The organism is Isoptericola jiangsuensis, from assembly GCF_002563715.1.
Lineage (GTDB): Bacteria > Actinomycetota > Actinomycetes > Actinomycetales > Cellulomonadaceae > Isoptericola > Isoptericola jiangsuensis.
Window position 1 is genome coordinate 1,876,637 of sequence record NZ_PDJJ01000001.1, and the last position, 57,671, is coordinate 1,934,307.

Annotated in this window: 44 protein-coding genes (2 of these 44 running past the window's edge); 32 read left to right on the forward strand and 12 right to left on the reverse strand. The window is 71.1% G+C overall.

Translation table 11 applies throughout. The features are described 5' to 3' along the window. Positions 1-223: the 5' end (the start) of a helix-turn-helix transcriptional regulator gene (locus ATJ88_RS08540; protein WP_170023574.1), read on the reverse strand. The gene continues 479 nt to the left of window position 1, outside the view; only the first 223 of its 702 coding nucleotides appear in the window; the start codon lies at positions 221-223; its stop codon lies beyond the left edge, outside the window. Between the two features lie 221 nt (positions 224-444). Between ATJ88_RS08540 and ATJ88_RS08545 the strand changes: the two genes are divergently transcribed. Beyond that, positions 445-3,339: an AfsR/SARP family transcriptional regulator gene (locus ATJ88_RS08545; RefSeq protein WP_170023576.1), complete on the forward strand. Its 2,895-nt coding sequence runs from the start codon at positions 445-447 to the stop codon at positions 3,337-3,339. A gap of 274 nt (positions 3,340-3,613) precedes the next feature. Beyond that, positions 3,614-6,520 (forward strand): BTAD domain-containing putative transcriptional regulator, encoded by a 2,907-nt coding sequence (locus ATJ88_RS08550; protein WP_098463462.1) that lies wholly within the window; start codon positions 3,614-3,616, stop codon positions 6,518-6,520. A gap of 57 nt (positions 6,521-6,577) precedes the next feature. Here ATJ88_RS08550 and ATJ88_RS08555 read toward each other — a convergent pair whose 3' ends face one another. Together ATJ88_RS08555 and ATJ88_RS08560 are read right to left on the reverse strand one after the other, a co-directional pair. Next, positions 6,578-7,426, reverse strand: coding sequence for an alpha/beta fold hydrolase (locus ATJ88_RS08555; protein WP_098463463.1), 849 nt, complete (start codon positions 7,424-7,426; stop codon positions 6,578-6,580). A 528-nt stretch (positions 7,427-7,954) separates the two neighbouring features. Then, entirely contained in the window at positions 7,955-8,359 is a 405-nt protein-coding gene (locus ATJ88_RS08560; protein ID WP_098463464.1) for a hypothetical protein, read from the reverse strand. Between the two features lie 324 nt (positions 8,360-8,683). Here ATJ88_RS08560 and ATJ88_RS08565 point away from each other — a divergent pair, with 324 nt between their 5' ends. From ATJ88_RS08565 to ATJ88_RS08615, 11 genes are all read left to right on the forward strand, one after another. Beyond that, a complete protein-coding gene (locus tag ATJ88_RS08565; RefSeq protein WP_098463465.1) occupies positions 8,684-9,727 on the forward strand; it encodes a LacI family DNA-binding transcriptional regulator in 1,044 nt (347 codons plus the stop codon). 107 nt (positions 9,728-9,834) lie between these two features. Next, the gene (locus ATJ88_RS08570; protein WP_245852258.1) at positions 9,835-10,677 is read left to right on the forward strand and encodes an ABC transporter permease; all 843 of its coding nucleotides are present in this window, start codon (positions 9,835-9,837) and stop codon (positions 10,675-10,677) included. A gap of 7 nt (positions 10,678-10,684) precedes the next feature. Then, complete coding sequence (locus ATJ88_RS08575) at positions 10,685-11,665, forward strand: carbohydrate ABC transporter permease (RefSeq protein WP_245852260.1); 981 nt, start codon at positions 10,685-10,687, stop codon at positions 11,663-11,665. Positions 11,666-11,748: 83 nt separating this feature from the next. Then, the gene (locus ATJ88_RS08580) at positions 11,749-13,335 is read left to right on the forward strand and encodes an ABC transporter substrate-binding protein (protein ID WP_245852262.1); all 1,587 of its coding nucleotides are present in this window, start codon (positions 11,749-11,751) and stop codon (positions 13,333-13,335) included. Between the two features lie 54 nt (positions 13,336-13,389). Beyond that, positions 13,390-14,808 (forward strand): glycoside hydrolase family 32 protein, encoded by a 1,419-nt coding sequence (locus ATJ88_RS08585; protein WP_098463469.1) that lies wholly within the window; start codon positions 13,390-13,392, stop codon positions 14,806-14,808. A gap of 177 nt (positions 14,809-14,985) precedes the next feature. Further along, positions 14,986-19,218 (forward strand): GH32 C-terminal domain-containing protein, encoded by a 4,233-nt coding sequence (locus ATJ88_RS08590; RefSeq protein WP_141538636.1) that lies wholly within the window; start codon positions 14,986-14,988, stop codon positions 19,216-19,218. A gap of 161 nt (positions 19,219-19,379) precedes the next feature. After that, a complete protein-coding gene (locus ATJ88_RS08595) occupies positions 19,380-20,363 on the forward strand; it encodes a carbohydrate kinase family protein (RefSeq protein WP_342744842.1) in 984 nt (327 codons plus the stop codon). A gap of 99 nt (positions 20,364-20,462) precedes the next feature. Further along, positions 20,463-21,074, forward strand: a complete 612-nt coding sequence (locus tag ATJ88_RS08600; protein WP_098465221.1) for a TetR/AcrR family transcriptional regulator — start codon at positions 20,463-20,465, stop codon at positions 21,072-21,074. Between the two features lie 73 nt (positions 21,075-21,147). Next, the gene (locus tag ATJ88_RS08605) at positions 21,148-21,855 is read left to right on the forward strand and encodes an NADPH-dependent F420 reductase (RefSeq protein ID WP_098463471.1); all 708 of its coding nucleotides are present in this window, start codon (positions 21,148-21,150) and stop codon (positions 21,853-21,855) included. Positions 21,856-22,518: 663 nt separating this feature from the next. Beyond that, positions 22,519-23,205 (forward strand): nuclear hormone receptor family protein, encoded by a 687-nt coding sequence (locus tag ATJ88_RS08610; RefSeq protein WP_141538637.1) that lies wholly within the window; start codon positions 22,519-22,521, stop codon positions 23,203-23,205. Between the two features lie 183 nt (positions 23,206-23,388). Further along, positions 23,389-23,856 (forward strand): GNAT family N-acetyltransferase, encoded by a 468-nt coding sequence (locus ATJ88_RS08615; protein ID WP_245852269.1) that lies wholly within the window; start codon positions 23,389-23,391, stop codon positions 23,854-23,856. A 33-nt stretch (positions 23,857-23,889) separates the two neighbouring features. Here ATJ88_RS08615 and ATJ88_RS08620 read toward each other — a convergent pair whose 3' ends face one another. The 3 genes from ATJ88_RS08620 to yidD form a co-directional block, all read right to left on the reverse strand. Next, the gene (locus ATJ88_RS08620; protein WP_141538638.1) at positions 23,890-24,642 is read right to left on the reverse strand and encodes a CYTH domain-containing protein; all 753 of its coding nucleotides are present in this window, start codon (positions 24,640-24,642) and stop codon (positions 23,890-23,892) included. 38 nt (positions 24,643-24,680) lie between these two features. Then, entirely contained in the window at positions 24,681-27,038 is a 2,358-nt protein-coding gene (locus tag ATJ88_RS08625) for a HelD family protein (protein ID WP_098463475.1), read from the reverse strand. Between the two features lie 231 nt (positions 27,039-27,269). Next, positions 27,270-27,713, reverse strand: coding sequence for a membrane protein insertion efficiency factor YidD (gene yidD, locus ATJ88_RS18765; RefSeq protein ID WP_245852271.1), 444 nt, complete (start codon positions 27,711-27,713; stop codon positions 27,270-27,272). A 65-nt stretch (positions 27,714-27,778) separates the two neighbouring features. Here yidD and ATJ88_RS08635 point away from each other — a divergent pair, with 65 nt between their 5' ends. From ATJ88_RS08635 to ATJ88_RS08670, 8 genes are all read left to right on the forward strand, one after another. Further along, the gene (locus tag ATJ88_RS08635) at positions 27,779-28,549 is read left to right on the forward strand and encodes an SDR family NAD(P)-dependent oxidoreductase (protein ID WP_098463476.1); all 771 of its coding nucleotides are present in this window, start codon (positions 27,779-27,781) and stop codon (positions 28,547-28,549) included. Between the two features lie 46 nt (positions 28,550-28,595). Next, a complete protein-coding gene (locus tag ATJ88_RS08640) occupies positions 28,596-29,801 on the forward strand; it encodes an AI-2E family transporter (RefSeq protein WP_245852273.1) in 1,206 nt (401 codons plus the stop codon). Between the two features lie 31 nt (positions 29,802-29,832). Beyond that, a complete protein-coding gene (locus tag ATJ88_RS08645; protein ID WP_098463477.1) occupies positions 29,833-30,456 on the forward strand; it encodes a GNAT family N-acetyltransferase in 624 nt (207 codons plus the stop codon). Positions 30,457-30,643: 187 nt separating this feature from the next. Beyond that, complete coding sequence (locus ATJ88_RS08650) at positions 30,644-33,424, forward strand: SIR2 family NAD-dependent protein deacylase (protein WP_170023577.1); 2,781 nt, start codon at positions 30,644-30,646, stop codon at positions 33,422-33,424. 160 nt (positions 33,425-33,584) lie between these two features. After that, the gene (locus ATJ88_RS08655) at positions 33,585-34,964 is read left to right on the forward strand and encodes a flavin-containing monooxygenase (RefSeq protein WP_245852276.1); all 1,380 of its coding nucleotides are present in this window, start codon (positions 33,585-33,587) and stop codon (positions 34,962-34,964) included. Further along, positions 34,961-35,881 (forward strand): bile acid:sodium symporter family protein, encoded by a 921-nt coding sequence (locus ATJ88_RS08660; protein ID WP_098463479.1) that lies wholly within the window; start codon positions 34,961-34,963, stop codon positions 35,879-35,881. The genes ATJ88_RS08655 and ATJ88_RS08660 overlap by 4 nt, the downstream gene beginning before the upstream one ends. Further along, the gene (locus tag ATJ88_RS08665) at positions 35,878-36,819 is read left to right on the forward strand and encodes an SDR family oxidoreductase (protein ID WP_098463480.1); all 942 of its coding nucleotides are present in this window, start codon (positions 35,878-35,880) and stop codon (positions 36,817-36,819) included. The genes ATJ88_RS08660 and ATJ88_RS08665 overlap by 4 nt, the downstream gene beginning before the upstream one ends. Positions 36,820-37,042: 223 nt before the next feature. Next, positions 37,043-38,638 (forward strand): ABC-F family ATP-binding cassette domain-containing protein, encoded by a 1,596-nt coding sequence (locus ATJ88_RS08670; protein WP_098463481.1) that lies wholly within the window; start codon positions 37,043-37,045, stop codon positions 38,636-38,638. 51 nt (positions 38,639-38,689) lie between these two features. On the opposite strand, the gene ATJ88_RS08675 is transcribed toward ATJ88_RS08670, so the two are convergent. Next, positions 38,690-40,093 (reverse strand): lytic polysaccharide monooxygenase, encoded by a 1,404-nt coding sequence (locus tag ATJ88_RS08675; protein WP_098463482.1) that lies wholly within the window; start codon positions 40,091-40,093, stop codon positions 38,690-38,692. 158 nt (positions 40,094-40,251) lie between these two features. Between ATJ88_RS08675 and ATJ88_RS08680 the strand changes: the two genes are divergently transcribed. After that, on the forward strand, positions 40,252-42,342 hold the full coding sequence (locus ATJ88_RS08680) for a M3 family metallopeptidase (protein ID WP_098463483.1): 2,091 nt from the start codon (positions 40,252-40,254) through the stop codon (positions 42,340-42,342). Beyond that, a complete protein-coding gene (locus ATJ88_RS08685) occupies positions 42,339-43,685 on the forward strand; it encodes a M20/M25/M40 family metallo-hydrolase (RefSeq protein ID WP_425432667.1) in 1,347 nt (448 codons plus the stop codon). Before ATJ88_RS08680 ends, ATJ88_RS08685 begins: the two co-directional genes overlap by 4 nt. 46 nt (positions 43,686-43,731) lie before the next feature. Here ATJ88_RS08685 and ATJ88_RS08690 read toward each other — a convergent pair whose 3' ends face one another. Next, the gene (locus tag ATJ88_RS08690; protein WP_098463484.1) at positions 43,732-44,511 is read right to left on the reverse strand and encodes a fructosamine kinase family protein; all 780 of its coding nucleotides are present in this window, start codon (positions 44,509-44,511) and stop codon (positions 43,732-43,734) included. An 8-nt stretch (positions 44,512-44,519) separates the two neighbouring features. Further along, a complete protein-coding gene (locus ATJ88_RS08695; RefSeq protein ID WP_098463485.1) occupies positions 44,520-44,726 on the reverse strand; it encodes a DUF5703 family protein in 207 nt (68 codons plus the stop codon). A gap of 73 nt (positions 44,727-44,799) precedes the next feature. On the opposite strand from ATJ88_RS08695, the gene ATJ88_RS08700 reads away from it, so the two are divergent. Next, on the forward strand, positions 44,800-45,096 hold the full coding sequence (locus ATJ88_RS08700) for a primosomal protein (RefSeq protein ID WP_098463486.1): 297 nt from the start codon (positions 44,800-44,802) through the stop codon (positions 45,094-45,096). 34 nt (positions 45,097-45,130) lie between these two features. Here ATJ88_RS08700 and ATJ88_RS08705 read toward each other — a convergent pair whose 3' ends face one another. Further along, complete coding sequence (locus tag ATJ88_RS08705) at positions 45,131-46,099, reverse strand: aldo/keto reductase (protein WP_098463487.1); 969 nt, start codon at positions 46,097-46,099, stop codon at positions 45,131-45,133. 81 nt (positions 46,100-46,180) lie between these two features. On the opposite strand from ATJ88_RS08705, the gene uppP reads away from it, so the two are divergent. Then, positions 46,181-47,053, forward strand: coding sequence for an undecaprenyl-diphosphatase UppP (gene uppP / locus ATJ88_RS08710; RefSeq protein ID WP_098465225.1), 873 nt, complete (start codon positions 46,181-46,183; stop codon positions 47,051-47,053). Positions 47,054-47,071: 18 nt separating this feature from the next. Beyond that, entirely contained in the window at positions 47,072-48,361 is a 1,290-nt protein-coding gene (gene mshC / locus ATJ88_RS08715; protein WP_098463488.1) for a cysteine--1-D-myo-inosityl 2-amino-2-deoxy-alpha-D-glucopyranoside ligase, read from the forward strand. 79 nt (positions 48,362-48,440) lie between these two features. Here the strand turns inward: mshC and ATJ88_RS08720 are convergent, their stop codons facing one another. Beyond that, positions 48,441-49,322: a PAC2 family protein gene (locus ATJ88_RS08720; protein ID WP_098463489.1), complete on the reverse strand. Its 882-nt coding sequence runs from the start codon at positions 49,320-49,322 to the stop codon at positions 48,441-48,443. Between the two features lie 80 nt (positions 49,323-49,402). Here ATJ88_RS08720 and ATJ88_RS08725 point away from each other — a divergent pair, with 80 nt between their 5' ends. From ATJ88_RS08725 to arc, 4 genes are all read left to right on the forward strand, one after another. Beyond that, positions 49,403-50,086, forward strand: a complete 684-nt coding sequence (locus tag ATJ88_RS08725; protein WP_098463490.1) for an HAD family hydrolase — start codon at positions 49,403-49,405, stop codon at positions 50,084-50,086. 20 nt (positions 50,087-50,106) lie between these two features. Beyond that, positions 50,107-51,237 (forward strand): M50 family metallopeptidase, encoded by a 1,131-nt coding sequence (locus ATJ88_RS08730; protein WP_098463491.1) that lies wholly within the window; start codon positions 50,107-50,109, stop codon positions 51,235-51,237. Positions 51,238-51,248: 11 nt separating this feature from the next. Beyond that, complete coding sequence (locus ATJ88_RS08735; RefSeq protein ID WP_098463492.1) at positions 51,249-52,235, forward strand: tRNA (adenine-N1)-methyltransferase; 987 nt, start codon at positions 51,249-51,251, stop codon at positions 52,233-52,235. Between the two features lie 167 nt (positions 52,236-52,402). Next, positions 52,403-54,058: a proteasome ATPase gene (arc, locus tag ATJ88_RS08740; protein ID WP_098463493.1), complete on the forward strand. Its 1,656-nt coding sequence runs from the start codon at positions 52,403-52,405 to the stop codon at positions 54,056-54,058. Positions 54,059-54,068: 10 nt separating this feature from the next. Here the strand turns inward: arc and ATJ88_RS08745 are convergent, their stop codons facing one another. Then, positions 54,069-55,661 carry a SpoIIE family protein phosphatase gene (locus ATJ88_RS08745; protein ID WP_098463494.1) on the reverse strand — a complete coding sequence of 531 codons (1,593 nt, stop codon included), beginning with the start codon at positions 55,659-55,661 and terminating at the stop codon, positions 54,069-54,071. Between the two features lie 147 nt (positions 55,662-55,808). Here ATJ88_RS08745 and dop point away from each other — a divergent pair, with 147 nt between their 5' ends. Both dop and ATJ88_RS08755 read left to right on the forward strand, forming a co-directional pair. Next, entirely contained in the window at positions 55,809-57,425 is a 1,617-nt protein-coding gene (gene dop / locus ATJ88_RS08750) for a depupylase/deamidase Dop (RefSeq protein WP_098463495.1), read from the forward strand. Between the two features lie 76 nt (positions 57,426-57,501). Continuing rightward, positions 57,502-57,671 carry the 5' portion of a ubiquitin-like protein Pup gene (locus ATJ88_RS08755; RefSeq protein ID WP_098463496.1) on the forward strand. Its footprint extends 31 nt past the window's final position, so only the first 170 of its 201 coding nucleotides appear in the window; the start codon lies at positions 57,502-57,504; the stop codon falls past the right edge of the window.

Sequence of the window (57,671 nt, forward strand, 5' to 3'; positions counted from 1 at the left end):
ATTCTTCGTCGGCCAGCAAAGCGGCGCACCGGGCGTGGATGCCGTGCACGAGCGGGGAGCCGACCGCCCGGGCCATCGTGGCCAGGCACACCATGGCGCGCAGGGCCTCACCGGAGCGATCCGAGCGGACCGAGGAGTCGACGACGTCCGCGAGGACCAGGCAGGACGTCTCGACCGCCGGGAGCAGGTCCGCGAGACGTTGCATGCCGGCCTCGGAACTCACCACTGGTTGATCGCCTTCGGTTCGCATCGCATCTCCTCCCGCGCAGTGCCGCCTCGGCTTCACACGAGGAGGTCTCGTCGCTCGCCCAGGAGCCTGCTGGTCGTTGAGATCAGGTGGTTGTCGCCACCGTAGGAAGACGCGATGGCCGATCACTTCCTGATCACTTCCCGAGCACGCCGGTGGGCTCGCGCGGCTTCGGGTGGATGGGCGATGATTGGCGCGTGGCCGCGGACGCCCCTGCGCTGGACGACAGACACCCTCCGGTGCGTCTTCGTGTCTTCGGTGGGCTGCGGGTGTTCCACCACGACGTGGAAGTCTCCGTGGGCCCGCCGATGCAGCAGGCCGTGTTCGCCCTGTTGCTCGCGTCCAGGGGTCGTACGGTCTCGCTGGATCGCATCGTCGAGATGCTGTGGGGTGACGACCCGCCGGTCTCGGCACGCAACCAGGTGCAGAAGTACGTCGGACGCCTACGCCAGCTGCTCGAGCCGGGCATCGGGGCCCACCAGGGCGGTTCCTGCCTGGTCGCGACCCGCGGCGGATACCGGCTCGAGACGATTGCGCTGGACTGCGAGCTCTCCCGGTTCGACGAGGCGGTCCGCGACCTGAGGCAGGCGACGGACACCGCCGTCGTCATGGACGCCGCTCGTACGGCACTGGACCTCGCCCACCTGGAGGCGTTCTGCGACCTCGACCCGGAACTGCGAGAACGAGAAGAGTTCCGCGCGCTGGACCGTCAGACGGTCGCTGTCGCCCTGGCTGCCGCGGACGCAGCCCTGGGGCTCGGCCGTGCGGGCGAGGTGGTCGACGCCGTCCGCGCCGTCGCGTACACCGCACCCCACGACGAGCCCCTCCAGGCGCGCGTGCTGCGCCTGCTCGCCGCCGACGGGCGCACGGCCGAAGCGCTTGTCGTCTACGACAACGTGCGTCGCCGGCTGCGTGAGGACCTCGGCGTCGAGCCCGGCGGCGAGCTGCGCGGCCTGTACGCCGAGCTGCTTCGACTCAGCGTGCCCGGAGGCGACCCCCTGCCCGTCAACGACGAGGCACCCGATGACGACGAGCCCGCCCAGACAGACCGGGTGGTTCCCCGCCAGCTGCCCCCAGACGTGGCGGGCTATGTCGACCGAGCTGCACTCACCGATGTCTTCGCCCGCATCGTCACCGACCGCGACGTCCGTGCCGTCGCCGTCAGCGGCATGCCCGGCATCGGCAAGACGACCCTCGCGGTGCACTGGGCCCACCGGCTCGCGGCACAGTTCCCCGACGGGCAGCTGTTCGTCAACCTGCGAGGTTTCGATCCCGTTGCCGCACCCGTCGACCCAGCGGTAGCGCTCCAGGGGTTCCTGCGAGCCCTGTCGGTGGACGGGCCTTGGCAGTCCAGGGATCTGCAGGACCTGGCCAACGACTTCCGCAGCGCCGTGGCCGGCCGCAGGATCCTGGTGGTGCTGGACAACGCCCACGATGCAGACCAGGTGCGTCCCTTGCTCCCGGGGTCATCGGAGTCACTGGTCATCATCACGAGCCGCAACCAGCTCACCAGCATGGTCGCGCGCGAAGGGGCACACGCTGTCCACCTCGGACCGTTGCGCGACGACGAGGCCACCACCCTGCTTGGCCGGCGGCTGGGCACGATGCGCCTAGAAGCACTCACGACGGCCCGTGACGACCTGCTCGCAGCGTGCTCGGGCCTTCCTCTCGCGCTGACCACCGTCTCGGCACGCGCTGCACTTAACCCACACCTGAACCTCGACGACATCGCCGCCGAGATCGTCTCGGCTCTGCAGGCCGACCCCGCCCGTGGTGTACGGATGACCTCCGACCTGGACCTGTCCTCTCTCTTCGACTGGTCCTACCGGCAGCTGACGACCGAAGCGGCCGAGCTGTTCACGTCGTTGAGCGCCAGCCCGAACCGGATGGTGTCCCTGCGACTCGCCGCCAGCCTGACCGGACGCACCGAGGACGAGTGCCGGGCCCTGGCACGTCAACTCAGCGATGCGAGCCTGATCGAGCAGTCGGCTGCCGGCGCCTACACGATGCACGACCTCCTGCACTCCTATGCGCTCGCCAAGGTCAGATCCGAAGGACGGCTCGGCATCCTGGAGGACCGGGTCGACCAGTACTACCTGCACTCCACCCACAACGCGTTCTTGAAGGCAGCCGCGCCTGCCGAAGACCTCGGACCGTGCCCGCCCGGCATCCTCCCGGAGGAGTTCGAGGATGGGCACGCGACCTACGACTGGTATCTGCGCGAACGGACAGCGATTGACGCTGTCGCCCGATCGATGGTTCGTCGTGGCCAGCAGCGTAGAGCGGTGTTGTTTGCTCTCGAACGACGGTTCATGTCCATCGATGTCGACTCTCACCACCAGTTCGCTGCGGTCTACCAGGAAGCCCTCGAGAACGCCGAGCAAGTCGGTGACGGCCTGCTGGCCGCCGAGGTGCGCCGTCATCTCGGCCGCGGGCTCGCCCTGCAGGGTCATCATGAGCGGGCCAAGGCAGAACTCGGTCTCGCTGCGGCAGCCTTCCACGCTGCCGGTGACGAGTACGGGCAGCTGGTGAGCGTCTACACGCTCGCCGGCATCGAGTTCGAGGCCGGCGACCTCGAAGGGTCAATAGCGACCTACACGAGAGTCACCCGGATGGCAGGGACAGAGCACGCCTGGCTGGCGGCGTACTGCGCCGCAGAGATTGCCAAGATTCTTCACATCCGGGAGGACTACCAGGGGGCGCTGGACTGGTGTAATCACGCGAAGAGTCTCGATGATTCGGAAGGGCTGATCGACTACCTGCGCGTGGTGCTCCTGCGGTGCTACACGGAACTGGGAAAGTTCGAAGCAGCGATCGAAGTCGCAGAGCAACCCTTTCCTATGCTTGCCTCCGTCACGACCGATGGCGAGTTGGTCGACCTGTATGCGATCGCCTACAGCTACTACCGGACCGGGGATGTCGCCAAGGCACTGGCCGTCTGCGCCCGCTACCTGCCTCGGGCCGCCCAGATACGACGACACCGCCACTCGCAGTACATCCTGGCCTCCGACCTGCACAAGATCCGCGAGATCCTGGTCGCGACCGGCAACGAACACTGGGCCGAGGGCGACCTCTTCGACCACATCGACTGAGCAGAAATGACGCCGTGCCCCGCGGGTTCTCCCGGCCGTAGGGCGCATCGGGCCCGTCCTGCGAGCAGCTGCGCGCACTTTCGCTGACGACCGCGCCTCGGGCGTGTGTCCGTGTGCGGCAACCTGCCGGGGTGAGCCGTGTTCACGCTGGCGCAATCGGTCCATCTCGAGAACTCCGGTCAGTGGCTTCATCGGCGGCGCTGGCGGAAGCCACCTTCCTCCTGCACCAGGTCAAAGCGCGCGCAACAGCACTCTGGTACGGAAGGATGTCCACGTGACCGTGGACGTTCCCGACGCCGAGGAGATGCGTACGCATGTGCGCATTCGTGTCTTCGGTGGATTGCGCGTGTTCCATGACGAGATGGAGGTCCAGGTCGGTCCACCCATGCAGCAGGTGATACTGGCCAGGCTGCTGGTCTCGAGGGGGCGCACGGTGCCGACGGGTCGCATCGTCGAGATGTTGTGGGGCGACGCCCCGCCGGTCTCGGCACGCAACCAGGTGCAGAAGTACGTCGGCCGGTTGCGGCAACTGCTTGAGCCGGGCATCGGCGCCCACCAGGGCGGTGCCTGCCTGGTCGCGACCCGCGGCGGATACCGGCTCGAGACGATTGCGCTGGACTGCGAGCTCTCCCGGTTCGACGAGGCGGTCCGCGACCTGAGGCAGGCGACGGACACCGCCGCCGCCCTGGACGCCGCTCGTACGGCACTGGACCTCGCCCACCTGGAGGCGTTCTGCGACCTCGACTCGGAACTGCGAGAACGAGAAGAGTTCCGCGCGCTGGACCGTCAGACGGTCGCTGTCGCCCTGGCTGCCGCGGACGCAGCCCTGGGGCTCGGCCGTGCGGGCGAGGTGGTCGACGCCGTCCGCGCCGTCGCACACACCGCACCCCACGACGAGCCCCTCCAGGCGCGCGTGCTGCGTCTCCTCGCCGCCGACGGGCGCACGGCCGAAGCGCTGGTCGTCTACGACAGCGTGCGCCGCCGGCTGCGTGAGGACCTCGGCGTCGAGCCCGGCGGCGAGCTGCGTGGCCGGTATGCCGAACTGTTGCGGCTCAGCGCCCCCGGAGGCGACCCCTTGCCTGTCATGGACGAGGCACCCGACGGCGGCGACGAGCCCGCCCAGCATGATCGGGTGGTTCCCCGCCAGTTGCCCCCGGACGTGGCGGGCTACGTGGAGCGCTCCGCGCTCACCGACGTGTTCGACCGGCTCGGCACGGACCGCGACATCGGCGCCATCGCCGTCAGCGGCATGCCCGGTATCGGCAAGACGACCCTCGCGGTGCACTGGGCCCACCGGCTCGCGGCACGCTTCCCCGACGGGCAGCTGTTCGTCAACCTGCGCGGCTTCGATCCCGTGGCCACACCAGTGGAACCGGCCGCAGCGCTCGAGGGCTTCCTGCGCGCGCTCGCCGTCGACAGGACCAAGCAGACCGGGGACCTGCAGGACCTGACCAACGACTACCGCAGCGCCGTAGCAGGCCGCAGGATCCTGGTCGTGCTGGACAACGCCCGAGACACCGACCAGGTGCGGCACCTGCTCCCAGGTTCGCCGGAGTCACTGGTCATCGTCACCAGCCGCAACCAGCTGACCAGCCTGGTGGCGCGCGAGGGTGCGCACGCCGTCCACCTCAGGCCGTTGCACGACGACGAAGCCGCCACCCTGCTCGGCCGGCGTCTCGGTCAGGCACGTCTCGAAGCCCTCACCAGCGCCCGCGACGACCTGCTCGCCGCCTGCTCCGGGCTGCCCCTCGCCCTGACCACCGTCTCAGCCCGAGCCGCCCTCAACCCACACCTGAACCTCGACGACATCGCCACCGAGATCGTCTCAGCCCTGCACGCCGCCCCCGCCCCCGGCGCAGGGACGACCGCCGATCTGGACCTGACCTCTCTGTTCGACTGGTCGTATGACCAGCTCACGACCGAAGCGGCCGAGCTGTTCACGTCGCTCAGCGCAAGCCCGAACCGGATGGTGTCCCTGCGACTCGCGGCCAGCCTGATCGGTCGCACCGAGGACGAGTGCCGGGCCCTGGCACGCCAGCTCACGGACGCGAGCCTGATCGAGCAACCGGCCGCCGGCACCTACACGATGCACGACCTCCTCCACGCCTACGCGCTCACCAAACTCGTAGCCGAGGGCCGCACCGAAGCGCTGGAAGAACGCATCGACCAGTACTACCTGCACTCCGCACGGAACGGGCTGCGGACGTTGCCCTCACCCGCCGGCGAAGACCTCGGACCCTGTCCTCCTGGGATCCTCCCCGAGGATTTCGATGGTCCGGAGTCCTCGCACGATTGGTATGCGCGCGAACGGAAGGCGATCGACGCTGTCACCAAGTCCATGGTGCGCCGGGGGCATCAGCGCCGAGCCGTGCTGCTCGCTGTGGATCGGCGGGTCCAGAGCTTCGCGGTCGACTCACACGACCAGTTCGTCAGCATCTTTCAGGAGGCACTTGAGAACGCCGAGGCAGTCGGTGACGAGTTGTTGATCGCCGACGTGCGACGGCACCTCGGCCGCGGATTCTCTGCGCAAGGACAATATGGGCATGCCAGGGCTGAACTCGAGCGTGCAGCGACGGCCTTCCACGCTGCGGGCGATGAGTTTGGCCAGTTGATGAGTCGATACACGCTCGCATGCGTGGAACGTGACGCTGGACTCCTCGAGGACTCCAAGAAGTCCTTCATGGAAGTGACTCGGCTTGCGCCGACGCAGGGTCAGGAGTGGCTGGGTGCAGTGGCGGCGATGGAGATCGCCAACACATTCCTCCTGGAAGAGGACTACGCCTCGGCTCTCCAATGGGCCCAGAAGGTGAGGGACTTCGACCCTGCTGAGGAATCGGATCCCAGCTTCCGCCAGGTACTGATGGCTTGCTACACCGGACTCGGTCAATACCGGCGAGCTATCAAGGTCGCAGAGCAAGATCCCCCACTCTTTGCCTCACGTACGCTGCCCGACTCCGACCTGGCGGGCCTCCCCGCGATCGCGTACAGCTACTTCAAGGTGGGAGACATCCCCAAGGCGCTTGCGTCCTGCGCTCTCTACCTGCCTCGGGCCGGCGAGATACGGCGCCATCGCCAGTCAATATTCATCCAGGCCTCCGAGCTGCGCATGATCCGCGAGATCCTCGTCGCGACAGGCAACGAGCACTGGGCCGAGGGCGACCTGTTCGACGACATCGACTGACCGCATGACGCTGTGCCCCGCGGGGTTCTCCCGGCCGCGGGGCACAGCGGGTCCTGGCTACGACCGTGCAGCCGCCTTGATCACGCTGAGCACGGAGAACGGGTGACTCATCATCACCGCGTGCGAGCTGCGGATCTCCACCGTGCGCGCGTCGGCACGCTCGGCCATCTCCCGCTGCGCCACGGGCGGGATGATGCGGTCCTTTGTCGCGACGACGAACCAGGTCGGCACCGACTCCCAGGCCGGTTCACCAGGCGAAGTCACCAGAGCGGACAGCGCGCCCGGCCGCTGCGAGCCGGCCATCGTCTCGGCGAGACGGCGTGGCAGATCCGCGGCGAACAGCTGCGGGAACCACTCCGGATCGATGTAGGCGTCGTAGTCACCCTGAGCAGCACCGGGGAACGGCCGCAGCACCAGGTGGTCGGTGACCTCGGCGTGCCCGCCGCCCAGGTGGTTGGCCTGCGCGACCGACTCGCCCTCGTCGAGGGCGTACGCCGCGACGTACACCAGTGACTTCACCTGGTTGTTGCCCGTAGCGGCGTCTGTGATCACGGCGCCCCCGTAGGAGTGGCCCACCAGGACGATCGGGCCCTCGATCGTGCCGAGGAACGCCCGCAGGTAGTCGGCGTCGTACTCGACACCGCGCAGCGGGTTCGAGAACGCCAGCACCGGGTATCCGTCGTCCTGCAGCCTCTCGGCGACGACCGTCCATCCGCTGGAGTCGGCGAACGCACCGTGGACCAGGACGACCGTCGGCTTGGGACCGCTGTGACGCCCCGCCTCGATGACGGCCGGCGAGCTCGCCGGGCCCGCAGAAGCGCTGAGGGGTGCGGTCCCGAGGACCGCGACAAGTACCGCGACCAGCACCGCGACGACGCGGCGTGAACTCTTGGCGAGCGAGGACATGGCAACTCCTTCGACTGGGACGGTGGAGTTCCAGAGTCACTGCATGGCAGCGTCGGCGGATCACGTATCCCACGTAGTCGTGTCCCGGCCCGGAAGCGCATCAACGGAGCGCCAGCAGCAGCTCACCAGGGTGTTCCCGTCGGGAACGGTGGCGTACCACTGAGGGCCTGCGGAGAACCAGTGTGTACGAGGTTTGTGCAGGTCAGCGGCTGTTTCGGCTAGTCAAGGGGGCGTCGGGGCGGGTTTCAAGTCCCCCTCCGGACACTCGTTGAGACAGCGACGACGAAGGCCTCCTGGGTCCACAACCAGGAGGTCTTCTGTCGTATTCGGCCGCATCCTGGGTTCGAGATGCTCCCGTTGTGTTCCCGCGGGAGGGAGCTCCGCTTTCCCACGGGTGTTCCCAGGCGCCCTCGGCTGGGGTGTTCTCCCAGGTGGGTCTCGTGTCTGGAGTGGGACTGGCACCCCGCGGGCAGCATCGCTCGTTTGCCGGCGCTGCAGCGGGCGGGGGGCCGGTGTAGCTTCCGAGTTTCAGACGGGCCGGTGCTCAGGTCGCCCGTGAGCGACCCATTCTTGAGCCTGGGCCGTGGCCTGGTCGTGACCGGCCTGTGCGCCCTCGAGTGTGTAGTACCGCTCGCTGAATATCCAGAGGTGGGACTCTGGTTCGTCGTCGACGGGGTCGATGTAGACCTCGGTTTCGAAGATGAGGGGTCGGCCCTTCGCTCTGAACGTGTAGTCCAGTCCCAACCATGCCGTCACGACGTCGTACGGTCCGATCTTGTCCCTGCCGATGATGGAGTACTCGGGGGTCCGCAGTTCGACCCATCGGCGCATGGTGATCTGCGTGCCGTCCTTGTCGTGGTACCGGATCTTGATGTCCATGTACCTGCGCATCCAACGCTCGGCAGCGTCGTGCTTGTCGTCTTCGTCAGTCATGTCCTCTCCCCTCCGAAGGTGTTCGGGATCCGAGTGTCCAGCGAGCGGTGGGTGCGGGCAAGAGGCGCCGACGTCGCTCGGGATCGAGGCATGGGAGCAATACGGCTTGGGTGTAGTGCGATGGGATCGCGATCCTCGGTCAAGCACTCGACACCCGCGCCTGGAGCCTGGCGTTCTCCCGCTGCAGCTGCTTGGTCTCCACGCCGGCCTCGGCCGTCACTACCAGGGGCCCGCGTGTCGACATCATGGTTGACGACGAGCGTCCGACGGGGTAACTTCCTCTCAGTCATACGATTAACGAACGCTCCAAGGAGGTGGCGACGCATGGCCCGGCGCGCGAAGAAGCAGGCGACGATGTGGGACGTCGCCACTCTGGCGGGTGTTTCCCAGGCGACCGTCTCTCTGGTGCTGAACGGCGCGCACGACGGCCGGGTATCGGCAAAGACTCGTGACCGTGTCATGGCAGCTGCCACTGAACTTGACTACCGGACGAATGCGTACGCTCGATCGCTGCGCAGCGGTAAGTCGGGCATGGTGGGTTTCATCTCGGACGAGGTTGCCAGTGCACCCTTTGCGGGTCGCCTCCTCAAGGGTGCTCAGGAACTCGCCTGGGAGACCGGTCACGTCATCCTCAGTGTTGACACGTACAACGATCCGGACCTCGAGGCAGCCGCCATCGACATGATGCGTTCCTACCGAGTCCGTGGGGTCATCTATGCGTCGATGTACCACCGGGTGGTGCAGCTCCCTGGCGCGCTTGAGGGCGTCCCGACCGTCGTCGTCAACGCTCAAGAGGCCGAGGACCGGGTCCTGAGCTTCTTCCCCGACGAAGAGGCAGGCGGCTACTCCGCGACCCGGCAGCTCCTCGACGCCGGGCACAGGCGGGTGGCGATGATCAACATCCAGTCGCCGGACTCCACCCTCCCGGCGGGGCTGGGTCGCCTCGCCGGCTACCGGCGTGCCCTTGACGAGAGCGGCGTGGGGTTCGACCCGCGCCTGGTGCGTTATGGGACGGGTGACGTGGACGACGGCCTCACCCTGGCGCGCGATCTCATGACGACCGGTGAGGCGCCGACCGCCATCTTCTGCGGGAACGACCGCACGGCGTGGGGCGCCTATCGGGCGCTCGAGTCGCTGGGTTTGCACGTTCCGGACGACTGCTCGGTCGTCGGCTTCGACAATCAGGACATGCTGGCGCCCAACCTGGATCCAGGTCTGACGACGCTCGCGCTGCCCTTCGAGCGGATGGCCCGTGACGCGCTCCGGTCGCTGCTCAATCCTCCGGTCGGCGATGTCGCCGACTACCCCATCGAATGTCCGCTGGTCACGCGTGGATCAGTGGCAAGTGCGAAGGTGCGCACCGCATGACGACACATGCTCCTCCTGTCGCTGATCGGCAGACGCGGCCGCGGCCGCTTCCTGCGTGGAAGCGGGCTGCCCGATCATGGCAGTTATACGTATTACTAACTCCGGCTGTGCTGTACGTCCTGGTCTTTAAGTACTGGCCGATGTACGGCGCGCAGATCGCATTCCGCAACTTCAACCCTGTTGACGGATTCGCCGGCAGCCCGTGGGTCGGGCTGGAGCACTTCGAGCGCTTCATCACGTCCTTCCAGTTCGAGCGGCTGCTGACGAACACCCTGTCGATCAACGCCCTCGGGCTGCTCATCGCGTTCCCCGTGCCGATCGTGCTGGCGCTGATGGTCAACCAGCTGCAGAGCGACCGATTCAAGAAGTTCACGCAGACGGTGCTCTACTCCCCGTCCTTCATCTCTGTCGTGGTGGTAGTGGGAATGATCTTCCTGCTCTTCTCGCCTCGGTCGGGGATTGTGAACAACGCCATCACCGCGTTCGGCGGCGAGCCGGTGTTCTTCATGGGCTCACCCGAATGGTTCCGGCAGCTGTACATCGGGTCGGACATCTGGCAGAACGCCGGCTTCTCGATGATCGTGTACCTCGCTGCCCTGACGGCGATCGATCCTGCGCTGCACGAGGCCGCCCGCGTCGACGGCGCGAACAAGTGGCAGCGGATCCGCCACATCGACATCCCCGGGATCATGCCGGTCATCACGATCCTGTTCATCCTCGCGATCGGCAACCTGTTCAACCTCGGTTTCGAGAAGGTCCTGCTGATGCAGACCGACCTGAACATCCCGACGTCCGAAGTGATCCAGACCTACGTCTACAAGACGGGTCTGCAGGGCGCGCAGTTCAGCTATTCGGCCGCGATCGGCCTGTTCAACTCCCTGATCAACCTCGCCCTCCTGCTGACCTTCAACTGGGTCGCCCGGCGGGCCAACCAGTCGAGCTTGTGGTGATGACGCCGTGACTTCCACCGCCCCCCACGACCCCGTGGTCGCCACCCCGCCCGCGAGTACCGGTCGCGCCCCTCAGGCCGTCACACCGGTGCGCCGCCGGCTCCCGAAGATCGGCACGGCCGACCGTGCGCACGACGTCGTCGTGGGCACCGTGCTTGTCCTGGCGATCGCAGCGATCCTCTATCCGCTGTACTTCATCGTCATCGCCTCGGTCAGCGAGCCGTCGGCGATCCTCAACGGCGACGTGTGGCTCTGGCCCCAGGGCTTCACCCTGGACGGATACGCCAGGATCCTCTCGGACCCCGGCATCCTGCGCGGGTTCGGCAACTCCCTGCTGTACACGACGCTGGCGACCCTGGTCAGCGTCACCGTGATCCTGTGCGGGGCCTACGCCCTGTCGCGCAAGGACCTCTACGGACGGAAGTTCTTCACGCTGCTGTTCATCATCACGATGTTCATCGACGGCGGCCTGATCGCCCGATACCTCGTCGTCCAGGACCTCGGCATGCTCAACACCATCTGGGCCGTGATCCTGCCCGGCGCCGTCGGAGTGTGGAACCTGATCATCGCCCGGTCTTTCTTCGAGAGCAACGTCCCGGACGAGCTCCGGGATGCCGCCCAGCTCGACGGGGCCAACGACTTCCGTTTCTTCGCTCGAATCGTCCTGCCGCTGTCGAAGCCGCTGATCGCGCTCATGGTGATGATCCACCTGGTCGCGAACTGGAACGCGTTCTTCGATGCACTCATCTTCCTGGACGACGAACGCATGTACCCGCTCCAGCTCGTGCTGCGCAACGTGCTCATCCAATCCGAGGTGACGGCGGCCGGCGGCTCCGGAGCGCTCGACTCCTACGCCGCCGCCCAGCGCCTGGGGGAGCTGATCAAGTACGGAATGATCGTCATCTCCTCAGCGCCGCTGCTCATCGCTCTGCCGTTCATGCAGAAGCACTTCACCAAGGGCGCGCTTCTCGGCGCCGTCAAGAGCTGACGCCCCTCGGTTCTTCTTTCCCACCAGACCAATCCCTTTCCGACACAGAACAAGGAAACCCGATGAGACACCGTCGTTTTGTCATGCCCGTCACCCTGACGCTCTCCGCCCTCACCCTTGCCGCGTGCTCCGGCGGCGGCGAGCCGGCCGAGGTCGCCGATGCCTCCGCGGACTTCGGCTTCCAGGCCGAAGGGCTGCCGATCGTCGAGGAGAACCTGACGCTCTCCTTCGGCGGCACGAAGTCCCCGCTCGCCCCCGACTACGCGACCATGGAACTGGTCCAGCAGTGGGAGCAGGACACCAACATCACCATCGACTGGCAGAACCTGCCCGACCAGGTCTTCCAGGAGAAGAAGAACCTGATGCTGGCCTCGGGCGAACTGCCCGACGCGCTGTACAACACCGGGCTGACCGACGCGGAGGTCGTGCAGTACGGCAGCAACGGCACGCTGATCCCGCTCGAAGACCTCATCGAGGAGCACGCTCCGACGCTGTCGGCGATCCTCGCCGAGCGACCCGACATCCGTGCCGCCATCACCGCGTCCGACGGCCACATCTACACGCTGCCGTCAGTCGAGGAACTGGGCATCCTTCCGTACCCGAACTTCCTGTTCATCAACAAGACCTGGCTGGACGAGCTCGGCCTGCCCATGCCGACCACCATCGACGAGTACCGCGACGCGCTGGCCGCGTTCGCCACCCAGGACCCGAACGGCAACGGCAAGGCCGACGAGATCCCGCTGAGCTTCCGGCCCGACTCGTTCTGCGCGAACCCGTGGGACCTGATCACGGCCCTCGGAGGCCAGCCGGACAACAACGACCACCGCATCGTCGAGGACGGCACCGTCGAGTTCACCGCGAACACCGACGAGTACAAGGCCGGCGTGAAGGCCCTGGGGGAGTGGTATGCCGACGGGTTGATCGACCCCGAGTCGTTCTCCCAGGACGACGTCGCCTACCTCGCCAAGGGCAAGGCCGACACCCCGGTGCTCGGTTCCTTCTTCTGGTGGGAGCTCAAGGAGGTCGTCGGTGAGGACCGCGTCGACGACTATGCCCTGGTCGGTGTCCTGGAGGGCACGAACGGCCAGCGCCTGGCCAGCGTGACGAACAATCAGGAGATCAGCCGCGGGAAGTTCGCGATCACCCGGGCCAACGAGTACCCGGCGGCCACGATGCGCTGGGTCGACCGCATCTTCGACCCCGTCATGTCCGCCCAGGCGTCCTGGGGGCCGATCGGTGTCACCCTCGAGGAGAACGCCGACGGCGTGCTCGTCCAGATCCCCGCCGCGGAGGGCGAGTCGGAGGGCGAACGCCGTCAGAAGGTCGCCCCGGGCGGTCCGGTCGTCACCACTCGCCAGGACTTCGTGGACGTCGTCGCCCCGGAGCCCCGCGCCGCCGAACGGCAGGCGCTGGTCGAGGAGTACTACGCCCCCTTCCAGGCCAACGACATCTACCCGCCGGTGATGCTCTCCAACGACGAGCTCGAGCAGATCAACCTCGCGCAGGCGGACATCAACACGCTCGTCAAGGAGAAGTTCGCGACCTGGACCGTCGACGGCTCGATCGAGCAGGAGTGGGACGCGTACACGACCCAGCTCGACGGACTCGGGATCGACGACGTGACCGGGATCTACCAGCAGGCCTACGACCGGTTCACCGCGGCCGGCTGACGGCACGAGCGGGGTGGGGCGCGAGCCCCGCCCCGCACCACCCGCCCCAGGAGGATGAAAGCCCACGTGACCACCACCGAGAACGCGGCTCCCGTCGAGACGTACACCGCCGCCGACCACCTGCGACCCGTCGCCCACTTCACGGCCCGGGACACGTGGCTCAACGACCCGAACGGCCTGCTCTTCCACGACGGCACCTGGCACCTCTTCTTCCAGAACAACCCCTTCGGCAGCGGCTGGGGCAACATCTCCTGGGGGCACGCGACGTCGCAGGACCTGGTCACCTGGGACCATCAGCCCGTCGCGATCGCAGCGACGCCGACCGAACAAGTCTTCTCCGGCAGTGCAGTCGTCGACGAGGCCAACACCTCCGGCTTCGGGGCCGCCGGGCAGACGCCGCTGGTCGCGATCTACACCAGCGCCTACACCGGTGAGCACCCGCGTGCGGGGATCCAGGCGCAGTCCCTGGCGTACAGCCTGGACGCCGGGACGACCTGGGAGCGCTACGCCCACAACCCTGTGCTCGACATCGGCTCGACGGAGTTCCGGGACCCCAAGGTCTTCCGGTACGGCGGAGAAGCCGGCCACTGGGTGATGGTCGTCGTGGAGGCAACGGATCACCGGGTGGCGATCTACACCTCGTCCGATCTCATCGACTGGACCTTCGCCTCGCACTTCGGGCCGTGGGGCGCCACCGGCGGAGTGTGGGAGTGCCCTGACCTCTTCGAGCTCCCGGTCCGCGGCACCGACGTCCGCCGCTGGGTCATGGTCGTGAGCCTCAACCCCGGTGGTCCCGCCGGGGGCTCCGGGACCCAGTACTTCGTGGGCGACTTCGACGGGTACGAGTTCGTACCCGACGACGATAAGGCGACGACCGACGGGCCGGACTGGCTGGACCACGGTCGGGACTACTACGCCGCCGTGTCCTTCTCCGGTGTGCCGGGCGGCCGCAGAGTCATGCTGGGATGGGCGTCGAACTGGGACTATGCCGGCGACACACCCACGGCTCCGTGGCGCTCGACCATGTCTCTGGCCCGTGAGGTCGACCTCGTCCGGTGGCCTGACGGACGCCCGCGGGTCGCGCAACGCCCGGTCCTGCCGGCAGATCCCCGCCCCGGCCTCGTCGTGCATGACCTCGTGGTGCCGACCACGCCTGGCCGCCACACCGAGATCGAGCTGTCGACCCATGACGGCGACGACGTCGTGCGCGTCACCGTCGACGGGGACAGACGCACGATCACCTGTGACCGGACCGCCTCGGGATCCGTCGACTTCCACGAGACCTTCGCCTCCGTGGACACCGTCCACCTCCCCGACGAGCCGCAGACCCACCTGCAGATCGTCCTCGACGGCTGCGTGCTGGAGCTCTACGCCGCCGACGGACGCGCGACCGTGACCCAGCTGGTGTTCCCGCGTGCGTCGCTGACCGAGATCGCAGTTCGCCAGGCCGACCCGGAGCCGACGGTCGCCTGAGGCCGCCAGCTTTCCACGCTTGCCCCCTTGCATGAACGACATCGAAGGAGATGCCTCGCCATGTACCTGCCCCGTCGTCGACCACGAGGAGCGCTTGCCGCATCCTTGCTGGCGTTGACCCTGACCTCGACCGCGGTCCTCGTGGTGGCTCCGGCTGCTCGTGCGACAGCGCCCGTGATGATCGAGAACCCGAGTTTCGAGTCGGGCGACCTGACCGGATGGGACGTCGTCGAAGGCGACGCCTTCACCGATGCGTCCGTGTCCGACGCCACCGACTGGGGCTGGGGGTGCTGCTTCAACCCGGACGGCACCTACCACCTGTGGGGCGCCGCTGTGGGGGGCGACGCACCGACGGGACGCCTGCGCTCCTCTGCATTCACCCTCGGCGGCATCGGGGAGATCAGCTTCCTGCTGGGCGGCGGGAACGACCCGGAGAACCTGTACGTGGCGCTCCACCGAGCCTCCGACGGCGCCGAGCTCATGCGCGCGACCAACACCGCGTTCGCCGATTCGGAGAAGCTCAGCCGCGTGGTGTGGGACGCCTCGGCCCACCTGGGCGAGGAGCTCTACCTCGAGGTCGTCGACAACGTCTCAGGAGGTTGGGGCCACCTGAACCTCGACGACGTGCGCACGTTCACCGAGCAGTCGATCACGCAGGTCGTCAACCCCGGATTCGAGACCGGGGACCTGACCGGCTGGACCGCGACCGGGGAGGCTTTCACCGCAGACCAGGTCACGGACGCCACCGACTGGGGATGGGGCGGCCCGTTCGGCCTGGACGGGACCTACCACCTGTGGGGTGCGAAGGACATGCCCGACTCGGCGATCGGCACCCTGACCTCCTCGACATTCACCCTCGCCGGGACCGGCGCGATCGAGTTCCTCATCGGCGGCGGCAACGATCCGGACAACCTGTACGTGGCGCTGCACCGCGCCTCGGACGACGCCGAGCTGATGCGTGCCACGAATACGGCCTTCGCGGACTCCGAGAAGTACAGCCGTGTGCGCTGGGACGCGACCGCTCACCTCGGTGAGGAGCTCTACCTGCGGGTCGTGGACAGCGCGACCGGTGGCTGGGGCCACATCAACGTCGACGCGTTCGACACCACGGTCGACGTCCTGGGCCACGAGTTCGACAACGCCGGCTTCGAGTCCGGCACCCTGGACGGGTGGAGCGCCGACGGCGAGGCGTTCACCGCAGCCAACGTCAGCACCGCGACGACCACGCCCGGTGGTGAGCCGTTCGGCGCCGAGGGGACCTATCACCTGTGGGGCGGCGCGGACGGAGACGACAGCCTGACCGGAAGCCTGACCTCCCCCCGGTTCCTGGTCGGTGGCCGCGGCGAGGTCCGGCTCCTGCTCAGCGGCACCAGCGACCCCGACGTGTACGTCGCGGTGCACTCGGCCACCGACGACCAGGAGCTCGCACGCACGACGGTCGCCTCGACCGGGGACGTCTACGACGAAGCCGTGCTGGACGTGGGCGAGCACCTCGGTGAGGCCGTCTACCTGCGCCTGGTCGACGACTCCGCCAGCGGGCACCTCAACGTCGACGGGGTGCGCACGCTCGTCAACGACCCGATGCACTGGTCCTTCGACGAGACGTCGGGCACCAAGGCCCGCGACGACGGGTCGGGAACCGTCGACGACGTGGCCTACGTGTTCAACGACGCCAAGTACAAGCCGGACTCCGACCCGCTGTGGAGCGAGGGCGTCAAGGCCGGGTCGTTGCTGTTCGACGGCTACTCGACCTCCATCCAGCGCGACGGGGCCACCGCCCTGACCCCGAGCAGCATCCTGAGCATCCAGGCCTGGGTCGCCCCGCGCTCCTACGAGTGGGGAGACCTCGGGCAGGCCTCGGCGATCATCAACCAGCACGACCCCGACGCCAAGACCGGGTACCTGCTCGGCATGTACCGCCACGGGGCCTGGGGGCTCGAGCTCGGCGACGGCATCGCCTGGCACTCGCTGCGCGCCCCGAAGGACGCCGTCCTGCCGACGTACGAGTGGAGCCACGTCGCCGCCACCTACGACGCTGCCTCGGGCGTCATGCGGCTCTACCTCAACGGGGAGCAGGTCGCGACCAAGGACATCGGCGCCGGGACCCGCATCCTCGCGGCAGACAACCAGCCACTGCTCATCGCACGGCACAACCAAGCAGCCGTCATCAACGGCACGTTCCACGCCAACTCCTGGAACGGCGCGATCGACGAGCTCACCGTGACCGACGAGCTCCTCAGCGTCGAGCAGGTCGCCGCCACCGCTGCCGAGGGCGGCGACACCTCCACCGACGACCTGCAGCCCGACCGGTCACGGTTCGACGGGGACCGCTACCGTCCCCAGTACCACTTCCTGCCGCCAGAGCACTGGATGAACGAACCGCACGCACCCATCTGGTTCGACGGCAAGTACCACATCTTCTACCAGCACAACCCGCAGGGCCCGTACTGGCACCAGATCCACTGGGGCCACGCCGTGAGCACCGACCTGGTCCACTGGGAAGACCTGCCCGTCGCGATCCCCCCGACCGAGCCCGTCACACCTGACGGGGTGTGGTCCGGCAGCGCGACGACCGACGCGGACGGCAACCCGGTGTTGTTCTACACCGCCGGCAACGACTCCACGGTCCCGAACCAGGCGACCGGACTCGCATGGCCGGTACCCGGCGCCGCGCAGAGCCCGCTGACCGAGTGGCGCCTCGAGCCGGAGCCCGTCACCGTCCAGGAGCCCGACCTGACCTCACCCGTCGGCACGCCGTGGTTCGGCCAGTTCCGCGACCCGTTCGTCTGGAAGGAGACCGCCGAGGACGGCAAGCCCATCTGGTACCAGCTCGTCGGATCCGGGATCGTCGACGGCGAGACCAAGGTCGGTGGCACGGCCCTGGTCTACACCTCCCGCGACCTCGTGAACTGGGAGTACCAGAACCCGCTGCTCATCGGCGACGCCCAGACGTATCCCAAGACCGGGACGGTGTGGGAGCTTCCAGTGCTGCTGCCGCTCGGTGAGCAGGACGGCGCCTCGAAGTACGTGTTCGTCGTCAACCCGTGGTTCGAGGGCTACGACGAGAACACCGCGAAGAACACCTACTACTGGGTCGGGGAGTGGGACCGCGACGCCCACATGTTCGTGCCCGACCACGAGGAGCCGCGGCTCTTCGACTACGGCGAGCACTTCACCGGACCCTCGGGGATGGTCGACCCCGAGGGCAGGTCGTTGCTGTTCACCATCACCCAGGACGGGCGCAGCGAGGACGAGCACCACGACGCCGGCTGGGCGCACTCGATGGGGCTGCCGGTCGAGCTCACCCTCACCGACGACGGCGATGCCGGCCTCAAGCCGGTGGACGAGCTGCAGTCGCTGCGCTCGAAGAAGGTCCTCTCGGTCAAGAACAAGTCGGTCGAGCGCACCAACGCCACGCTCGACGACAAGCACGACACGTTCAGCGACCTGCTCGAGATCGAGGCCGAGCTGCAGATCACCCCCAGCTCGAAGGACGGGGCAAGCACGGACGCCGGCCTCGAGGTGCGGCGTAGCAGCGACGGCACCGAACGCACCGCGCTCACCGTCGATCGCGAGGCCGACACTCTCACCCTCGACCGGAACCGCTCCAGCCTGGACCCCGACACCCGTAAGGGCGTCGACCAGGGCCCCCTCGAGGTCGGCGCCAACGGCAAGGTCACGATGCACGTCTACGTCGACCGCTCCGTCGTCGAAGCATTCGTCGACGACGAGAAGTCGATGACGACGCGCGTCTACCCGACCCTCGCCGACTCCGTCGGGCTGCACGTCCTCGGCGGCTCCAATGTCAAGGTCAAGTCCCTCGAGGTCTGGAATCTGGACGGCGCCTACGGAAAGGTCACGCCGGCGCACTACGAGGAAGCGGCAGCAGTGCAGGACGCCAACGAGCTGACGAACGGCGACTTCGCCACGTGCGACCTCACCGGATGGACCGTCGTCGAGGGCGACGCCTACAGCGACGCCAACGTCACCGACGCCACCGACTGGGGTTGGGGTGGCCCGTTCCGCCAGGCCAACGCATGGGGCAGCGAGGACCGCTGCCACCTGTGGGGCTTCGACGAAGCGGTCGGAGACGACGCGACGGGTCGGCTGCGCTCGGATCCGTTCACCCTCGGTGGTGACGGCAGGATCGACCTGCTCACCGCAGGGGGGTACGACCTCGACAAGCTCTACGTCGCCCTCGTGCGTGCTGACAGCGGCGAGGTTCTCGCCAGGGTGACCGGCAACGCCAACGAGACACTGCGCGCCCAGTACAAGCGGCGAAACATCGACGCCTCGGCCTACATCGGCGAGGAGCTCTACGTCGAGATCGTGGACGAGGCCACCGGCGGCTTCGGACACCTCAGCGTCGACGACATCAACGTCCCGGTCGACGAACCGTCGACGCCGTGAGCTGACCACGCCAGCGTGAGGAGGTCGGCCAGACCGACCAGGGCACGGGTGCCCCGCAAGGGGTGCCCGTGCCTGTCCCGCCCGGCGTCGGGCTGGACGAGCGACCCAAGACCACGAACACCGGGCGAAGCAACCGCACGGTTCACGACGGAGGAACGAACGTGACGACCGCGACCATGCTGGAGCGCGCGCCCCAGGAACCGGAAGACGGGCACGTGCTCGTCGTCGGAGAGGCCCTCATCGACCAGGTGCACCGCGCCGACGCCACGGTGGACCAACACCCCGGTGGAAGCCTCGCCAACGTGGCCCTCACCCTCGGGCGTCTGGAGCGCGACGTGCGCCTCGCAACCTGGATCGCGGACGACGACCACGGCGAGGTGATCCGCAACTGGCTTCGCGGGGCAGGCGTCGCGCTCGTCCCGGGCAGTACGGCGGCGGCCGCGACGAGCGTGGCCACGGCACACCTCGACGAGCACGGTGCTGCCACCTACGACTTCGACCTCGAGTGGCGTGTACCGCGGGCAACCCGCGCCGAAGGAGCGCTCGCCGTCCACACCGGCTCGATCGCCGCGCTGATCGAGCCCGGAGCCACCCAGGTGCGGCAGCTCCTCATCAGCGCACGGGCGGACGCCACCCTCACCTACGACCCGAACGTGCGACCCGCACTCATGGGCGACCCGGCCGATGCAAGGACCCGGGTCGAGGAGCTCATCGCCCTCGCCGACGTCGTCAAGGTCAGTGACGAGGACATCGCTTGGCTCGCGCCAGGAGTCGAACCCGCCGAAATCGCGAGCGCGTGGCTCGCCCTCGGTCCGGCGCTCGTCGTCGTCACGCTCGGCGGCGAAGAGGCGCTCGCGGTGAGCAGCAACGGACAGCAGCGGGTGGCAGCGCCACCGACGACGGTCGTGGACACCGTCGGTGCCGGGGACTCCTTCATGGGCGCACTGCTCGACGGGTTGTGGCAAGCAGGCTTGCTCGGCGGCGATCGCCGTGACGCACTGCGCGGGATCGACGACGGCGCGCTGGTGGCCCTGCTTGAGCGCTGCGTCGCGGTCGCAGCGGTCACCGTCTCGCGCGCAGGAGCGAACCCCCCGCACCGCACGGAGTTGACGAGAAGGGTCGGGCCGAGGCGCTGTGCCGATTGAGGCGCGTCCTTCGGCGTTGACGCAACCATGTAGCGGAGATATGCTCCGTTTAATTCGGATACGGAGACCGTCTCCGCTAGATCGGCAGGGGGCGTGGTGATGCAGGAAGAGGTGACGGACAGGGCTCGCCGACCCCGGGCCGACGCGCAGCGCAACAGGGACCGCATCCTGGACGCCGCCGAGCAGTACTTCTCCGAGTACGGGGTCACAGGCTCGCTCGACGCGATCGCCAAGCGGGCCGGGGTGGGTGCGGGCACCCTGTACCGGCATTTCCCGAACCGGGAATGCCTGCTCGCCGCACTGCTCGCTGCTCGCGACGACGCTCTCGTGGCCAGGCGCGACCACCTGCGCAGCGGATCGATGAGCGCGGCCGATGCACTCGGCGGGTGGCTCGAGGCGATCACCGCGTGGGCAGGGGCGTTCGACGGACTGCCCGAGCCGTTGCGTGCCGCGACAGCGACCAGCTCGTCCCCGCTGGCCGTGACCTGTCAGGGATTCATCACGACCACCGAGAGCTTCTTGCGCGCCGCGCAGGACGAGGGGAGTGCGCGCCGCGACGTCCGGGCCCGTGACCTCTTCCTGGCTGCTCTGGCGAACAGCTGGGTCCGCGGAGCTGCAATGGCCGACGACGCGTCGGCAGCTGCCCTGACCGAGCTGACCAGGACCGGTTGGGCGACGGTGCGCCCCGTGCGCGCCGACGACGACCAGTAGTGCCGACGGCACTACCCGACGGCATTGCCCGGCGGACACGACACCGACCACCACGACCGCCCCAGGAGGGACCATGAATCGCATCGGCATCATCGGTAGCGGACCCATCGGAAGCGCGATCGCCCGCCTGGCCGTCGCGGCCGACCACGAAGTCCTCATCGCGAACTCGAGGGGTCCGGAGTCGTTGACCGACCTGATCGACGAGCTCGGCCCCCTCGCGCAGGCCGGTGACGCCAGCGCGGCTGCGGAGTTCGGCGACATCCCCGTGCTGGCCGTGCCCCTGAGCGCCTACCGGGCCCTGCCCGTCGAAGCCCTGGGCGGACGGACGATCCTCTCCACCGGCAACTACTACCCCCACCGGGACGGCCGGATCGAGGCGCTCGACACGCTCGAGAGCACGACCGCCGAGTACGAGCAGACGCTCCTGCCTGACTCCGTCGTCGTCAAGGCGTTCAACAACATCGTCGCCCACCACATCCCGCGCCTCGCCCACTCCCACCCGAGGACCGCCCTGCTGGTCGCCGGCGACGACGGGGAGGCGAAGGCGCGCGTTTCCCGCATCGTGGACTCCCTCGGTTTCGACACCGTCGATGCCGGGACGCTCGCCGAGTCTGCGCTCTTCGAGCCCGAGTCCGGCGCCTACACCTCGATCTACGCGGCCGACGCCGACGGCTTCGCCAAGAGCTACCTCGACGACCCGGGCGCACCCGTCACCGCGGCCCGCCTCCGCGAGCTGCTCGCGTCGTCGCACCGCCCGGACGTCGCCGCCCGCAGGTTCTGATCGACTCCCGAAGTCCGCGGCGCTCAGTGTTCAGGAGATGAGCATCGGTGGGCGGACGATGGTGACGGGAGGCCGCACCGTTCGGAGTCTCGAGTCGTTCCACAACCAGTGTTCCGGGGGGGGGAGGGGGAGGACCACTGAGAACCAGGTAGGAGCTAGCGGCTACCGGCTTCGGGCAAACCCGGTTCGACAGGCACCGGAACAGCGCGGCCTTGCCCCCACCGAAGCAGGGCTGCCGAGAGTGTTCCCGTCGGGAACGGTGACGTACCACAGGTGGCCTGCGAAGAACCGGCGAGGACGGGTTTGTGCAGGTCAGCGGTTGTCCCTGCTGGTCAGGGGGAGGGACGCGCGGGTTTCAAGTCCCCCTCCGGACACTCGTTGAGCAGCGACGACGAAGACCTCCCGGGTCCACAACCGGGGGGTCTCTTGTCGTACCCGGGGCGGGTGTCGTGGCCCGGTCGGGTGGTGCTCGGTTCACTCCTCGGCGTGCGCCTGCTGTCGTTCGGTACTGCCACCGGCCGCGACGAGGGGTCCATCGTCTCCGAGGTGCCGCTCAAGACCACCTGACGACAGTGACGAAGACCCCCCAGGGGTCTACACCCACCGAGGCGTTTTCGCTGCCGCTGGACGAGATGGGAGAGTTTCCCCGTGGATTCTCGGAAGGTGATCGCGACCGCTCGGCACTGGGCCATCAGTTACTCGCAGGTGGAGGCGCGCCGCACCGTGGTGCGCCTCGACGCCGAGCACGCGCTCGACGCGCTGAAGGGGAATTTTGTTGCCGCGAGCCTCGGGGGTGAGGTCGTGTGGCGCGTGCTCCCTCTCGGCGCGAACGACGCCTCGGCGCTGCGCGCCGTGTCCCGTGCCGTGACGCTCGCGCCGATCGAGGCGGAAGACCGCGAGGCAGTGCGGCAGCTCGCCGACGAGGTGCCCGAAGCGCTGGCCGAGGCGGAGGCGGTGTCCGGCGCGCGCCGGCTGCTGGCGACACCAGCGGTGCGGCAGGCCGGCGCGGAGGCCCTGGAGTTCCTCACCGAGTACGTCACCTGGGGGCTGGAGTCCGGCCTGCCCAGGGTTCTGCGTCGCCTGGAGCCTGGCTCCGAGCCGGAGGACATCACGGTCACCGACGCGCTGTCCCCGCGGGTGGGACTGGGGTCGATCTGGCGCGGCCTGGGCGCCGCCGAGCTTGTCGATGCGAGCGCGCTCCCTGCTGCGAGCGGCGCGACGGTGTCGGCCGCCGACGTTGACCTCTCCCGGCTGCGCCCCGTGCTCGCCACCGGTACCGCGACCCATCTCGTCGTCTTCAGCACGGCGCCGCACCGCGCGACTGAGCTGGTGACCGCCCTGCAGCCCTGATGGAGGGGCGAGCCCCCCGCTCGATCTCCGTGACTGCGGTGCCACCTGCGGACGGGCCAGTGCATGAGGTGTGGCCGTCCCGGTGCACACGATCACGCCGTCGCCTTCCTCAGGATGCGGGTCGCGGGTCCGCCCTGGGCGCAAGCTACCGGCGCCACCGTGCCGCGCTGCTAGCCTCCCGGCGTGCCCGACTCCTCGCCTGCCGTGCAGGTCACGTTCCGTGCCGCGACGCTCGCCGACCTGCCCCGCGTGGTGGAGCTCATCGCCGACGACCCGGTGGCTGCGGCCCGCACGGGGGAGTTCGGTCCCGGGCACGTGGCCGGGTTCGAGGCGATCGAGGCGAGCGGGAACGACGAGCTGGTGGTCGCCGAGCTCGACGGCGCCGTCGTCGGGTGCCTGCAGCTGACGTTCGTCCCGGGGATCTCGCGCGGGGGTGCGACGCGGCTGCTGGTGGAGGCCGTCCGGGTGGACGCGCGCCTGCGCGGCCGGGGCCTGGGGCGCGCGCTCATGGCGTACGCGCACGCCCGCGGCAGGGAGCGCGGCTGCGTGCTGGCGCAGCTGACGTCCGACAAGGAGCGCCCGGACGCCCACCGCTTCTACCGGTCCCTCGGGTACGCGCAGTCGCACGAGGGCTTCAAGCTGCCGCTGTGACCCGGCCCGCGCGGTCCGTCTCCCCGAGGCGCGTCAGGACGGCGCGAACGCGGCGAGCACCGCGCGTGTCTTGGTCTCCTGCGGGGCGCCGAGGTCGATCCCGCGTCCGGCGAGGAGCACCTTGGTCTCCGCGGCGGCCTGGAAGGCGTCGCGGGGCGCCGCCTTGGTGGACAGCTCGAGGATGCGTGACCCGTCGGGCAGGAACCACAGCTCCGCGGTGAGGCGGCGGGGTGCGCCCTGCGGGGTGAACTTCGCCTTGAGGAGCGTGACCGGTCCGAGCACGACGACGTCGTCGAGGGTGGTGCCGGCGGGCAGCGCGTCGTCGACGACGCCGCGTTGGGCGGCGTCGAGGAGCGCGGGGAGCCCGCTCGCGTCCTGCAGCAGGGCGCGAGCCTTGCGGTCGGGGACCTCGACGGTCAGGGAGCAGGAGCAGGTGAAGCCGGCGGGGGAGGCGTCGAGCTCGACCTTGAACCCGGGGCGGCCGCGCAGCTTCGGCGGGACGTCGGTGGGCATCAGCGGCCGCCGCTTCACCGTGAGGTCGCCGGCCCGCCCCTGGGTGCGGCGGACCCGCACGACGAGTCCCGCGGCGGAGAGCCGCTGGTCGGGGGTGTCGAGGAACGCGACCTGGCGGATCTGCGCGTCGAGGGCGTCGATGCCGAGGACGTCGACGACGCGTCGCTGGTCGGCGTCGGGGACGGTGAGCTTGAGCTCGACGGAGTCGACGTCGGGCAGCATCGCGAGCACCTCGGCCAGCTGGTCGGCGTCGTATGAGGGGATGGTCGTCATGGTGTCACCACGGTGTTCGTCGAAGTCCCTGGCCTCGATCATGCGCTCGGGCGTTCCCGCTCACCCGTCGAGCGTGGGGTGAGCACGACGAGCTCGGCGGTGGCGCGCGTCATGGCGACGTACCGGTCGACGGCACCGGTGACGCCGTCGCCGAACGAGTCCGGGTCGACCAGCACGACGAGGTCGAACTCGAGGCCCTTGGTGAGCTCGGGGGCGAGGCACCGCACGCGGGGCCGTCCGACGGCGGCGGCGTCGAGCCGGGTGCCGACGACGCACACCGTGCCCTCGGGGTGGGTGGCGAGCCAGGTGTCGACGACGGCGGTGAGGTCGTCGACGGCGCCGTGCCGGACGGCGGTGCCGGTGCTGCGCACCGAGGTGGGCACGTTGGCGTCGGGCAGGGCGGCGCGGATGACGGGCGCGGCCGCGGCCATGATCTCGGCGGGCGTGCGGTAGCTGAGCGTGAGGGAGGCGCGGCCGACGTCCCGGGCGCCGACCCGTGCGAGGCGTTCCTCCCAGGTCTCGGTGAACCCGTGGCGGGCCTGGGCGCGGTCGCCGACGACGGTGAGGCTGCCCGACGGGCAGCGCGCCAGCACGGACCGCCACTGGGCGTCGGTGAGCTCCTGCGCCTCGTCGACGACGACGTGGGAGAACGGGCCGGCCAGGGCGTCGGCCGCGACGGCGGGCCGGGCGTCGGCGCCGGCAGGGCCGGACAGGGCGGCCCGCAGGTCCTGCCCTCGCAGCATCGACATGACGCCGAGGTCGGAGTCGTCGGTGGCGAGCAGGTGCTCGACGACGTCGTCCATGCGGGCGCGCTCGGCGGCCTGTTCCGCGTCGTGGCGGCGCCGCGCGCGGGCGACGCGCGGGTCCCCGACGCGGCGGCGCGCGGCGTCCAGGAGCGGCAGGTCGGCGTCGGTCCAGGCGCGGGCGTCCGGGCGCTGCAGCAGCGTGACCTCGGCGTCGGACAGCCAGGGCGCGCACCGGCGCAGGTAGGCGGGCACGGTCCACAGGTCGCCGACGACGTCGGCCGGGTCCAGCAGCGGCCAGGCGCGACCGAACGTCTGCACCAGGTCCCGGCTCGCCGCGAGCGCCCGCCGCAGGCCCGCGGCGGGGTCCTCGCCGGTCAGCCCGTAGGCGTCGAACTGGTCGTCGTCCGCGCCTCGGTCGGCGGTGCCTCCCTCGTCGAGGGTGTCGTCAAGGGTGTCGTCGTGGGCCCAGGCGTCCTGGTCGCGGCCCCAGCCCTCGTCGTCCCACGCGGCGGCGCCCCGGTGCCCGAGGTCGTCGGCGGTCCGGTCGACGAGCAGGTCGAGCAGCGCGGCCCAGATCTCCTCGCGGGCGTCGTCGTGCGGCGTCCCCGGGTCCGGGGTGGCGAACGCCTCGGCCCAGTCCTGCGGTGTCACCACGACGTCGGCCCAGGGGGTCTCGACCAGCAGGGTGCCGGTGGGCGGGTTCTCGTGCAGCGCCACGGCGGGCTCGAGGGCGTCGACGAGGCGCGCGTCGCCCTTGAGCGCGGCCACGCGCGGGTCGGTCTCGGGTCGTGCGACGGCTCCCTCGGGCTCCAGGTCGGCCGGCGTGCACAGCCGGACCCCGTCCTCGCCGAGGCTCGGCAGGACGTCCGCGACGTACGCGAGGTAGCCGTCGTGCGGTCCGACGACGAGGACGCCGCCGTGCCGGCCGCCGACGGCGGGGTCGGCGTGCAGCAGGTAGGCGGCGCGGTGCAGCGCCACCACCGTCTTGCCGGTGCCGGGCCCGCCGTCGACGACGAGCGTGCCCGCGGCCCCGGCCCGCACGACGGCGTCCTGGTCGGCGGCGAGCGTGCCGAGCACGTCCCGCATCTGCGCGGTGCGCCCGGCGGCGAGGCTGCCGAAGAACGCGGAGTCGTCGTCGAGCGCCAGGCTGTCGCCGGGCCGGTCGAGGTCGAGCACCTCGTCCCAGTAGTCGACGACGCGGCGGTCCTGCCACCGGTAGCGGCGCCGGCTGGACAGGCCGCGCGGGTCGGCGCGGGTGGCGCGGAAGTACGGCTCGGCGGCGGCGGTGCGCCAGTCGACGAGCAGCGTGCGCCCGTCGGCGTCGGTCAGCCCGAGGCGCCCCACGTAGAGGGGGTCGGAGCCGTCGGCGGGGACCGTGCGGCCGAGGCAGAGGTCGACGCCGTACCGCTCCAGGAGCCGCAGGCGTCCGGTGAGCCGGTGGACCTCCTGGTCGCGGTCGAACGCGGCCTGGCCGTGTCCGCCGGGGCGGCGGCGGGCTGCGGCGAGGCGGTCGCGGACGTCGTCGGCGGCCGAGGCGAGGTGGTCGGCGATCGCGCTGAGGTGGGCGTCGTCGGCGGCGACGAGCGCGGGGTCGGCCTTGGTCGCGCGGGCGGGGGGCAGGGCGAACGTGCGCAGGGTCTGCGGGGGCATGGGGCTCCGTCCTCGGACTGCGGACTCCCGGCCGCGCGGCAGGGGAGCGCGGCCGGTCCGGAGGCTCGATGGTGCGCCCCGAGGGGGGCCTTGCCGCAAGACCCCCCGTGCGCTATACGTTGAGAGTGGCAGGGAGCGCGCTCCCTGCCGTCGTCGTGTCCGGTCCCGTCGTGACCGGGGCCCGTCGTGTCCGGTCCCGTCGTGACCGGGGCCCGTCGTGTCCGAGGCTCGTCAGCCCGGGTCGACGACCAGCGGGTCGGCGGTGCCCGGCGGCACGTCGCGCGTGCAGCGCCGGACGCGCCCGAGGGCGAGCCGCGACCCCTGCCAGAGACCGTAGGTCCGCACCGCGTCGCGCCCGTACGCGGAGCACGTCGGCACGTACCGGCAGCGCGGCGGCGTGCGCGGCGAGACGACGCCCTGGTAGAGGTAGATCGCGGCGCTGCCCAGGTGGCGGGGCAGCGACCACCAGCGCAGCGGGCGCGGACGCCGTCCCGGCCGGGGCGCGGCCAGCGCCCAGCGGGCCAGGGGCCCCCGCCTGCGCCGCCGGTCGCGCCGGTCGGGCCCGTCGCACCCGGTGGTGTCGAGGCAGCCCGACGCACCTGTGCAGGACCGTCCGCGACCTCCGTCGCCGCCCTCCCCGCACCCGTCACCGCAGCCGTCGCACCCGTCGATCACGCCGGAACTCTAGCGGCCGCGGACCTGGCGGCCGGACACGGTCCACGACCGCCTACGCTGCCCCGATGAGCTACCTCGAGGACCTGTTCTCGCTGGCCGGGCGCACCGCCGTCGTCACCGGCGGCAGCTCCGGCATCGGCCGGGGCATCGCCACCGCCCTCGCCCGCGCCGGCGCCCGCGTCGTGCTCGTCGCGCGCGGCCGCGAGGCGCTGGACGACACCGTCCGCGAGCTCACGGATCTGGGCTGCGAGGCGACCGCCGTCGTCGGGGACCTCGCCACGCGGGCCGGCGCGCAGGCCGCCGCCGACGACGCCGCGCAGCCGTACGGCGAGCCCGACGTCGTCGTGTCCAGCGCGGGGATCAACCTGCGGCCCCCGATGGCCGACGTCGACGCCGCCGTCTGGGACGCCACCATGACCGTCAACCTCGAGGCGCCGTTCTGGTTCGGGCAGCGGTTCGGCCCCGGCATGGCCGGGCGCGGGTACGGCCCGCTCGTCCACGTCTCCTCCCAGCAGGCGCACCGCGCGTTCGTCACCTCCAGCGTCTACGGCGTGTCCAAGGGCGGGCTGGAGTCCCTCGCGCGCTCCCAGGCCGAGGCGTGGTCGCCGCACGGTGTCACCGCCAACACCCTCGTGCCAGGCTTCGTCCTCACCCCGCTCAACCAGCGCCTCCAGCAGGACCCGGCCCGCGTCGCGGCGCTCGCGGACCGCACCCTGGTGGGCCGCAACGGCGTCCCGGCCGACTTCGCGGGAGCCGCGGTGTTCCTCGCGGGTCCCGCCTCCGGCTACGTCACCGGGCAGTCGATCCACGTCGACGGCGGGTTCTCCGTGCACTGACCCCCGGCGGGTCGCACACTGGCAGCACGTGGCGGGAGGAGCGACGGTGGTCGAGGCGAGGGAGAACGTGCCGCAGTGGCTACGCACGTCCGCGGGCTGGTCGTGGCGCCTGGTCGCCCTCGTCGTGGGCCTGTCGCTCGTGGTGTACGCCACCGCGCAGGTCGAGCTGGTGTTCGTCGCGGTGTTCCTCGCGCTCGTGCTCACTTCGGTGTTCCGCCCGCTGGCGAACGTCTACGACCGGGTCATGCCGCGCCCGCTCGCCACCGTGCTGTCCCTGCTGACCGGGGTGGTCGTGTTCGGCGGGCTCATGACGTTCGTCGTCGCGTCGGTGGCCGGGCAGTGGACGGAGCTGGCCGGGCAGTTCGACACCGGCCTGCAGCAGATCCTCGAGTACCTCCAGCACCTGCCGTTCGGGCTGTCCGTCACGGGCGACCAGCTCAACGAGTGGGTGCAGGCGGGCGGGCAGTGGCTGTCGGACAACGCCGAGACCCTCGCGTCGCGGGCCGCCGAGAGTGCCGGGTCGGTCCTCGAGGCGCTCATGGTCATCGCCCTGGCGATCTTCTGCACGATCTTCTTCGTCAACTCGGGCGACCGGATCTGGAGCTGGTTCGTGCACCAGCTGCCCGTCCGCAACCGCCGGCGGCTGCGGGAGGCGGCGGGCGCCGGCTGGTACACGTTCTCCGGGTTCGCCCGCGGGACCGTCATCATCGCGTTCAGCGACGGCATCCTCGCGTTCGTGCTCCTGAGCATCCTGGGGGTGCCGCTCGCGGCGCCGCTCGCGGTGCTGGTGCTCATCGGCGCGTTCATCCCGCTCATCGGCGCGCCGCTGGCGATGATCATCGCCGCCGTGGTGGCGCTGGCCGCCGAGGGCGTGGTCACGGCCCTCATCGTCACGATCGGGATCGCGCTCATCGGGCAGCTCGAGGGGCACGTGCTCCAGCCCCTCATCATGGGCAAGCAGGTCTCGCTGCACCCCGTGGTCGTGGCGATCGCGGTGTTCGCGGGGACCGTGCTGGCGGGCATCCTCGGCGCCGTCGTCGCGGTGCCGCTGGTCGCCGTCGTGTGGACGGTGTTCTCCACCCTGCGCGGCGACCAGCCGGTCCCGCTGCCGCGGGGCGCCCCCGACAGCTCCGACTCGCCCGGCGACCCGGAGACGCCCGAGGTCGACCCCGTCCCGGCGGGTCCCGCCGGGGCGGAGGAGTCCGCGACGGGCGACAGGGCGACCGGCGGCGGGGCCGGGAAAACGACCTGACCAGCGGCGCGACCGATGGCAGGATCCCGCCATGGAGCCGTTCGTCCTGCGCAGCAGCGCCGTCACCCTGTCCGTCCCGACCACCGCCGACGTCGACCGGATCGCCCAGGTCTGCACCGACCCGGCGATCGCCGCGTGGACGGTCGTGCCGTCGCCCTACACCCGCGACGACGCGGCGGGCTTCGTCGAGGGCTCCGTGCCCGGCGGGTGGGAGCAGGAACGTGACTTCACGTGGGCCGTGCGCGCCCCGGGCGCGGTCGACGGCGAGGTGCTCGGCATGGTCGGCGTCTCCGCCGGGGGCGAGCCCGGCACGCAGCGCCGCGGCGAGATCGGCTACTGGACGGCGCCCGACGCCCGGGGGCGCGGCCTGACCACCGAGGCCGCGCGCCTCGTCGTCGACTGGGCGCTCGACCCGGACGGCCTCGGGCTGACCCGCCTCCAGTGGCAGGCGTTCGTGGGCAACTGGGCCTCGCGGCGCGTCGCGTGGAAGCTGGGCTTCCGGTTCGAGGGCACCCTGCGGTCCTACGGCGAGCAGCGCGGGATGCTCCGCGACTCGTGGATGGCGTCGCTGCTCCCCGACGACCCGCGCGAGCCGGTCATGCCGTGGGGGGATGACTTCGCCCGTCGGCGGGATTGCGGTCGCACAAGCGCGTGACTAGATTTGCTGAACCTGACGAGGGGGAACTGTGACGGTTATTGATGCAATGCGACGGGGTCAGACTGCAATCGTATTGGGAGCCGGCGTTAGCGCCGCGCTAACTGATAACGATGACAATGCAAGCTGGGCAGGGCTGTTAGCGGGCGGCATCCAGATCCTGAGAGATCAAGGAAATCAAGATGACGTGATCAACGCCGAACTAGCTGAGCTGTATCTCGAAGAAAGTCTCGCGGACGCTAACTCTCTAATTGGTGCCGCAGATGCGCTGTCGGAGTCATTTGCGACGGGTAGCCCCGCTCGCCACAAGTGGCTTGCGGGCTCAATAGGAAAGCTTCAGATAGCGAATGAAGAACTAGCAAACGCTCTGCGGGAGTTTGGGGGACCAATTGTTACGACCAATTACGACACTCTGCTAGAGCAGGCAACAGGACGATCGACAGTTACGCTCTTGGACATTTACTCGGGCAGCAGTCGTCAACTAGGCGGCGAGACGGTCCTTCATTTGCACGGCGTCTGGGACCGAGCGGATACGGCCGTACTGTCGTCCTCCGACTACGATGCGGTGATAGAGAATGTGCAGGCGCAGGCGCTTCAGAAGGCGATCGCCACCACCAACACTCTCGTGCTAATGGGCTTTGGTGGCGGATCCAAGGACCCCAATCTCTCCCGCGTGCTGACTTGGATCTCCAAGATATTCTCCGATCCGAGTTCAACCCATTACCGAGTATGCAAGGCTTCCGAGTATAAAGATGCAGTAGTGGAACACTTCCACCATAACGTTCAAGTCGAAAAGTATGGTGATGAGTATGTTCATTTTACACCCTTCGTTAAGAAGCTAGTTGCAGCCTCGAACGAAGCCGTGGTCGCTTCCACGCTTGAGCAAGCTCAGAATCATCTGGTTTCCGAACTGCGGAGTCGGGCGTTGCATATCGCGGACGCAAGCAATCTGTCCGCGGCGCCCAGCGAACTTGTAGTTATTGAGCCTGCCTTCAATCTTATGCAACGCTCAGATCAGACAGTCGATCTTGCGGACGGCGATGATTCAAAGAATGGTTCGAACCGGCGAATTTCGGGCTCAAGCATCGTCGATGACGAGCGTTTCACCGTGATCGCTGGAGACGCGCAGTACGGATTGACAACGGCACTCAACTGGCTTCTCTTGGATACGTCTCGTCGATTCGGGCTGACACCCATTATTGTAGACGCCAGCTTCGCCAACAACCGGGACTTCTCGGTCCAGCGAAGAATTGCCAAAGAGGCAAAGTCCGTCGGATACGACGTGAAGAAGAATGGCTTTAAGGGACTTGCTATTGCTGTCGACAACATTAACCCCGAGCATTCGGCATTCTCCAAGATTGTAGCTGGGCTTGCGACGATTGACGCGGGAAGAATGTTCTTAGGGTGTCGCACTGGCTCCGAGCACCAGCTATTGTCGGCCTTCAATTCGAGAGAATTGGTTGTTCGGTATGTCGGCCCTTTGGGGTCGAAAGACATAATTCGCTACGCCAAGGCGGCCGCTCCTGAAGCATGGGAGCCGGTCGCAAAGGCTGTTATGGATGCTGTCCGTAACGAGCGACTGCCACGGAATCCATTCACTATCGCCCAGCTAGTCGCGATCATGGTCCGGGGTGGCAGTGTGTCGTCCATCGGCTCGACCACCCGCCTTCTTGAGAAGTATTTAGACATACTTCTTGGGCGGTTTGAATCGGCGGACGAGGCGCGATCCGATCATCTTGAGGAATGCCTGATTCGTCTATCGCGTGAGCTCTTTCAGGCGAACACTGCAGGGATGGCGGAAGTCGAAGCCGCTTCGCTAATTGACGCCTGTCTTCAAGACATCGACAGCGACATTTCGCCTATCGACGCTGTGGTGGAATTGCTTGATCGTCGGCTGCTTGTAAGAAATGAGTCAGGGGTTGTTTTTGCGCAGACAAGTTACCTTTGGTTCTTTGCTGCCAAGTCGGCCGAGATTGATTCGACTGTGCGAGAAAGGGTGCTTGAGCGCCCGCTCTACTACGGAGGCATCCTCTGTCACTATGCGGGTCTAGTGCGGCGAGATTCCGAGCCCTTGCGTGTTTGCAAGGAGATTCTTGGGCCGTCCACGCTTGTTCCTGAGATCAACCCGATTCTCATTGCCAGGAGCTCATCCGCTACGGTTGGGTCAACTTCAGCGCGTCATCGCGATGATCCGAATAGGGCTGGGGGCGAAGACGGCGCTGAGGCTGACCTATTCGATATATTTGATACGTCTGAGGTGGAGCCGTTCCCATCTATTGATGAGCGCAGCATGACAGAGGAGGATTTGTTGGCGCGCGGAGTTGAGGTTGCTTCAATTGTCTTGCGGAACTCTACGCTTGTAAGCGACCTGACTTTGAAGCGTGAATTGCTGCGCGCGATTATGGTCGGATGCTCACAATTGTCCGTTAAATTGCATCAATCGGATGGTTTCAGGGAACTTCTTGGCAGGGCGCTTGAGGAAGTCCTGGGAGATGCGCCGACCACTTCCGGGGTTGACGATGCGCTAGATCGAGCTTGCGGGTTCGTGTTCGTGGGTGGCGTGTCGCACGGTCTCGCCAGCGGCGCCTTAGCGAACCCTGCGAGGGAGTTCCTGGACTCCGAAGTAGCGGTCGGTTTCGAAAAAGATCTGCTTGCAGCCGGAGCTGCTATTCTGATTCTGCTAAGCGACAATGACGCAGGATTTGATGATGCGCTCGGTGTGGTCCTGAGGCTCAAGAATACTTCCTTAATGCAGGATGTGGTCTCGAACCTTCTTGCTCATCGCTATTATTCAGAGCGGTCGGAATCCAAGGCCAATGCTTTGAGTAACGTTCTTGTTCGACTTTATGAAGCCTCTAGGTCGTTCGACAACGCGGCGCAACGAAAGTCGCTAGCGGCTGCTTTTCGGCAGGATCTTGCCGGGCGGCGCACTATGCGCGTACGTGCCCCGCTACACCTAGCTGGTTAATGAGTTTCCACGTTTGCGTGCAGTCTTGGTGAAAGTGGGCATCGATTCTGTGGCCTGATCATGGTCTTGTCGGCGTCGGCTCTTTGGCGGTCGCCGACAGGGCGGTGTAAGTAGTACTCCTCGTTTCACGTAGACTCTGCGACCCCGCGCACGGTGCGCGGTGAGCGAGGAGCACGAGGCGATGACGCTGCAGCGACGCGTCGCGGTGATCGGGGCGGGTCCGTCCGGTCTGGCGACGATGCGAGCCCTGGACCGCGAGGGTCTGGACTGGACGGGCTACGAGGCCCACGACGACGTCGGCGGGCTGTGGGACATCGACAACCCCCGGTCGACCGTCTACGAGTCGGCGCACCTCATCTCGTCGCGCACCACCACCCAGTTCGACGAGCTCCCCATGGACAGCGACGTCGACTACCCGAGCCACCGCGAGCTGCTGCGCTACTTCCACGCGTACGCCGACGCGTTCGACCTGCGGCGCGGCGTCCGGTTCGGCACGCGGGTGACCGCCGTCGAGCCGGTCGACGGCGACGCCTCGGGCGCGAGCGGCTGGGACGTCCGCTCCACCGGGCCCGACGGCGCCGAGGACGTCGCCCGGTACAGCCACGTCGTGGTCGCGAACGGCACCCTGGCGGAGCCGAACGTGCCGACCTTCGCCGGGGAGTTCACCGGCGAGGTCCTGCACTCCAGCGCGTACAAAAGCAGCGACGTGTTCGCCGGCAAGCGGGTGCTCGTCGTCGGCGGCGGCAACTCCGGGTGCGACATCGCCGTGGACGCCGTCCACCGCGCCGCGCACGTCGACCTGTCGGTGCGCCGCGGGTACTGGTTCGTGCCCCGCTACCTGCTGGGCCGCCCCACCGACACCCTCAACCAGGGCCGCCCCCTGCCCGCCCGGATCAAGCAGGCCGTCGACTCGCGCCTGCTCACGCTCCTCAACGGGGACCCGCAGCGGTTCGGGTTCCCCGCCCCGGACCACAAGATCTACGAGTCCCACCCCGTGGTGAACTCCCTCGTGCTCCAGCACGCCGGGCAGGGCGACCTGCGCGTGCGCGCCGACGTCGAGCGGTTCGACGGCCGCACCGTACGGTTCGCCGACGGCACCGCGGGGGAGTACGACGTCGTCCTGCTCGCCACCGGGTACCGGCTCGACTACCCGTTCCTCGACCCGGCGCACCTCGACTGGGCGGGTCCCGGGTCGGGCACCTCCCCGCGCCTGTTCTGCAACATCGTGCCCGCCTCCCTCAACGGGCTGTTCGTCGTCGGCATGCTGGAGGCCTCCGGCATCGGCTGGCAGGGCCGTGCCGAGCAGGCCGACCTCGTGGCGCGCCTGCTCGCCGGCCAGGCCGCGGCCGCCGACGGCGACCCGGCCGCCGCGTCCCGCGTCGCCGCGTTCCGTGCGCGCGTCGCCGGGACCTGGCCCGACCTCACCGGCGGCTACCGGTACCTCGGGCTGGAACGCATGAGCTACTACGTCAACAAGGACGCCTACCGCCGCACCGTGCGGCGCCTGGCCGACGAGCTCGCCCCGGCGGTGACCCGATGAACATCGACGAGGTCGTCGTCAACTTCTCCCCGGGCTCGCTGGTGGCGCTCAACGTCGTCCTCGCGCTCATCATGCTCGGCATCGCGCTCGACACGTCCCCGGCGGACTTCCGGGTGCTGCGCCGCGCCCCGCGCGCGGCCGTCCTCGCGCTGCTCGCGCAGGTCGTCCTGCTGCCCGCCGTGACGTTCGGACTGACGCTGCTGCTCGGCGTCCAGGCCTCGATCGCGCTCGGCATGATCCTCGTGGCGTCGTGCCCGCCGGGGAACGTCTCGCAGATCCTCACCTACCGCGCCGGCGGCAACGTCGCGCTGTCGGTGTCCCTCACGGCGGTCGGCAACGCGCTCTACCTCGTCGTCATGCCGCTGAACATCGCGCTCTGGGGCGGCCTGCACCCCACCGGCCGGGAGATCCTCGCCCAGGTCAGCCTCGACCCCGTGGCGATGATGGTGGACATCGTCGTCATCATCGGCCTGCCGTTCGCCGCCGGGCTGCTCGTGCGCACCCGCTGGCCCTCGCTTGCCGCCCGGGTGCACCGGCCCGTGCACGTGATCAGCATCCTCGCGCTCGTCGGGTTCGTCGTGGCGGCGCTCGCGGGCAACTTCGCGGTGTTCGTCGCGTGGGTCGGGGTCGTGCTCGTCGCGGTGTTCCTGCACGACGCCGTGGCGCTGGGCCTCGGCTACCTCGCCGGGCGGGCGGGACGCCTGGCCACGCGCGAGCTCAAGGCCGTGACGTTCGAGGTCGGCATCCGCAACGCCGCCCTCGGCCTGGGTCTGGTCATGACGTTCTTCGGCGGCATCGGCGGGATGGCCGTCGTGGCCGGGTGGTGGGGCGTGTGGGACATCATCGCGGGCCTCACCCTCGCGACCGTCTGGGCGCGGCGGACCCGCGCGCGCGAGCGGCAGGAGGTCGCAGCATGAGCCGGGTCCTGGTGACCGGCGGGTCGGGGTTCCTCGGCTCGCACGCGGTGGCGGCGCTGGCCGCGCACGACGGCGTCGAGGCGGTCGTCTCGGCCGACCTGCGTGCCCCCATCGCCCTGCCCGACGGCGTCACCGCGGTGACGCTCGACGTGACGGACGCGGACGCCGTGCGGGCCGCGGTGGCCGAGCACGGGGTCGACACGGTCGTGCACCTCGCGGCCATCGTGAACCCGGGCACGCTCGACGAGGCCACCGAGTACCGGGTCGACGTCGAGGGCACCCGGAACGTGCTCGACGCGTGCGTGGCCGCGGGGGTGCGCCGGGTGGTGATCTCGTCGTCGGGCGCGGCCTACGGCTACCACGCGGACAACCCGGTGCCGCTGCGGGAGTCGGACGCCCTGCGCGGCAACGACGAGTTCACGTACTCGCGGCACAAGCGGCTCGTGGAGGAGATGCTCGCGCGCTACCGCGTCGAGCACCCGGGCCTCGGGCAGGTGGTCCTGCGCATCGGGACGATCCTCGGTCCGGGCGTCGCGAACCAGATCACCGCGCTGTGGGACGGGCCGCGGCTGCTGCGTGTGCGCGGCAGCGACAGCCCCTTCGTGTTCGCGTGGGTCGACGACGTCACCGGCGCGATCGTGGCCGGTGCGACGGGCCCGGCGACCGGCGCGTTCAACGTGTGCGGCGACGGCCGGATGACGGTCGCGGACATCGCGGCGCGGCTCGGCAAGCGCACCCTGGACGTGCCGGCGCCGCTGCTCGCGGCCGCCCTGCGGGTGGGTCGGGCGCTGCGCCTGACGGTCCACGGGCCGGAGCGGGTCGGGTTCCTGCGCTACCGGCCGGTGCTGGACAACGCGGCGCTCAAGGCGTCCCTCGGGTACGTCCCGCGGTTCACCAGCGCCGAGGTGTTCGACGAGTGGCTCCGCGTGCGCGGGTGACGTGCGTCATATCCGTTGCGGGACGGCGGCCACCGGTGCGAGGGTGGACGCCGTCCCCGCGGGCAGGCCGCAGGTGAGAGGGGACGGACGGAAGGACGAGCAGGTGACGGGCACGACGGTCGGTCCGACCTCGCGCTGAGGTCCGCCCACCCGCACCCGGACCGGTGCACGCCTGGTGGACGGACGACGTCGGCGCACCCGACCCCGTCCCCCCGGGAGCACCATGCCCGCTCGCACCCCGTCCTCTCCCGCGGTCGTCCTGCGCGACCTCACCTTCTCCTGGCCCGACGGCGGCACGCCGGTCGCCGGCGTCTCCGGCACGTTCGGCGCGGGCCGCACCGGCCTCGTCGGCGACAACGGCACCGGCAAGTCCACGCTGCTGCGCCTCGTCGCCGGACACCTGACACCCACGGCAGGCGGCGTGCGGGTCGCCGGCACCGTCGCCTACGTGCCGCAGCGCCTCACCCTGGACACCGGCGCCACCGTCGCCGACCTGCTGGGCGTGCGCGCACCGCTGGACGCCGTGCGCGCCATCACCGGCGGCGACGTCCGCCCCGAGCTGTTCGACGTCGTCGGCGACGACTGGGACGTCGAGGAACGGGCGGTCGCCGCGCTGGCCTCCGCGGGCCTGCCCGCCACGCCCGGCGCCCTGGACCGCACGGTGGGCACGCTGTCGGGCGGCGAGGCCGTCCTGACCGCCGTCACGGGCGTCCGCCTCGGCCGGGCCGACGTCGCCCTGCTGGACGAACCGACCAACAACCTCGACGCGGCCGCCCGGGAGCGCCTCGCCGAGCTGGTGCGCACCTGGCGCGGCGCTCTCGTCGTGGTGTCCCACGACCGCGCCCTGCTGGAGCTCGTCGACGCGACCGCCGAGCTGCGGGCCGGGTCCCTGACCACCCACGGCGGCCCGTACTCCGCGTACGAGGCGGCGCTCGCCGTGCAGCAGGAGGCGGCGCAGCGGGCCGTGCGCGACGCCGAGCAGACGTGGCGGCGCGAGCGACGCGACCGGATCCGGACGGCCGAACGGATCGCGCACTCCCAGCGGCAGGGCCGCACCGACACGGCGAACGCCAGGTACGTCAAGGCCGTCGTGAACGACCGGCGCAACTCCGCCGAGAAGTCCCAGGGGGACCGCCGGGGAGCCGCGCTGGCCGCGGAGCAGGCGGCGCGCGACGCGGTGGAGGCCGCGCAGCGTGCCGTGCGCGACGACGACCGGATCGTCGTCGACCTGCCGGACCCCGGGGTGCCGGCCGGGCGCCGGATCGCGGTCCTGGGGGGCGTGGACGGGCGGGACGTCGTCGTGGCCGGCCCGGCCCGGGTCGCGCTGACCGGCGCGAACGGCGTCGGCAAGACGACGCTGCTGGAGCGGCTGCTCGCCGGTCCGTCGCCGGCGGGCGAGCTGCGCACCGACCGGGTCGGGTACCTGCCGCAGCGCCTCGACGCCCTCGACGACGACGCGACCGTCCTCGACGCGGTCCGGTCGGGCGCGCCGCACGTCGCGCCCGGGGAGCTGCGGGGCCGCCTGGCCCGGTTCCTCGTGCGCGGCGACCAGGTGGACCGGCCGGTGGCCACGCTGTCGGGCGGCGAACGGTTCCGGGTGCACCTGGCGCGGCTGCTGCTCGCCGACCCGCCCGCGCAGCTGCTCGTGCTGGACGAGCCGACGAACAACCTCGACCTGGCCAGCACCGACCGGCTGGTGGAGGCGCTGTCGGCCTACCGGGGCGCGCTGCTGGTCGTCAGCCACGACGGGGCGTTCCTCGACCGGGTCGGCGTGGACCTGCACCTGGAGGTGACGCCCGACGGGGTGGTGGAGCGATGACGTCGACGGGCGCCGTCCGGGGCGTGCCCGGCCGGCGCCCGCCGCGGACCGTCAGCCGCAGGTCACCCCGGCGAGAGTGAAGCCCGCGGGGTCGGGATGGTCGGTCGCGGACGTCGCGGTGCCGTTGAACCCGAAGGTCACCGCCGCGCCCGGCGCGATCGTGGACGCCCACGCCGGGTGGGTGGCGGTCACGCGGGTCCCGGACTGCGACACGGTCGCGTTCCAGCCCGGGACGTCGACCTGCTGCCCCCCGGGGTAGTCGAACGTCACGACCCAGCCCGTCACGGCGGCGTCCGAGGTGTTGCGGACGGTCACCGACCCGGTGAACCCGGGGTGGTCGCCCCAGTGCGACGCGGTGTAGTCGACCTCGCACGCGCCGGCCGGCTCCCCGGTCGGCGTCGGGGTGGGCTCGGGCTCGCCGTCGTCGGCCTCGGTGGTGAAGGTCAGGACGGCGGTCGGCGCGGAGGTCGTGCCCGCGTGGTCGTTGCGCGAGCGCACGACGACGGAGTAGCCGGTCCCCGGGTCGAGCCCGGTGAGGTCCACCATCGGCGTGCCGTGCGTGGTGGCCAGCACCTCGCCCGTCGCGACGTCGAGCACGTCGTAGCCGGTGACGCACCCGGACTCCGCCGCACCCCACATGACGTGCGCGCCCGTGGCCGTGATCCCCGAGGCCGTCGCCGACCCGGGCGCGCCGGGCGCCGCGTCGGGGCAGCCGTCCGGGTCGTCCGTGGGCGTCGGCGTGGGCGTCGGGAGGTCGCCGCCCAGGCCCGTGACCTCGCCGTCCCCCCCGTCGAACACGACGTCCGAGCAGGAGTAGAAGTTCTCGGCGCTGTCCGAGCGCACCCAGTGCGTGAACACCACGTGCCGGCCCGTGCGGTCCGCCGGCAGGGTGACGTCCCAGGAGTAGTGGTTGAGGTCGCCCGGGCCGCCCGACGCCGGCGGGTCGGTGACCGAGTCGACCAGCTCCAGGTCGTCCCAGGCCAGCGGCGCCGTCGGGTCGAACCCCTCGGTCGTGAGGTAGACGTCGAACCGGCCCGGGTGCGCCGCCCAGTTGTTGTGCCGGAACTCGTACGTGTCGCCCGCGGTGAGGTGCGTCGTCGGCCAGTCCGTGCGCGGCGCGTTGTACGGCTCGAAGTCGTACGGGCCGCGACCGCCGCCGTCGCAGATCCGGCCGTCCGGGACGTACCCGACCGTCCTCCCGGCGCCGTTCGAGTCCAGGTTGCCGAACCAGTTGTACAGGGGCGTCTTGCCGCTCGCGGCGACCGCGTCGGCGCACGCGGGGTTCGTCGGGGAGATGTCACCGCCCGCCGACGTGCCGTCGACCCAGCAGAAGTACTGCCTGCTGCCGGGGAACATCTGCGCGCCGTGCGCCTCGGCCGGTGGCGGGGACGTCGCCACCACCAGGCCTGCCGCGCCGAGGGCCACCACGGCGGCCAGGGCTGCGAGTCGTCGCATGTCGAACTCCTTCGTTCTCACGGACCGGACCCGTCCACGCTGCCGCACCCGGACCGCCGTGCCGACCGTGCTAAACGTTTCGCCCACCCCGGCCGTCGGGGCACCGGCCCCGGTGCGCGGGTTCGACCTCCCGCCGGACCACGGTGTTGGATGACGGCATGGCCCTTGCCGCGGAGAACCCGCTCGCCCGCCCGTCCGACCTGCCCTACGAGCTCCCCGACTTCCGGGTGCTCCGCGTCGAGCACCTCGAGCCGGCGGTGCTCGAGGGCCTCGCCGAGCAGCGCGCCGAGATCGACGCGATCGCGACCGCCACCGAGCCCGCCACCGTCGAGAACACCCTCGACGCCCTCGAGCGGTCCGGCCGGCTGCTGCACCGCGCCGGGCAGGTCCTGTTCAACCTCGTCAGCGCGCACGCCACCCCCGACGTCGAGGAGGTCTACGAGCGCACCGCGCCGCTGTACGCCGCCCACCACGACGCCATCCACCAGGACGCCCGCCTGCACGCCCGCCTCGTCGAGCTCCAGGGTCGCGTCGAGGCCGGCGAGGTCACCCTCGACGCGGACCAGGCCTGGCTCCTGCGCACCTGGCTCAAGGACCTGCGCCGCGCCGGCATCGACCTCGGCCCGGCCGAGCAGGAGCGGCTGCGCGAGCTCAACGCCCGCCTGTCCGAGCTCTCCGCCGTCTACGGCCGTCTGCTCCTCGCCGGGGAGAAGGCCTCCGGCGTGCTGCTCACCGACCCCGCCGAGCTCGCCGGCCTCTCCGACGACGCCGTCGCCGCCGCCGCGCAGGCCGCGCTCGAGGCCGGACACCCCGGCGGGTGGCTCGTCGTCCTGCAGCTGCCCACCCGCCAGGACGTCGTCGGCTCCCTCACCGACCCGGCCGTGCGCCGTCGCGTCCAGGAGGCCAGCGAGACCCGCGGCACGCACGGCGACGACAACGACACCCGCGCCACCCTGCTGGAGATCGCCCGCCTGCGCGCCGAGCGCGCCCGCCTCCTCGGCCACCCCCACCACGCCTCCTGGGTCGCCGAGGACGCCACCGCCGGCAGCGCCGACGCCGTCGCGCAGATGCTCACCCGCCTCGCGCCGCCGGCGGTCGCCAACGCGCGCGCCGAGGGCGCCGAGCTCGCCGCGCACCTGCGCCGCACCCGGCCCGACGCGGACCTCACCGCCGCCGACTGGGCGCACCTCGCCGCGCAGGTCAAGGGCGAGCGCTACGCCCTCGACGACGCCGAGCTGCGCCCCTACCTCGAGCTGGAGCGCGTCGTGCACCACGGCGTGCTCGAGGCCGCGCACCGCCTCTACGGGCTGTCCTTCGTCGAGCGCGACGACCTGCCGGGCTACCACCCCGACGTCCGCGTCTACGAGGTGTTCGACGCCGAGACCCCCGGCGAGCCCGGCACCGGCCTCGGCCTGTTCCTCGCGGACTGGTACACCCGACCCACCAAGCGGGGCGGCGCCTGGATGAACACCCTGGTCGACCAGAACCACCTGTTCGGCCAGCGACCCGTCGTCCTCAACAACCTCAACGTCGTCAAGCCCGAGCCCGGCCGCCCCACCCTGCTCACCTGGGACCAGGTCATCACCCTGTTCCACGAGTTCGGGCACGCCCTGCACGGCCTGCTCTCCGACGTCCGCTACCCGTCGCAGTCCGGCACGAACGTCCCGCGCGACTTCGTCGAGTACCCCTCCCAGGTCAACGAGATGTGGGCGTGGGAGCCCGAGATCCTGCGGTCCTACGCCGTCCACCACGTCACCGGCGAGCCGATGCCCGCCGCCTGGGTCGACACCCTGCTCGCCGCCCGCGCCGACGGCGAGGGGTTCGCCACCACCGAGTACCTCGGCGCCGCCCTCCTCGACCAGGCGTGGCACCGCCTCGGCCCCGACGACGTCCCCACCGACCCCGACGACGTCGTCCGGTTCGAGCAGGAGGCGCTCGCGGCCGCGGGACTCGACTACGCCCCGGTGCCGCCCCGGTACCGCACCGCCTACTTCAACCACGTGTGGGGCTCCGGGTACTCGGCCGCCTACTACAGCTACATCTGGTCCGAGGTCCTCGACGCCGACACCGTCGAGTGGTACGGGGAGAACGGCGGCCTCACGCGCGCCAACGGCGAGACGTTCCGCCGTCGGCTGCTGGCGCGCGGCGGGTCGCAGGACCCGCTGGCCTCGTTCCGCGACCTGCGCGGCCGCGACGCCGAGATCGACCCGCTCCTCGCCCGCCGCGGCCTGGGTACGGTGGCGTCGTGAGCATCGCAGCGCAGTCCGCCGTCACCCACCCGACCGCCGAGGACGAGGTCGTCGGGATCTGCCGGGACCTCCTGCGGATCGACACCTCGAACTTCGGCGACGACTCCGGCCCGGGGGAGCGGCCCGCGGCCGAGCTCGTGGCCGAGCTGCTGGCCGAGGTCGGCCTGGAGCCGCAGGTCTACGAGGCCGCCCCGGGCCGCACGTCCGTCGTGGCGCGGTGGGAGGGCGCCGACCCGTCCCGCGGTGCCCTCGTCCTGCACGGCCACACCGACGTCGTGCCCGCCCAGGCGTCCGACTGGAGCGTCGACCCGTTCGCCGCGGAGGAGCGCGACGGCCTGCTGTGGGGGCGCGGCGCCGTCGACATGAAGGACATGGACGCGATGATCCTCGCGGTCGTGCGCCAGATGGTCCGCGAGGGCCGGCGCCCTGCGCGCGACGTCGTCATCGGCATGTTCGCCGACGAGGAGGCCGGGGGAGTCCTCGGCGCGCGCTGGCTGGTCGACCGCCACCCCGAGCTGTTCGAGGGCGCGACCGACGCGATCAGCGAGGTGGGCGGGTTCTCCGTCGAGGTCGGCGGGCGGCGGGCCTACCTCGTGCAGACGGCCGAGAAGGGCCTGGCCTGGCTCCGCCTCGTGGCCGACGGCCGGGCCGGGCACGGGTCGCAGGTCAACACGGAGAACGCCGTGACCGAGCTCGCCGCGGCCGTGGCGCGGATCGGGAAGCACGCCTGGCCGTACACCCTCACCCCGACCGTCGAGAAGCTGCTGCGTGGCGTCGCCGACCTCACCGGCCTGCCGTTCGACCCCGACGGCGGCGCCGACCCCGACCAGGTGGACGCGCTCGTCGCGGCGCTCGGCCCGGCCGCGAAGTTCGTCGGTGCCACCGTGCGGCACACGACCAACCCGACCCAGCTCGACGCCGGGTACAAGGCCAACGTCATCCCGGGCACCGCGACCGCTGCGCTGGACATGCGCACCCTGCCCGGCCGGGGCGACGAGGCGATGGACGTGCTGCGCGACCTGGCCGGGGACCGGGTGCGGATCGAGACGATCCACGCCGACCGGTCGCTCGAGGTGCCGTTCTCCGGGAGCCTGGTCGACGCCATGGTCGACGCCCTGCACGCGGAGGACCCGGGCGCGGCCGTCCTGCCGTACACGCTGTCGGGGGGCACGGACAACAAGTCGCTCGCCCGCCTCGGCATCACCGGGTACGGGTTCGCGCCGCTGCGCCTGCCCGGCGACCTCGACTTCGCGGGCATGTTCCACGGCGTCGACGAGCGCGTCCCGACCGACGCGCTGCGGTTCGGCACCCGCGTCCTCGACCGCCTGCTGTCCACCTGCTGACGGCCCCGGACCCGTCCCGCCGCGCGCGGTGTCCCGGCGGTGCGGGTCAGGGACCGAGCCGCGCCAGCAGCCGGCGGGTGCGCGCCACGTACCCGCCGCCGAACAGCACGGCGTGCACCGCCAGCGGGTAGAGCTGGTGCAGACCCGTCCGCTCCCGCCACCCCGGCGCGAGCGGGCGGGTCTCGTCGTACGCGGCCAGCAGGTGGTCCAGGTGCGGGGCGCCGAACAGCGCCAGCATCGCCAGGTCCGTCTCCCGGTGCCCGCCGTGCGCCGCCGGGTCGATGAGCACGGCCTCGGAGCCCCGGCCGTCGCCGGCGGGGGACCACAGGACGTTGCCGGACCACAGGTCGCCGTGCAGGCGGGCCGGGGGCTCGGGCGGCCCGGCGAGGTCGCCGAGGCGCGCGCACACCGCCTCCACGGCCGCCGAGTCGGCCGCGTCCAGGATGCCGCGCCGGCGGCCCTGCTCCACGACGGGCCGCAGCCGGGCCTCGGCGTAGAACGTGGGCCAGTCCGCCCACGCGCCCGCCGCCATGGGCAGCGGGTCGTCGAGCGGTCCGAACCAGCCCGCGTCGGCCCCGGGCGGCAGCGCGCCGATCGCCGGTGCACCGGCGCCGTGCAGGACGGCGAGCGCACGTCCGAAGGCACGCGCCGCCGCGGGCGTCGGGGCCCCGGCGTCGACCCGCTCCAGGTCCAGGTGGTCCGGCCCGACGTCCAGCACGCTCGCGACCCGCGGCCCGCCCGGCACCGTCAACCACCGCAGGCCCGCCGCCTCCGTGCCGAAGAACCCCGGCGGGGCACCGGTCCGGGACTTGCGGTACCGCTCCACCGGGCGGCCTAGAGCGTGGACGCGGCCCGGATGACCTTGCGGCGCAGCCACACCTTGCGCTGCCCGCCGAGGTACAGGCGGGTGCGCGCCAGCTCCCACCGGCCGTACTCGGCCTCCTCGGTGAGCATCTTGCGCGCGTCGGGGACCGAGACCTCCCGGTCGATCGTCACGACGCGGTACTCGTAGTGCCCGTGCCTGCGCCAGCTCGATGCCATCCGTCGCCTCCCGGACCGGTCGTCCTCCGTTTTCGTCTGCCCATTGTGCCCCCGGTGCGGCTAACGTCAGAGCATGACCGCTGACCCGCGTGCCGCGTTGGACCGCTTCGTCGCCGCACTCGAGGGGCACCTCCACGCCGTGGAGACCCGCCGAGCCGAGGACGACCCCGCCGTCGACGACGCCTACGAGGTGCTCGCCGACGCGTTCGAGGTGTACGAGGACGCCCTCGCCCAGGTGTACACGGAGGTGACGCCGTTCTACCTGGACGACGGGGAGGACGACGACGAGGACGACGAGGACGACGACGAGGACGAGGACGACGACGACCTCGACGACGACCTCGACGACGCGGACGCCAGCGCGCGCTGACGGCCGCGGGCCGCCCGTCGCGGTCGGCCGGGACCTACCAGCGCTCGGGGTAGCCGACCTCGATGGCGGAGACGTCGTCGAGCGCGCCCCGGACCTCCTGCGGCAGCGCGAGGTCGAGGGCGCCGAGCGTCCCCTTGAGCTGGGCGGGGGTGCGCGCCCCCACGACGGCCGAGGCGACCACGGGCCGGTCGAGCAGCCAGGCGAGCGCGACCTCCAGGGGTGCCCGGCCCAGGCCGTCGGCGGCGGTCGCCACGGCCTCGACCACGGCGGCCGCCGCGGCGTCCTCCAGGTACTGGGCGACGAACCCGGCCAGGTGGTCCGACGCCGCCCGTGACGTCGCGGGGACCGAGCGGCGGTACTTGCCCGTGAGCACGCCGCGACCCAGCGGCGACCAGGCCAGCACGCCGAGGCCGAGCGCCGCCGCGGCGGGCGCGATCTCCCGCTCCAGGCCGCGCTGCAGCAGCGAGTACTCGAGCTCGAGGGCGGCGAGTCCCACCCCGTCGTCGGCCAGCAGGGTCGCGGCCCGCGCCGATGCCCACGCGGGGTGGTTGGACAGCCCCACGTAGCGTGCCCGGCCGCTCGTGACGGCGAGCCGCAGCGCGGACACCGTCTCCTCCAGGGGGGTCACCGGGTCGGGGCACGCCACGAGGAACAGGTCGACGTGGTCGGTGCCGAGCCGGCCCAGCGAGGCGTCGAGCTCGCCGAGCAGGCCGCCGCGGGAGGCGTCCCGGCGGGCGCCCTCCAGGCCGTGGCGCACCCCGGCCTTGGTGACGATCACCACGTCGTCGCGGTCGACGCGTCCGGCGAGCAGCCCGCCGAGGACGCGCTCGGCGTCCCCGTCGGCGTACGACGCGGCGGTGTCGACGAGGTCGCCGCCGGCGTCGAGGAACGTGCGCAGCACGTCCGCGGCGTCCACCTCGTCGGTGTCGCGGCCCCAGGTCATCGTCCCCAGCCCGAGCGCGGAGACCCGAAGGCCCGAGGTGCCCACCTGCCGTCGTTCCATGCGCCGGAGCCTACCGTCGGCGGACAGGCCCGTCCGGGACCCGCGCCGTGGACGGCCAGGTCACGGGTAGTGTTGCCGCTCGTGAGTCCTTGGGAAGCGATCCTCCTCGGCCTGGTGCAGGGCCTGACCGAGTTCCTGCCGATCTCCTCCAGCGCGCACCTGCGCATCGTGGGGGAGCTGATCGGCGGCGTGGACCCGGGTGCCCTGTTCACGGCCGTCTCGCAGATCGGCACGGAGACCGCCGTCCTGCTGTACTACCGGCGCACCATCCGCGACGTCTGCGTGGGGTGGTGGACGTCCCTGCGCGGCGACCACGGACCCGACTGGCGCTCCCGCATGGGCGCGCACGACCCGGACGCGCGCATGGCCTGGTACATCGCGCTGGGCTCGATCCCCATCGTCGTGCTGGGCCTGCTGTTCCAGGACGCGATCGAGACGTCCCTGCGCAACCTCTGGATCACGGTGGTCATGCTGGTGGTCTTCGCCGTGCTGCTGGACGTCGCCGACCGGCTCGGGCGGCGGGAGCGCCAGATCGACGAGCTGACGCCGAGGCGGGCGATCGGGTTCGGCCTCGCGCAGTCCCTCGCGCTGGTGCCGGGCGTGTCCCGCTCCGGCGGCACGATCACCGCGGGCCTGGCGATGGGCTTCACCCGCAAGGCCGCCGCGGACTACTCGTTCCTGCTCGCCGTCCCGGCGGTGCTCGGCTCCGGCTTCTACCAGATCGCCAAGGCCGCGGCCGGGGACGCCGCACCCGGGTCGGCGGACGCCGTCGACATCGTCCTGGCGACGCTCGTCGCGTTCGTCGTCGGGTACGTCGTCCTCATCGGGTTCCTCAAGATCATCTCGACGTACTCCTACCGGCCGTTCGTCTACTACCGGTACGCCCTCGCGGCGCTCGTGATCGTCCTGCTGCTCACCGGCGTGCTGGAGGCGGACTCCGGGGCGCACCTGTGACGCCGGTACCCTGAGGCCGTGCGTTCCTGGCCCTTCCCCCAGATCCCCGAGCTCCCCGCCCCCGCCGACGGGCACCGTCCCGTCGTGCGCGTGCACGACACCACGACGGGTGAGCTGGTCGACCCGGCGCCCGGACCCACCGCCCGCAGCTACGTGTGCGGCATCACCCCCTACGACGCCACGCACCTGGGGCACGCCGCGACCTACGTCGCGTTCGACCTGCTGCACCGCGCGTGGCTCGACGCCGGCAAGGACGTCACCTACTGCTCCAACGTCACGGACGTCGACGACCCGCTGCTGGAGCGCGCCGACGCCACCGGGGTCGACTGGCGCGACCTCGCGCGCGACCAGATCGCGTTGTTCGGCGAGGACATGACGGCGCTCGGCGTCGTCCCGCCGCAGCCCTGGACGGGCGTCGTGGAGCACGTCGACGCCATCGCCGACGCGGTCGCGCAGATGCTCGCCGACGGCTCCGCCTACCGGGTCCCGGTCGAGCCCGGCGCGGGCGGCGACGACCCCGGCCTCGGCGACGTGTACGCCGACCTGGGCGCCGACCCGGCGTTCGGCACGGTCTCCGGCTACGACGACGCCACGATGGCGACGCTGTTCGCCGAGCGCGGCGGCGACCCCGACCGCGAGGGCAAGAAGAACGCCCTGGACCCGCTGCTGTGGCGGCGCGAGCGCCCGGGCGAGCCCACCTGGGAGGCGGGCGTGCTCGGCACGGGCCGACCCGGCTGGCACGTCGAGTGCTCCGTCATCGCGCGCGACGGCCTCGGGCTGCCGTTCGACGTCCAGGGCGGGGGAGCGGACCTCGTGTTCCCCCACCACGAGATGTCGGTCTCCCACGGCCGCGTCCTGGCCGGGCCCGGCAGCGCGCCGCGCGTCCACGCGCACGCCGCGCTCGTGTCCTACGAGGGCCACAAGATGAGCAAGTCCCGCGGCAACCTCGTGCTCGTGTCGCGGCTGCGCGCCGACGGCGTCGACCCCATGGCGGTCCGCCTCGGGGTCCTGGCCCACCACTACCGCTGCGAGTGGGAGTGGACCGACGCGGTCCTCGCGGAGGGCGTCGCCCGCCTGGAGCGCTGGCGTGCCGCCGTCTCGGGCAACGGCGGCCCGGACGCGACCGACCTGCTGGCGGACCTGCGCGCCGCCCTGGCCGACGACCTCGACGCCCCCCGCGCGCTCGCGGCCGTCGACGCCTGGGCCGAGCGGTCGCTCGCGCCGGGCCGGGACACCTCCGGCGACGACGAGGGCGCCCCCGGGGTCGTGGCGCGCGCCGTCAACGCGCTGCTCGGCATCCGCCTCTGACACCGACGACGCCCGTCCTCCGGCCGGACCGGAGGACGGGCGTCGTCGTGCGCCGCGGCGGGGGCCGCCGGCCAGCCGCTCAGAGCTCGGGCTGCCCGCCCCGCTTGTCCGGGCCGGCACCCGGGTCGCGGCGCCGCAGGTAGCGCTCGAACTCGCGCGCGATCGCCTCGCCCGACGCCTCCGGCAGCTCGACGGCGTCCTTCGCCTCCTCGAGCTGCGCCACGTACTCCGCGATCTCGGCGTCCTCGCCCGCGAGCTCGTCCACCCCGGCCTGCCACGCCTCCGCGTCCTCCGGCAGGTCCCCCAGCGGCACGGGCGTGGCCAGCAGCTCCTCGATCCGCGCCAGGATCGCCAGCGTCGCCTTCGGTGACGGCGGGTTGGCGACGTAGTGCGGCACCGCCGCCCACAGGGACACCGCCTGGAGGTCCCGCGCCGCGGCCTCGTGCTGCAGCACCCCGACGATGCCCGTCGGGCCCTCGTACGTGCTCGGCTCGACGTCGAGGACGGCCTGCAGCCCCTCGCTCTCCGTCGACGCGGACATCGGGATCGGGCGCGTGTGCGGCACGTCCGCGAGCAGGGCGCCCAGGGTGACGACGGTGCTCACCCCCAGCTCCTCGGCGGCGTCCAGGATCTCCGCGCAGAACGCCCGCCAGCGGAACGACGGCTCGATGCCGTGCACCAGCACCACCCGCCGCTCGGGGAGCTCCGCGACCGAGATCGTCGTCGTCGGCCACGCGATGATGCGGCGCCCGTCGGGCCCCGGACCCACCATCGGCCGGTTCACCTGGAAGTCGTGGAAGTCCTCCGGGTCCAGCTCGGAGTGCAGGGACGCGCCCCACACCTCCGTCAGGTGCTCGATCGCGGAGGAGGCTGCCCCACCCGCGTCGTTCCAGCCCTCGAAAGCGGCGATCATGACGGTCCGACGTGCTCCGTGGCGGCCGACAGGCTGCTCCGTGCTCATCTGGTCACCCTATACAGCGCCGGTCCCCGCGTCGCCGGACGCGCGACGGCGTTCCCCGCACGACTTCCTACGATGGGGCCATGACCTCCGACGCCCCCGCCCTGCCCGCCGCCGTCCTGTGGGACATGGACGGCACCCTCGTGGACACCGAGCCCTACTGGATCCGGGCCGAGCACGAGCTGGTCGCCGCGTACGGCGGGTCGTGGTCGCACGAGCAGGCGCTCGAGCTCGTCGGCAACCCCCTGACCGTCTCCGCGGAGATCCTCCGCGACGCCGGGGTCGACCTGCCCGTCGAGGGGATCGTCGACCACCTCCTCGGCCGGGTCCGCCACCAGGTCGACCTCGCGGTGCCGTGGCGACCCGGTGCCCGTGAGCTGCTCGCCGCGCTGGGCGGCGCGGGCATCCCCTGCGCCCTGGTCACCATGAGCTACTCCGTGCTCGCCGACGCCGTCGTGGCCCACGTCCCCGGCGCCTTCACCACCCTCGTGACCGGCGACCAGGTCTCCCGCGGCAAGCCCGACCCCGAGCCCTACCTCGTCGCCGCCGCGCGCCTGGGCGTCGCCGTGACCGGGTGCGTCGCCATCGAGGACTCACCCACCGGTATCACCTCGGCGCTCGCCGCCGGGGCCCGCACCCTCGGCGTGGAGGCCGTCGTCCCCGTCGAGCCCCGCCCCGGGCTGAGCCGGGCCGACAGCCTCGCGGACGTCGACCTCGACGTCGTGCGCCGCATCGCCGCGGGCGAGGTCGTCGACCTCCGGGCCTGACGCCCGGCTAGCCTGGGCGGGTGCCTCCCCGTTCCCCCGGCTGGACCATCGGCCGCCTCGCCGGCGCCCCGGTGATCGTCACCCGCTCCTGGCTGCTCGCCGCCGTCGTCCTGACCGTCCTGTTCGCCCCCACCGTGCGGGCGTTCGCCCCGCGGATGGACGGCATCGGTGTCGCGGTCGTCGCGTTCGCCTTCGTCCTGCTGCTGTTCGGCTCGGTGTTCTGCCACGAGGCCGCCCACGCGCTCACCGCGCGGGCCCGCGGACGCCGCGTCGACGAGGTCGCCCTCACGCTGTGGGGCGGGCACACCGCCTACTCCGGCACCGAGCGCCCGGGCGACAACGCGCTCGTGGCCGTCGTGGGTCCGCTGACCAACCTGGCGCTCGCCGTGGCGTTCTGGCTCGCCTTCCAGGCGCAGCCGACGATGTCCCTTCCCGCGCTGCTGCTGTACGCCGGGGCGTTCTCCAACGCCTTCGTCGGGGCGTTCAACCTGCTGCCCGGACTGCCGCTGGACGGCGGTCAGGTGCTGTCGTCGGCCGTGTGGGCCGCCACCGGGTCGCGGTCCAAGGGTGACCTGGTCGCGGGCTGGGCGGGTCGGCTCGTCGGTGTCGGCGTGGTCGCGTGGGCCCTGCTGTGGCCGGTGCTCCAGGGCCGCCAGGCGGACCTCGTCACCGTCATGTGGGCGGCGCTCATCGGGGCGTTCCTGTGGTCCGGTGCGTCCGCGGCGATCCGCACCGGGCAGCGGCGCGACGCCGTCGACCGCCTCACCGTGACGGGCCTCATGACCCCCGCCGTCGTGCTGCCCCGCGGCGCGGCCGTCGTGGACGCCGGACGCGCGGCGGCCGGGCGCGGCGAGGTCGCCGTGGTCGTGGTCGGCGACGACGGTGCGCCCGTCGGCTGGGTCGACCCGCGTGCCGCGGCGCAGGTCCCGGCGGTGCAGGCCGAGGGCGTCGGCATCGAGTCCGTGCTCGTGCCGTTCGGGGCCGCCGCACCCGTCGACGTGGACGCCGCGGGGGCCGGGCTGCTCGACCACCTGGCCCGCACCGCGGGCGGGGCGCGCGTCGTGCCCGTGGTCGGGCCGGGCGGCCGCGTGGTGGGTGTGCTGGACGTGGCCCGGGTCGCCGCGGCGGTGCGTCCGGACGCCCGCCCGTAGACTGGCCCATCGTGACTTCCTCTCCCGCCACCGGTGCTGACGAGCGGCGCGGCCCGCTGCGCGTCGGCGACAAGGTCCAGCTCACCGACCCCAAGGGTCGGATGCACACGATCACGCTGAACGAGCACGCGACGTTCCACACCCACAAGGGCTTCTTCCGGCACTCCGACCTCATCGGCAAGCCCGAGGGCTGGGTCGTCACGAACACCGCGGGCATCGAGTACCTGGTGCTGCGCCCGCTGCTCAGCGACTTCGTGCTGTCGATGCCGCGCGGCGCGGCGGTGGTGTACCCCAAGGACGCCGGGCAGATCGTGCAGATGGCGGACATCTTCCCCGGTGCGCGGGTCGTCGAGGCGGGCGTCGGCTCCGGCGCCCTGACGATGTCGCTGCTGCGCGCCGTGGGCGACACCGGCGAGCTGCACTCCATCGAGCGACGCGAGGACTTCGCGGCCATCGCGCGCGGCAACGTCGAGACGTTCTTCGGCGGCGAGCACCCGGCCTGGCACCTGCACATCGGCGACCTCGCCGACCGGGTCGCCGACGTCGTCGAGCCCGGCACGGTGGACCGCGTGGTCCTCGACATGCTCGCGCCGTGGGAGAACGTCGACGCCGTCGCCCGGGCGCTCGCGCCCGGTGGCGTGCTCGTCTGCTACGTCGCCACCGCCACGCAGCTGTCCCGCACCGCCGAGGACCTGCGCGCCGACGGCCGGTTCTCCGAGCCGGTCGCCTGGGAGTCGATGGTCCGCGGCTGGCACCTCGAGGGCCTGGCCGTGCGCCCGCAGCACCGCATGATCGGCCACACCGGCTTCCTCGTCAGCGCACGCCGCCTCGCCGACGGCGTCGTGCCGCCCGAGCGCAAGCGCCGCCCCGCCAAGGGCGCGCACCCCGGCCCCGCCGAGGAGTGGACCGAGGAGGACCTGGGGGAGCGCCCCGTGTCCGACAAGAAGATCCGCAAGGTGCGCCGCGAGGTCGGGCAGGCGCCCGAGCAGACCGCCTGAGGTCGCCGTCAGGTCGCGGTGCGGTCACGACCAGGTCCCGATCGGGTGGACGTCGTGACCGCACCGTGAAATGACGCACACGTCGTCGGTGTTGAGCCGTAAGGTGCTGTCTCCGGGGACGTCTCCTCGTCGGAGGACTCGACCCGGGCCGTACGAGAGGGGACGCGATGACCGACAACCCTGCCCGCCCGGACGCCGTGACCACGCCCGCACCTGCGGGCCGGGACGCCCAGCTCGCCCTGCTGGCCGCCAAGAACGAACGCCTCGCCGACGCGCTGCGCGCCGCACGCGACCAGATCGTCGAGCTGAAGAAGCAGATCGACGACCTCGCCAAGCCCCCGGGGACGTACGCCACGTTCCTCGCCGCGCACGACGACGGCTCCGTCGACGTCATGGCCCAGGGTCGCAAGATGCACCTGCAGGCCAGCCCCTCCCTCGACCTCACCGGCGTCCGCGCCGGCCAGGAGGTCAAGCTCAACGAGGCGATGACGGTCGTCTCGGCGGGCGGGTTCGAGCGCACGGGCGAGCTCGTCACGGTCAAGGAGCTGCTCGGCGAGGACCGCGTGCTCGTCGTCGGTCGCGCGGACGAGGAGCGGGTCGTGCGGCTCGCCGGGTCCCTCGCGGGATCCCCGCTGCGGGTCGGCGACTCCCTGACGGTCGACGTGCGCAGCGGCTTCGTCTTCGAGGTCGTGCCGAAGTCGGAGGTCGAGGAGCTCGTCCTGGAGGAGGTCCCCGACATCGCGTACGAGGACATCGGCGGGCTCGGACCGCAGATCGAGGCGATCCGCGACGCCGTCGAGCTGCCGTTCTCCCACCCCGACCTGTTCCGCGAGCACGGGCTGCGCCCGCCCAAGGGCGTGCTGCTGTACGGCCCGCCCGGATGCGGCAAGACACTCATCGCGAAGGCCGTCGCGAGCTCGCTCGCCACGATGGTGGCCCGCGAGCGTGGCGGCGACCCGTCGACCAAGAGCTACTTCCTCAACGTCAAGGGCCCCGAGCTGCTCAACAAGTACGTCGGCGAGACCGAGCGGCACATCCGGCTGATCTTCGCCCGGGCCCGGGAGAAGGCCTCGCAGGGCATGCCCGTGGTCGTGTTCTTCGACGAGATGGAGTCGCTGTTCCGCACCCGCGGCACCGGCCTGTCCTCCGACGTCGAGACGACGATCGTGCCGCAGCTCCTCGCCGAGATCGACGGCGTCGAGCGGCTGGACAACGTCATCGTCATCGGCGCGTCCAACCGCGAGGACATGATCGACCCCGCGATCCTGCGGCCCGGCCGCCTCGACGTGAAGATCAAGATCGAGCGGCCCGACGCCGAGGGTGCCAAGGAGATCTTCGCGAAGTACCTCACGACCGACCTGCCGATCAACGCCGACGACCTCACGGTCCACGGCGGCGACCGCTCGCTCGCCGTCGACGCGATGATCCGCTCCGTGGTCGAGCGCATGTACGCCGAGGACGAGGACAACCAGTTCCTGGAGGTCACCTACGCCAGCGGCGACAAGGAGACCCTCTACTTCAAGGACTTCAACTCCGGCGCCATGATCCAGAACGTGGTGGACCGGGCCAAGAAGTCCGCGATCAAGGACTTCCTCGCCACCGGCAACCGCGGCATCCGCGTGGAGCACCTGCTGTCGGCGTGCGTCGACGAGTTCCACGAGAACGAGGACCTGCCCAACACCACGAACCCCGACGACTGGGCGCGGATCAGCGGCAAGAAGGGCGAGCGCATCGTCTTCATCCGCACGATCTTCCAGAAGAAGGGCGAGCAGGGCACGCCGCGCACCATCGACACGGTGAGCTCGACGGGGCAGTACCTCTGACGGCCACGCGTCAGTCCGCGCGGTAGACCACGATCGCGACGTCGTCGCGGGCGCCGGTGGTCAGCATCCCGGCCAGCAGGCGGTCGGGGAGCTCGGCGAGCACCTCGGACCGGCACGCCTCGCGGGCGACGTCGACCAGGCGGTCCAGACCTGCGGCGAGGTGCTCCCCGCGCCGCTCGACGAGGCCGTCGGTGTACAGCATGACGGTGTCGCCGCGGGACAGCCCGGTCGTCCGTTCGGGCCGGGGGCCACGGTGCAGGGTGAGCGGCGTGCCCTGCGCCTCGTCGAGCCAGGCCGACCGTGCGCAGCCGTCGTGGACGACCAGGCCCGGCAGGTGGCCGGCGCTCGAGTAGGTGAGCGTCCCGGTGGCCGGGTCGACGATCCCGCAGAACACGGTGGTGAACTCGGTGCCCGGCACGGTGCGGGCGAAGTCGTCGAGCAGCTCGAGGGTGCGGGCGGGTCCCGCTCCCGTCAGCATGAGCGCCCGCCCGGCGCTGCTGAGGCGGCCCATGCTGGTGGCGGCGTCGACGCCGTGGCCGACGCAGTCGCCGACGACCAGCCCGAAACGTCCGGACGGCAGCTCGACGACGTCGAACCAGTCGCCGCCGACGAAGAGGGTGTCGTCCGCCGGCCGGTAGCGGGTCTCCCAGCGTGACGACGGCGGCGTGTCCGGGACCATCGCGTGCTGCAGGGCGTCGCTGACCGTCCGCATGCGGGCGATCCTGCGGCGGTGCGCGGCGCCCTCGGCGAGGGCGGTGCCGATCGTGGCGGCCACCAGCTCGAGGAAGCCGCGGTGTCCCGCGTCGAGAGGGCGGTGCGGGTTGCCGCGCAGCAGCAGGACCTCGGCCGGGCCGTCCGGTCGGCGGTCGCCCACCGGTGTGGCCAGCACGTGGTCGTGCCAGACGGCCGCGTCCGTGCGGTGGACCCGGGACACCAGCGTGGTCGTCGCGCGCGGAGCGGGGCCGATGGTCGCGACCGGTTCGTCGCCGCGGTAGAGGTGGGCGGCGGTGACGTCCTGGCTGCCGCCCAGCACCTCGGTGAGGATGCGTGCCGTGTCGTCGACCTGGTCCCGGTGGCCCTGGAGGGCCGTCGCGAGCCTGCCCAGGAGGGCGAGGCGACGTCGGTCCACCACGTGGTCGGTCGTCTCGGTGGAGATGTCCAGGACGCCGGCGACCGCGCCCGTCTCGTCGCGCAGCGGGCTGTAGGAGAACGTGAAGCGGGTCTCCTCGGTGTAGCCGGAGCGCTGCATCCACAGCGGCAGGTCGACGTCCCACGTCGGCGTTCCCGTGGTGAGGACCTCGTCGAACAGGGGGCCCACCTCGTGCCAGAGGTGCCCCCACACCTCGGCCGTCGGCGCACCCATCGCGCGGGGATGGAGTTCGGTGCCGAGCATCTCCCGGTAGCCGTCGTTGTAGATCATCGTGAGCCCGGGACCCCAGGTCACCAGCACGGCGAACCGCGTGCTGAAGCACAGCTCGACGGCGCTGCGCAGCGCGGGGGCCCAGGTCGACGGGTCGCCGAGCGGCGTGCGCGACCAGTCGACCCCCCGGGCGAGGTCTGCGCACTCGCTGCCGCGCACCGCGGACTCGAACCAGTCGGACACGAGAAGATCCTAAGTCGCCGTTGAATCGTGTCGCTCATCGGCTGCCGGGGCCCGTCCCGCGCACGGTGCACGCGATGCCGCCCGTGGACGACCCGGCGGTACCCGGACCAGGGCGCATAGGGTGGCGTCGTGACCGTGCGACGCGTGATGGGCATCGAGACCGAGTACGGGGTGCTGTCCCCGGGCCGACCGCTGGCCAACCCGATGCTCATGAGCTCCCAGGTGGTGACCACCTACCGCGCGAGCGTGCAGGGCGGCCGTCCCGGGCACCCGCCGGCGCGGTGGGACTACGACGACGAGGACCCCCTGGCGGACGCCCGCGGCTTCCACCTGCAGCGGGCCTCGGCGCACCCGTCGCTGCTCACCGACGACCCCGACGCACCCGCCCCCGCCGGGCCGACGGCGTCCGCCGACGGCGCCACGCAGACCCTCGAGCGGCCCGCCACGGAGGAGTACGACGACCCGAGCGCCGCGAACTGCATCCTCACCAACGGCGCACGGCTCTACGTGGATCACGCGCACCCGGAGTACTCGTCGCCCGAGGTGACCAACCCGCGCGACGCGGTGGTGTGGGACGTCGCGGGGGAGCGCGTGATGCTCGCGGCGAGCCGCCGCCTCGCGCAGGTGCCGGACGCCGAGGTCGTGCTCTACAAGAACAACGTGGACGGCAAGGGCGCCAGCTACGGCACCCACGAGAACTTCCTCGTCGACCGGCGGCTGCCGTTCGCGACGCTCGTCGAGGTCCTCACGCCGTTCCTCGTGACGCGCCAGGTCTTCACGGGCTCGGGCCGGGTGGGCCTGGGCGCGACGGGCGACGAGGCGGGCTTCCAGCTCTCCCAGCGCGCGGACTACATGGAGGCGGAGGTGGGTCTCGAGACCACGCTGCGCCGCCCCATCGTCAACACCCGCGACGAGCCGCACGCGGACCGCACGCGGTGGCGCCGGCTGCACCTCATCATCGGCGACGCCAACCACCTGGAGGTCGCCACCTACCTCAAGCTCGGCACGACGTCCCTGGTGCTGTGGGTGGCCGAGCACCTCGACGAGCTCGCCGGGGCGGGGGTGGCCGCCGCCGAGGAGCTGGCGGCGCTGCGTCTGGCCGACCCGGTCGGCGACGTCCGGCGGGTGTCCCGCGACGTCGGGCTCACCCTGCCGCTCGACCTGGCCGACGGGTCGACCGCCTCGGCCCTGGAGATCCAGGCGCGCTACGCCGACCTCGTCGACCGGGCGCTCGCGGCCCTCGGCACGGACGACGACTCCGCGGAGGTCGTGGGGCGCTGGCGGTCGGTGCTGGACCGCCTCGCCACCGACCCGGGCTCCTGCGCCCGAGAGGTCGAGTGGGTGGCCAAGCTGCGCCTGCTGGAGCGCATGCGCACGCGCGACGGCCTGGCGTGGGACCACCCTCGGCTGCGGGCCCTGGACCTGCAGTGGTCGGACGTGCGGCCCGAGCGGGGCGTCTACCACCGGCTGCTGGCCGCGGGCGCCGTGGACCGGGTCGTCACGGAGGACGAGGTGGCGCACGCGGTGCACCACCCGCCGGTCGACACGCGGGCCTGGTTCCGGGGCGAGGTGATGGAGCGCTACGCCGACGAGGTCTCGGCAGCGAGCTGGGACTCCGTCATCTTCGACGTGCCCGGCACGGCCTCGTTGCAGCGCGTCCCGATGCCGGACCCGCTGCGCGGCACCCGGGCGCACATCGGCCCCCTGCTGGACGCGAGCCCGGACGCGGCCGCCCTGCTGGCGGGCCTGCGCGGCGACACGTGAGCCGGGTGCGCCAACCGGCGCCCGATCGGCATAGGCTGACCACACCCGTACGGGGTACGACGAAGGAGGCGGAACCATGGCCGGTCAGGAACGGATCTCGGAGCAGCGGGACGACCGCACGCCCGACGACGACGCCCAGGACCCGCCGCCCGCGGCGGCGCCCCAGACGTCGGACCGCGACGCCGAGGTGGACTCGTTGCTCGAGGAGATCGACGAGGTCCTGGAGTCGAACGCCGAGTCGTTCGT

What these genes read in the sequence shown, in the direction of transcription:
- ATJ88_RS08720 (WP_098463489.1), bottom strand. Translation starts at nt 49,322, where the DNA reads ATGAGCACGGAGCAGCCTGTCGGCCGCCACGGAGCACGTCGGACCGTC.
- ATJ88_RS08635 (WP_098463476.1), top strand. Translation starts at nt 27,779, where the DNA reads ATGAGCTACCTCGAGGACCTGTTCTCGCTGGCCGGGCGCACCGCCGTC.
- ATJ88_RS08625 (WP_098463475.1), bottom strand. Translation starts at nt 27,038, where the DNA reads ATGCCCCCGCAGACCCTGCGCACGTTCGCCCTGCCCCCCGCCCGCGCG.
- ATJ88_RS08585 (WP_098463469.1), top strand. Translation starts at nt 13,390, where the DNA reads ATGAAAGCCCACGTGACCACCACCGAGAACGCGGCTCCCGTCGAGACG.
- ATJ88_RS08680 (WP_098463483.1), top strand. Translation starts at nt 40,252, where the DNA reads ATGGCCCTTGCCGCGGAGAACCCGCTCGCCCGCCCGTCCGACCTGCCC.
- dop (WP_098463495.1), top strand. Translation starts at nt 55,809, where the DNA reads ATGGGCATCGAGACCGAGTACGGGGTGCTGTCCCCGGGCCGACCGCTG.
- ATJ88_RS08705 (WP_098463487.1), bottom strand. Translation starts at nt 46,099, where the DNA reads ATGGAACGACGGCAGGTGGGCACCTCGGGCCTTCGGGTCTCCGCGCTC.
- ATJ88_RS08580 (WP_245852262.1), top strand. Translation starts at nt 11,749, where the DNA reads ATGCCCGTCACCCTGACGCTCTCCGCCCTCACCCTTGCCGCGTGCTCC.
- ATJ88_RS08590 (WP_141538636.1), top strand. Translation starts at nt 14,986, where the DNA reads ATGATCGAGAACCCGAGTTTCGAGTCGGGCGACCTGACCGGATGGGAC.
- ATJ88_RS08675 (WP_098463482.1), bottom strand. Translation starts at nt 40,093, where the DNA reads ATGCGACGACTCGCAGCCCTGGCCGCCGTGGTGGCCCTCGGCGCGGCA.
- ATJ88_RS08700 (WP_098463486.1), top strand. Translation starts at nt 44,800, where the DNA reads ATGACCGCTGACCCGCGTGCCGCGTTGGACCGCTTCGTCGCCGCACTC.
- ATJ88_RS08565 (WP_098463465.1), top strand. Translation starts at nt 8,684, where the DNA reads ATGGCCCGGCGCGCGAAGAAGCAGGCGACGATGTGGGACGTCGCCACT.
- ATJ88_RS08605 (WP_098463471.1), top strand. Translation starts at nt 21,148, where the DNA reads ATGAATCGCATCGGCATCATCGGTAGCGGACCCATCGGAAGCGCGATC.
- ATJ88_RS08665 (WP_098463480.1), top strand. Translation starts at nt 35,878, where the DNA reads ATGAGCCGGGTCCTGGTGACCGGCGGGTCGGGGTTCCTCGGCTCGCAC.
- ATJ88_RS08645 (WP_098463477.1), top strand. Translation starts at nt 29,833, where the DNA reads ATGGAGCCGTTCGTCCTGCGCAGCAGCGCCGTCACCCTGTCCGTCCCG.
- ATJ88_RS08555 (WP_098463463.1), bottom strand. Translation starts at nt 7,426, where the DNA reads ATGTCCTCGCTCGCCAAGAGTTCACGCCGCGTCGTCGCGGTGCTGGTC.
- ATJ88_RS08725 (WP_098463490.1), top strand. Translation starts at nt 49,403, where the DNA reads ATGACCTCCGACGCCCCCGCCCTGCCCGCCGCCGTCCTGTGGGACATG.
- arc (WP_098463493.1), top strand. Translation starts at nt 52,403, where the DNA reads ATGACCGACAACCCTGCCCGCCCGGACGCCGTGACCACGCCCGCACCT.
- ATJ88_RS08560 (WP_098463464.1), bottom strand. Translation starts at nt 8,359, where the DNA reads ATGACTGACGAAGACGACAAGCACGACGCTGCCGAGCGTTGGATGCGC.
- ATJ88_RS08660 (WP_098463479.1), top strand. Translation starts at nt 34,961, where the DNA reads ATGAACATCGACGAGGTCGTCGTCAACTTCTCCCCGGGCTCGCTGGTG.
- ATJ88_RS08600 (WP_098465221.1), top strand. Translation starts at nt 20,463, where the DNA reads ATGCAGGAAGAGGTGACGGACAGGGCTCGCCGACCCCGGGCCGACGCG.
- ATJ88_RS08695 (WP_098463485.1), bottom strand. Translation starts at nt 44,726, where the DNA reads ATGGCATCGAGCTGGCGCAGGCACGGGCACTACGAGTACCGCGTCGTG.
- ATJ88_RS08670 (WP_098463481.1), top strand. Translation starts at nt 37,043, where the DNA reads ATGCCCGCTCGCACCCCGTCCTCTCCCGCGGTCGTCCTGCGCGACCTC.
- ATJ88_RS08620 (WP_141538638.1), bottom strand. Translation starts at nt 24,642, where the DNA reads ATGACGACCATCCCCTCATACGACGCCGACCAGCTGGCCGAGGTGCTC.